Source organism: Glycomyces halotolerans (assembly GCF_054779575.1).
In genome coordinates, this window is sequence record NZ_BAAGXZ010000024.1 from 1 (window position 1) to 54,562 (window position 54,562).

Here is a 54,562-nt window from a genome sequence, read left to right on the forward strand (position 1 = left end):
CCGCAGCGCCCCGCGCCGGCGGACCCGCCGAGGCCGCTCCACGCGTCGGCGACGGCCGCACCGGCTCCCTGCCGCGCGTCACCGGCGCCTACGACCGCCTCAGCGGCACCCACCGGCAGGTCGGCGTCGAACGGCCGGTCGCCGGCCGGCCGCCGGACGGCGCCGCCAAAGAAGGCGGCAGCCGCCTATCGCAGCCGCACAAGCGGCACTACCTGTCGCTGTGGGTCGAACTGCCGCTGCTGCTGATCGTGGCGTTCTCCGCCGCGGTGCTGCTGCGGACGTTCGCGATCCAGCCGTTCTACATCCCCTCGGGGTCGATGGAGCAGACCCTCCAGGAGGGCGACAAGGTCCTGGTCCTCAAGCTGACCTCGACCCTGCGCAGCCCCCAGCGCGGCGAGGTGGTCGTCTTCCGCGGCACCGACAACTGGGACCCCGAGTACCGGCCCACGGGCGGCGGCACCTTCCTGTCGGATTTCGGCACCGCCGTGCTCGACCTGGTCGGCCTGGCCGAGCCCGATGAGAAGGACTTCATCAAACGCGTGATCGCCGTCGGCGGCGACACCGTCGAATGCTGCGACGACGACGGCAACGTCGTGGTCAACGGGGTCTCCCTGAACGAAGGCGAGTATGTCTACGACGACGCGCCGCTCGACGTCGAGCCGGGCTCGTGCCACGCCCGGAGGTTCGAGCCGGTGACCATCCCCGCCGGCCACGTCTGGGTCATGGGCGACCACCGCGGCAACTCCCAGGACTCGCGCTGCCAGGGCCCGGTGCCGGTCGAGAACATCATCGGCAGGGCCATCAGCCTGGTGTGGCCGACCGACCGCGCCCGCGACCTGGAGATCCCCGGCTCCTTCGACGTCCTGGACGGCACCTCCGGCGAGGGCGCCGGCGGCGGATCCGAGCCCGCCGAGCCCGGCGACGAGTCCGAAGCCGACGCCGCGGCGAGATTCACAGCAGACCCGGCGTTCAGCTGGTTTCCCGAAGGATCCCTGGCGGTTCACCGCCGGTGGGAATTCGGGGCGATTGCTCGCTCGCCGTCCCGCGAAGCGGGATTGTGAGCAACGAGTGACCGTGATGACACCGATAGGTCCCGATCGGTGTCGGTGTTCTTGTCGGATCCGACTTCTAATCTGGTGCTTGTGGGGAAGCAGGTCGTGCAGGTGAAGCTGGTGCCGACACCGGAGCAGGCGCTGGCGGCGACGCTGCGCGCGGTCAATGAGGCCGCGAACTGGGCCTCGGCTGTGGCCTTCGCGCACGGTGTGCCGCGGGAGTACGCGCTGCGCCAGCACACCTACACCGAGCTGAAGGAGCGCGGGCTCGGCTCGCAGATCGCGCAGCTGGTCATCAAGAAGACCTGCCACGCCTACGCCACCATCACCGGGCTCGTCAGGGCCAGGCGCCTCGCCGGGAAACGCGCGGCGCAGGCGAGGGCGAAACCGGTCGCGTTCCGCCCCGATGCCGCGCAGGCGTTCGACGACCGGTGCCTGTCCTGGCAGCACGAGGCCCGGACGGTGTCGATCTGGACCGTCCACGGTCGCAAGCGCGGGATCGCCTTCACCGGGCACCCCGACCACCTCAAACTCCTGGAGCGTGCTCGCCGGGGCGAGACGGACCTGGTCTTTCGCGACGGGCAGTGGTACCTGGCCGCGACGGTCGAGGTCGCCGACGCTGAGGCGAACTGCGATCCGGTCGACCTCCTCGGGGTCGACATGGGGATTGCCAACATCGCCACCAGCTCCGACGGCGACAACTTCGAAGGTGCCGGGCTGCGTCGGTACCGCAAGCGGATGGCGAAAGTCCGCGCCGAGTTGCAGGCCAAGGCCACCAAGTCGGCGAAGAAGAAGCTCAAAGCCCGCGCACGGCGAGAAGCCCGTGCGATCAAGGACAACGACCACAGGATCGCGAAGCAGCTCGTAGGCAAGGCTGAACGCACCGGACGCGGTATCGGCATAGAAGATCTTGCCGGTATCCGTGACCGGGTACGGCTCCCAGCCGCCCAGCGAGGCGAGCTCAACTCGTGGTCCTTCCACCAGCTCCAGGCCTTCATCGCCTATAAAGCGAAGCGGGCCGGGGTGCCGGTGGTGACCATTGATGCGAGGAACACCTCGCGGCGGTGCCCGTTGTGCGGGCATACCGCCAAGCACAATCGACCCACACGTGATGATTTTGCCTGTCGGGGGTGCGGACTCGCTGGGCCCGCCGACCAGGTAGCCGCGGTCAACGTCCGTGACCGCGCACGCACGACTTGGGCTTTTGTCAATACGCCCAATGTTGCCGATACACCGCAGCCAGCGGCGGGCACGAGCGACAAGCCACGGACTTCAACCCGTGGCAGTTGACTATCATCTTCCGCCCGCCTTGCCCGCCACGGTGATGGGCGCACCAGAGGTCGCTGCGCGACCGCGTAGACTCGCACCGTGATCGAAGAAGGGCAAGCGCCTGGCGCGGACGGCGGCGGTGGCGGCGCCGATGAGTCTTCCGAAAAACGCCCCAAGCAGAAGGGCTCGTTCTGGAAAGAGCTTCCCATCCTGCTGGGCGTGGCCATCCTCGTGGCCGTCCTGGTCCGGACATTCGTCGTCCAGACCTATTACATACCTTCGGGTTCGATGGAGACCACGCTCGAACTCAACGATCGCGTCCTGGTCAACAAGCTCGTCTACGACTTCTCCGAGCCCGAACGCGGCGACATCATCGTGTTCACCGCGCCCGAGTCGTGGCGGTCGAACCTCGAAGAGGACGAGTTCATCAAGCGCGTCATCGCCGTCGGAGGCGATCACGTAGTGTGCTGCGACGATGACGGACGGATCACCGTCAACGGGTACCCGCTCGACGAGAGCGACTACCTCTACGTCAACCCGATGACCGGCGTGCAGGACGTCCCGAGCCGGGACCCGTTCGACCTGGTGGTGCCCGAGGGGCGGCTGTGGGTCATGGGCGACCACCGGCAGGCCTCGGGCGACTCGCGCGAACGCTACGTCCGCACCGGCGGCGACGTCACCGCCTCGACCATCGACGTCGACGCCGTGATCGGCAAGGCGTTCGTGCTGTTCTGGCCGTTCGACCACGCCACCTGGTTCGACGCGCCCGACACGTACGAGGACGTCCCCGAGCCATCCTGACCGTGCTGCGCCCCGCCCCTTCCCGGATGCGCCGCGACGGCGACCTGTACGCGCTCGAGGCGGCCTTGGAGCGACGCGGCCTCGGCCCGGTCGCCGGGGTCGACGAGGCCGGCCGGGGCGCCTGCGCCGGCCCCCTGGTCGTGGCCGCCGTCAGCCTGCCGCCCAGCGCCCGCCTCGACGAGCTCGGCGACTCCAAGCTGCTCACCGCAGCCGCCCGCGACCGGGTCTTCGAGCGGCTGCGCCGCAGCCGGGCGCGCATCTCGGTGGTGTCGTATCCGCCGGCCGAGATAGACGCGCGCGGTGTGGGGGTATGCAACCTCGAGGGCATGCGTCTGGCCGTCGCCGGGCTCGCCGAGCGGCCCGGATACGTCCTGACCGACGGGTTCGCCGTCGACGGCATGCCGGTCCCCAGCCTCGGCGTCGTCAAGGGCGACCGCACTGCCGCCTGCGTGGCCGCCGCGGGCATCGTCGCCAAGGTCACCCGCGACCGGCAGATGGAACTCCTGGACCGGCGCTACCCTCACTACGGTTTCGCGACCCACAAGGGGTACGGGACCGCCGCCCACGAGGCGGCGATGCGGGAGTGGGGCCCGTGCGAGGAACACCGCATGTCGTACGCGAACGTCGCCGCCCACGGCGGCTCCGGCCGCGGCGACGCCTGCGGCGAGGTGGATTCTCGCCGCACTATCGTGGGAATGGCCGTTGAGAAGGAGGAGCGTTGAGCGCCGAGGACCTCGAGAAGTACGAGACCGACATGGAACTGCAGCTGTACCGCGAGTACCGCGACATCGTGCGGCAGTTCACCTACGTCGTCGAGACCGAGCGGCGGTTCTACCTGGCCAACGCGGTGGAGGTCCAAGTCCGCGGCGCCGACGCGGAGACCTACTTCGAAGTCGAGATGCACGATGCCTGGGTTTGGGACATGTACCGCCCCGCCCGCTTCGTCAAGCACGTCCGCGTCCTGACGTTCAAGGACGTCAACGTCGAAGAGCTCGACAAACCGGACATGACACTGCCTTAGCCGGCGAGGCCGAATTCCGGACCGGAACGCCCGGTGAACCCGCAGTTAGGATTGCCGGGTGTCAACACTCCGCGACATCGTCAGCGCCCACACCGAACTGTCCTCGAACTCCGCGGCCCACCTCCAGCGGTTGGTCGCCGAGTGGCAGCTCCTGGCCGACCTCTCCTTCGCCGACTTCCTGCTCTGGAGCGCCGTCAAGGACCACCCGGGCCGGTTCGTGTGCCTCGCCCAGGTCCGGCCCACCACCGGCCCCACCGCCTACGAAGAGGACCAGGTCGGCCGCATCGTCGAGGGCGAGGACGCGGCGCACCTGAAGGTCGCCTTCACCGAAGGCCGCATCTTCCGCGAGGGCGACCCGGTCTGGCGCGGTGACGTCGCCGCCCGCCACGAGGCCATCCCGGTGCGCCGGCGCGACCGCAGCCAGGTCATCGCCGTCGCCGCCCGCGACACCAACCTCTCCGACACGCGCAGCCCCTCCCACCTCGAGCTCAACTACCTCAAGACCGCCGACTACCTGGTGCAGATGCTCACCGACGGCGGCTTCCCGCCGCCGCTGCTGCCGGGGGAGCCGACGACCGCGCCGCGCATCGGCGACGGCCTGGTCCGCATCGGCGCCGACGGCCTGGTCCGCTACGCCTCGCCCAACGCCCTGTCGGCCTACCGGCGCATGGGCGTCACCGGGCACCTGAGGGACCGCGACCTGGCCGAACTGACCCGGAGCCTCCCGAGCGACGCCGAGATCGGCGCCGACGCCGCCCGCCGCATCCGCGACGCGCTCGCCGGCGGCACGCCCCGCCGCAAGGAGATCGAGGCCAAGGGCGCGACGGTCCTCATGCGGGCGCTGCCGCTGCGGCCGGGAGGCAAGGCCGCCGGCGCGCTGGTGCTGGTGCGCGACATCACCGAGGTCCGGCGCCTCGACCGCGAGCTGGTCACCAAGGACGCCACGATCCGCGAGATCCACCACCGGGTCAAGAACAACCTCCAGACCGTCGCCGCGCTGCTGCGCCTCCAGGCCCGGCGGGTCGGCTCGCCGCAGGCCCGGGTCTCGCTCGAGGAGTCGGTCCGGCGCGTCGCCTCGATCGCGCTGGTCCACGAGACCCTCGCCCAGTCCTCGGACGAGTCGGTCGGCTTCGACCAGATCGTCGACCGGGTCGCTTCGATGGCCGTCGAGGTGTCGGTCGCCGAGTCGAAGGTCACGCTGCGGCGCGAGGGCACCTTCGGGGTGCTGCCGAGCGAGTACGCCACACCGCTGGTGATGGTCGTCAACGAGCTGATCCAGAACGCCGTCGAGCACGCCTACCCTCCCGGCCAGGAGGGCGAGGTCGTCATCGGCGTCGCCCGCGACGGCGACCACTTCCGGGTCACCGTCTCCGACCAGGGCAAAGGCCTGCCCGAGGGCTTCAAGATCGCGAACTCCAACCGGCTGGGACTCCAGATCGTCCACACGCTGGTCACCGGGGAGCTGCGCGGCACCATCGAGATGCGTCCCCGCTCCGACGGCGGCACCGAGGCGGAGGTCGACTTCACCCTCCAGTGACGACCGGCCCGTGCGGTGCGTCCCGGAGTCCAGTTGCCGGGACGAGGCTGTCATACGGCCGCTTGTTATGGCATGCTTGCTCGCATGTCTTCTGCGCACGGACTCCGCCTCGTGGCACGCCGCCACGTGGACTTCTGCCGTGTGTTCAGCGCCGCCTGTCTGATGCGCGCTTAATCCCCGGTTCCGTCGAACCGTCGAATCACGCCACACCCGTGTCTGCATTCAGGAGAACTGTGCCAACGCCAACGCGCAAACCCCGTCGGCCCAAGGGCCAGGGCCAGTGGGCCCTGGGCCACCGCGAGCCGCTGAACAAGAACGAGCAGTCCAAGAAGGACGACAATCCGCTCAACGTGCGGCAGCGCATCGAGGGCATCTACGCGCACGGCGGGTTCGACTCGATCGACCCGGCCGACCTGCGGGGACGCTTCCGCTGGTGGGGCCTGTACACCCAGCGCCGCCCCGGGATCGACGGCGGCAAGACCGCCATTCTCGAGGACGAGGAGCTCGACGACCGCTACTTCATGATGCGCGTCCGCATGGACGGCGGTCAGCTCTCCCGAGAGCAGCTGCGCACCGTCGCCGGCATCTCCAAGGAGTTCGCCCGCGACACCGCCGACGTCACCGACCGCCAGAACGTCCAGTACCACTGGATCCGAGTCGAAGACGTGCCCGAGATCTGGCGCCGCCTCGAATCGGTCGGCCTCGACACGCAGGAGGCCTGCGGCGACTGCCCGCGCGTCGTCCTCGGCTCCCCGGTCGCCGGGGTCAGCAAGGACGAGGTCATCGACCCGACGCCGCAGATCAAGGAGATCCACGACCGCTTCGTCGGCGACCAGAGCCTGTCGAACCTGCCGCGCAAGTACAAGACCTCGATCTCCTGGCTCCCCGACAGCCCCTACGACTCCAACGACTTCTCGCTGGTCGGCGCCCACCACCCCGAGCACGGGGCCGGCTTCGACCTGTGGGTCGGCGGCGGCCTGTCGACCAACCCCATGTTCGCCCAGCGCCTCGGCGTCTGGGTCTCCCAGGACGACCTGGTCGACGTGTGGCTGGGCGTCACCCAGATCTTCCGCGACTGGGGCTACCGGCGCCTGCGCACCCGCGCCCGCCTGAAGTTCCTCGTCAAGGACTGGGGCGTCGAGAAGTTCCGCGAAGTCCTCGAGTCCGAGGCCTACCTGGGCCGCAAACTGCCGGACCTCGAGGCCCCCGCCGAACCGGAGCGCCTCACCGACCACATCGGCGTCCACGAGCAGAACGACGGCAACTACTACATCGGCGTCGCCCCCGTGGTCGGCCGCGTCTCGGGCACCATGCTCGACCAGCTGGCCGACGTCGCCGAGAAGTACGGCTCGGACCGCCTCCGCACCACCGCACTCCAGAAGCTCCTGGTGCTCGACATCCCCGGCGACAAGGTCGACGCCGCCGTGGACGACCTGGAGGCGATCGGGCTCACCGCCAAGCCGTCGCAATGGCGCCAGCACACCATGGCCTGCACCGGCATCCAGTTCTGCAAGCTCGCCATCGTCGACACCAAGGACCGCGCCCGCGACCTCATCGCCGAGCTCGAGAAGCGCGTCCCCGAACTCGACGTGCCGATCTCGGTCCACGTCAACGGCTGCCCCAACGCCTGCGCCCGCACGCAGACCGCCGACATCGGTCTCAAGGGCCAACTGGTGACCGTCGACGGGCAGCAGGTCGAGGGCTTCCAGGTCCACCTGGGCGGTGGCCACGCCGGTTCGGCGAGTCTGGGCCGCAAGTCCCGCGGCCTCAAGGTCGCCTCCGCCGACCTCGGCGACTACGTCGAACGCGTCACCCGCCGCTACCTCGCGGGCAGGTCGGAAGGCGAGTCGTTCGCCCGCTGGGTGCACCGGGCCGACGAAGAGGACCTGAAGTGAGCGGCCGAGTCGTTCCCTACCACTGCCCGTACTGCGGGGAGGAAGACCTCAGGCCCTACGAGCCGGAGCCGGACGGCGAGGTCGAGATCAAGGGCGGCTGGCACTGCCGCGACTGCACCCGCGTGTTCACCCTCAAGTACCACGGGATGGCCGCACCGCCGGCCGTACCCGCACCTCCCACCCGTCCGAACGAAGACAGAGCGGCACCGAACTACCCCGAATCGGAGTAACCACATGGACAGCACGACGAACCGGGACCCCTTCGAACTCCGCGACCTCGCCACCGAAGCGGGAGAGCGCCTCGAGGACGCCACGGCCACCGAGATCATCGAGTGGGCCGTCGGCGAGTTCGGCGAGCGCTTCTGTGTGACCTCCTCCATGGCCGACGCCGCCGTGGTGCACCTTGCCGCGACGGTCGCCCCCGGCATCGACGTGGTCTTCCTCGACACCGGCCTGCACTTCCCCGAGACCCTCGAGATCCGCGACTTCGTGGCCTCGACCATGGACGTCAACGTCCGCTCCATCCAGCCCGACCAGTCGGTGCTGGAGCAGGACGGCGAGTTCGGGCCGCGCCTGTTCGAGCGCGCCCCGGACGAATGCTGCTCGCTGCGGAAGGTCCTGCCGCTGGGCCGCGCGCTGGCCGACTACGACGGCTGGGCCACGGGGCTGCGCCGCGACGAGGGCCCGACGCGCGCGAACACCCGCGTGGTCGACTTCGACGTCAGCCGCCGCAAGGTCAAGGTCTCGCCGATCGCGAAGTGGACCGAGGCCGAGCAGCTCTCCTACATCGAACGCCACAACATCCCGGTGAACCCGCTGCTGGGCGACGGCTTCCGCTCGATCGGCTGCTGGCCGTGCACCCGCCGCACGCAGCCGGGCGAGGACCCGCGCGCGGGCCGCTGGGCCGCCTTCGACAAGACCGAATGCGGGTTGCATGTCTGAGACGCCGGTCGTCCTCGTCGCGCACGGCAGTCCCGACCCCCGGTCGCCGGAGGTCGTGCGCGACATCGCGGCGGCCGCTCGAGCCCGTGTCGGCTTCCTCGAGTTCAACGACCCGCACCCGGTGGACGTGCTCACCGGTCTGGCCGACGAAGGCGTCGAGCGGGCCGTGGCGCTGCCGCTGCTGCTGACCGACGCCTACCATTCCCGGACCGATCTGCCCGAGGTGGCCAGGCGTGCCGAGGAGGCTCGCGCCGGCCTCACGGTCGTCCTCGGCCGCCCGGTGGGCGACGAAACGCTGGCCTCGGCACTGGTCCGCGGACTGCCCGACGGCGCCGACGGTCTGGCGGTGCTCGCGGCCGGAACGCGGGTCGACGAGGGCCGTGCGCACGTCGAGGCGGTGGCGGCCGAGGCAGGACGCCGGCTCGCCGTCCCATCGCGCGCCGCATTCGCCTCCGGACCGGGGTTGAGCGGCGCCGAAGCGGTCGCGGAACTGCGGGCACTCGGGTGCGAGCGCGTCGCCGCGGTCTGCTACTTCATCGCCCCCGGCAAGCTCTGCGACGTCGCCGCGGCATCGGCGCGCTCGGCGGGCGCGGTCTTCGTCGGCGAACCGCTCGGCACGGCCCCCGAACTGCTGAAGCTCATCGCCGACCGGTCGTCGGCCGCCGCGGCCGTCTAAGTCGTTCCCGGCGAACGGCGGACGGCTCTGGCCGAAGCCGACGGCTCTGCGGGTAGGCGACGACAGCACCGATGCCAGCGTGACGGCCGCCACTCCCCAGGTCGCGAGTCCGTAGGAGTGGAGTCCGGCCTCGCGCATGTAGTAGCCGACCGGCAGCCACAGCAGGGCCTGGAACACCGCTTGGGCGATGAGGTCGCGGCACTGCAGCAGGCGCCGTCCGATGAACCAGTAGTAGGCGGCCACGAGCCAGGCGATCACCGTCACCCCGACTGCCGCGCTTACCGAGTCGACCTCGCCGGTCACCACTTGGGCGATGCCCCACACACCTGCCGCGGCGAGTCCGGTTGCGAGAAGCCAGAACAGCCCTGCGGCCACGATCACAGTCCAGGGTCGGTAGTCGCCACCGGGCCTTTCGGTGACGGCGCCCATGTCGGCGTCGGTTTCGTTCACACCGCAACCGTATCCCGGGCTAAGCTGCGACTATGCACGCCCTGCAACCAGCGCCGCAGCGCGGTCTGCTCATCGTCAATCCGAAGGCGTCGTCCACCTCCCGGCGGCGCCTCAGGCGCGTGGCGAAGCAGCTCGGGGACGTGGTCGATCTGACCGTGGAGCAGACCGGCGACCGCGGGCACGCCGAGCAGCTCGCGCGGCGCGGCGTCGACGAAGGCTTCGACGCAGTGTTGAGCCTCGGCGGCGACGGCACGGTCAACGAAGTGGTCAACGGCCTGCTCGCCGACGGCCGCAAGGCCGAGGACGCGCCGGTCTTCGCCCCCATACCCGGCGGATCCACGAACGTGTTCGCGCGGGCGTTGGGGCTGCCGGCGGACCGGCGGAAGGCGGTCAAGGAGATCGTCGAGGCGCTCCGCGTGCGCGAACCGCGCGTGGTGAGTCTGGGTCGAGTGGCCGACGACACCGAGGAGAGACTCTTCACTTTCTGCGCCGGACTCGGCTGGGACGCATCGGTCATCAAGCGGGTGGAGTCCTACCGCCGCAACGGCCGCAACATGGGTGCGCACTATGCCAGAGCCGTCATGGCCGAGCTCAACGAGCACGGCGTCGAGGGCGAGTCGATCGAGGTCGAGTTGTCGACCGGCGAGACCGACTCGTCGACCGGGATGGTCGTGGTCCAGAACTGCGCGCCGTGGACCTACTTGGGCACCCTTCCGGTGAATCTCAACGCGCGGGCGTCCTTTAATGCTGGACTTGACGTATTGATTCTGCGTAAACTTGGTCTGTCGGCCGCCGCCCGAACCGCCGCGATGCTGCTGGCGGGCCGCGAGGGCCCCGACGGTAGCGACGCGGTCACGCATCACGATCTGTCCAGGATTCGTCTGCGTGCGTCGCTTCCGCAAGCATTCCAGCTCGACGGAGACTATCTCGGAGAGCGCACGGAACTCGAATTGACTTCGGTTCCCGGAGCATTGCGGGTGGCCTGTTAACAACTTGGGAAAACCTGAGCGTGGGTGTTGACAAGTCGACCGGGACCGGGCAAGGTTGATTTCGCCGCCTTATGCGGGCGGCGTGAGACTTGACAACCAAATATCGTATTTTCGGTGCGTTTTGACCTGGTGTTTGGATTGAGTATTTCTGCCGAGTGCTCAGCCTTGGCGACTCTTGCGAGCCATACCTTAGTCCAGTCTGAGTACCAGTGTGTCAAACCGGTTCGACTCGCTGTCACCGCCCCCCTCCAGGAGGCGCTGTGGGAGCCGCTCCGCTGATCCGCGGTAGGGATCACGGCGGCGTCCGGAGGTGCTGACTCGGCCGCACTCGTGGCTCACCAGTGCGCCATGGCCGGGTCTTCGTCGAGGTAGTTCGGTGAGTTCACTCACTTCGGGCTGTTTTCCGGAGTCGAACCTCTTGACAAATCCAATCCTTGTGAAAGTATTCACAAGGTAGTCGGGTCAAGGTGCGGGCCGTCGACAATCGACCGGCCGACCCGAGGCGGCGGAGGATGCTCTCGCTTGTGCCCAGGCGTCCGCAACGACGCTGTTGCGATTGAGAGCGACCCCCGCACTCCCGGCGAGAGCGGGTTCCATTGTGCGGAGGCCCACTACTCGTCGCGAGTCGGCGGGAATCCTCGTATGGAGGCGTATTCGTCCACTCTGCTGTACCGGACGGGACTCCTTTGGACTGAGCCGCGAAGCGCCCGAAACGCAAGCTAGTCATAACACCGTGTAAGCGAACTTCTGATTTTCAGCAAGGAGATGTTTGATGGATTGGCGCCACGAGGCCGTTTGCCGTGACGAAGACCCCGAACTGTTCTTCCCGATCGGGGACACCGGCCCGGCTTTGACGCAGATCGAGCAGGCCAAGAGCGTCTGCAGGCGCTGCCCCGTCACCGAGGAGTGCCTGCGGTGGGCGCTCGAGACCGGCCAGGACGCCGGCGTATGGGGCGGGATGAGCGAGCTGGAGCGCCGCGAGCTCAAGCGCCGCTCCGGTGCGCTGCGCCCGCTGGTCGCCCAAGCCGCGAGCTGAGCGCTCCCGCGAACGCAGACCCTTGAGTCCGAACCCATCCCTCGATCTGAAACACGATGTTTGAAGGGCCCGGCAGCGATGTCGGGCCTTCAAGCTGTCCGGGCCCGGACGGACCCCCCAGAACCGGCCCGTCAACGGACCCGGTGCGCCTCGGTGTCGGCATCGGCCTCGGTCGCCGGCCGCTGCTGCCGGATCGTGATCGACGCGGCCGAACCGGAACTGTCGGCCACCACCTCGTCGGTCAGCGCGCGCAGTACCTGCCACTGGTAGGTGTTCGGATCCGGCAGCGGATCGCCCCCCGGTCGGGTCAACACGATCCGCAGGCTCTCGAGCCCGACCGCCAGGCTGCAGTGCAGCGGCTCGCCGCTCCCGCCGCCGCGCCTGAGGAAAGACAGCGACCGCCCCGACTCGGGCGGCAGGAGCAGCGTCACGGCGGCGTTCACCGCCGCACGCAGATCCTCGATCGCGTCCAGCGAGAACCCGAGACGCGTCGCCACCGCCGCGGTCGCCGTGGGCAGCACGGACAGGTAATCGCCCGTCGTCGGAACCTCGAGCAGCAGCACGTCCTCGCGTTCATCGCTCACCGGCATCGCCGCTCCCTGTGACGTTGTGTCGACCATCGGTCTCCAGCAGCTCCCGGTCCAAAGAATAGTGGGAACGGCCCACGGATGGGGACCGCCCCGCGAGGTGGCGCCGAAACGCCCGCCCGGCTCCGGACACGTCCGGAGCCGGGCGGGCGTTTCACGGTGCGGATCGACGCGCGACGCTACTTCTTCGTCTCCCAGAAGATCTCCGCGATCTGGTCGATCTTGGCCAGCAGCTCGTCGGCGACCTGCGGGTCGGCCGAGCCCTTGGAGCCGCTCGCGCCCGCCAGCTTCGTGGCCTCGTTGACCAGCGTGTGGAGCTGCGGGTACTTCTCGAAGTGCGGCGGCTTGAAGTAGTCGGTCCACAGCACCCACAGGTGCTCCTTGACCAACTGCGCCCGCTGCTCCTTGATCATGAGAGCTCGAGTGCGGAACTCGGGGTCCTCGTTGGCCTGGTACTTCTCGCAGATCCCTTTGACCGACTCCGCTTCAATGCGGGCCTGCGCCGGGTCGTAGACCCCGCACGGCAGGTCGCAGTGAGCCGAAGCCGAAATCTGCGGCAGCAGCCGCTTGAACAGAGGCTTCAACATTGCCCCTCCAGCTTCTTTCCAGTGGGTGTGATTCCAACGCCGACCCTACCTCTCGGAGGGCCGTTTTCGTGCGTACCCCTACAGTTAGAGACACAACACAAGTCCGCACGACGACCATGGTGGACAGTTCGTCCGCCACCCGGAGCCGAACCGCGGCTCGCCAGCCGCGCCAAGATGGAGGCCGATCGCCGATGCTAGCCGCCTACGCCCGCAACGTGAACCCCGACGATCCACTCTCGGCGCTCTCGGTCGGAGCGATCGAGCCGCCCGATGTCCCCTCGGGATGGACGCGTGTCGCGCTGGCGGCCGCCTCGGTGAACCACCACGACCTGTGGTCGCTCGCCGGCGTCGGCCTGCGCGAGGACCAGTGCCCGATGATCCTCGGGACCGACGCGGTCGGCGTCACCGCCGACGGCGACGAAGTCGTGGTGTACCCCGTCATCGCCGATCCCACACTCGCCGACGAGACCCTCGACCCGCGGCGCACGCTCCTGTCGGAGTTCCACCCCGGCACGCTCGCCGAGACCGTCGCCGTCCCGGCCCGCAACCTGCTGCCCAAGCCCGAGGGGTGGAGCGCGGCCGAGGCCGCCTGCCTGCCCACGGCCTACCTCACCGCGTGGAGGATGCTCACCACCCGCGGGCGCCTCCCCGCAGACGGCACGGTCCTGGTCCACGGCACCGGCGGCGGCGTGTCCACCGCCGCGATCGTGCTCGCGAAAGCAATGGGCGCGCGGGTCTACGCCACCGGCCGCAGAGCCGACCGCCGCGAGGCGGCCGCCGAGATCGGCGCCGAGGCCGTCGAACCGGGCACGCGGCTGCCCGAGCGCGTCGACGTCGTCGTCGACTCGGTCGGAGGACCGGTCATGGGCCACTCGGTCAAGTCGCTCAAGCCCGGAGGCCGGCTGGTGAACTGCGGCGTCACCGGCGGCAGCATCGCCGAGGTCGACCTGCGGCACGTGTTCTTCAAGCAGCTGGAGATCCTCGGGTCGACCATGGGCACCCTCGAGGAGCTGGCCGCGCTGATCGCCTTCTGCGACGAGCGGGGCGTGCGGCCGGTCATCGATTCGACGCACCCGCTGGCCGACGCCGAGGCCGCGCTGCGCCGTCTCGGCTCGGGCGAGTCCTTCGGCAAGGTCGTGATCACAGCGTCGTAATTACGACGGCGCAGAAGGTTTCTCGCGGAATCCCCGCCTGAGCGACGATCGTCCCCGCAGTCTGTAGGAGGCATCGAGCCAGGACGAGGGGGCGATCATGTCAGTCGGAGGAGGGCTCAAGGACGGCCTGCGGGCCGGTTCGGGCACCGCGTGGGCGGTCGCGAAGCGGGCCGCCGTGAAGGTCGCGATCGCGGCGGCGATCGTGGTCGTGGTGATGGCGATGGTCGAACGCGGCGAGGGCTCCGCTGCCGGGCCGGCGTCCTTTTCCGAGTCCGGCCAGGCGGGACCGGTGTCGGCGCAGCCGGCGATCCTCTCCGAGGAGCGGGCGGGGGAGCAGCTCCTGCTGTGCCGGTACGAGGTCGACGCGCTCTTCGGCGTCTCGATCTTCGCCGACACGACCATGACCGCCAAGCGCCTGGTCCGCATCCCCGACGGCGAGGAGCTCCGCGGGTCCTGCTTCGCACGCGAGGGCGACAAGGCGCTCAGCTGCGACGGACTGGCCTGGGACTACGAGTGGATCAGGGTCCGCTCGGGCTCGACGCTGGGCTGGAGCCCGGCCACATGCCTCGAGCGGATCGGGTTCTTCTGAACGATCAAGGGGCGGGACCGCGGGCAGCGGCCCCACCCCTTGCACCGGGGTCACTTGAGGCCGACTCCGGCGACGCCCCTGACGATCTGCTTCTGGAACAGCAGGAACACGATCAGCAGCGGCAGCGCGCCGAGCACGGCGGCGGCCATGTTCTGGGCGTAGAACAGGCCGTAGCCTCCGGCGACGACGCCGAGGCCGACCGGCAGGGTCATCATCGACGGGTCGGTCGCGATCAACAGCGGCCACAGGAAGTTGTTCCACGAGCCGATGAAGGTGAAGATGCCGACGGCCGCCATGATCGGGCCCGACAGCGGCACGATGACGCTCCACAGGATCCTGAGGTGGCCCGCGCCGTCGATCGTGGCGGCCTCCTCGTAGTCGCGCGGGATCGCGTCGAAGAACCGCTTGAGGATGAACACCATGACCGGAGCGACGACCTGCGGCAGCGCCAGGCCCCAGTAGGTGTCGGCCAGGTTCAACGTGGTCACGATGTCGAACAGCGGGATGATCAGCGCCTGGGGCGGCACCATCAGCCCGGCGATGATCGCCGCGAAGATGATGTTCTTGCCCGGGAAGCTGAACCGCGAGAATCCGTACGCGGCCAGGACGCACAGCACCAGCGTGAGCACGGTGACGATGGTCGAGACGACCGTGGAGTTCACCATCCACGTCAGGTGGTCGCCGCGCTCGAACAGGACCCGGTAGCCCTCAAGGGACCATTCCCGCGGGATCCAGTGGATGTCCTGGCCGAGACTGGCCTCGGTCTCGGTCTTCAGCGACGTCGACAGCGCCCACAGCAGCGGCACGAGCCACAGCAGGGCCAGGACGAACGCCGAGAAGTACACGAGACCGGTGCCCGCCGTCACCTTCTTGCGGCGGCGGTTGATGACGCGCTTCTCGCCCGGTTCCGTCCGCGGCTTTTCTTGAAGGGTGGTCATATCAGGCCTCCTTCCTGGAGAACAGCCGGAACTGGACGATGGAGACGATCATGATGAGGACGAACAGCACGTACGACAGCGCCGAGGCGTAGCCGATGCGGTAGCCCTCGAAGCCGGAGATGTAGATGTAGTGGATCGCGACCTCGGTGGCGCGGTTGGGACCGCCGCCGGTCATCAGGTACATCTGGTCGAAGATGCGCAGCGAGGCGATCATCTGCAGGACGAGCACGAGGGCGACGGTGCGCTTGAGCAGCGGCAGCGTGATGCGCCACAGCTGCTGCCACCAGTTGGCGCCGTCCATGCTCGAGGCCTCGTAGACGTCCTTCGGGATGGTCTGGAGCGCGGCCAGGAACAGCAGGAAGTTGAAGCCGATCGTCCACCACACGGTGGTCATGACCACCGACCACATGGCGCGGTTCTCGTCCTGCAGCCACAGGGCCGGGGCGTCGGGGCTCTGGATGCCGAGCATCTGGAGGTAGTGGTTGATGAGCCCGCCGTCCGGCTGGTACATCCAGATCCAGATCATGGTCACCACGGACACCGGGACGACGAACGGCGCGAAGAACGCCATCCGCAGGAACCAACCCATCTTGCGGGCGCGGTTGACCAGGAGCGCGAGGACGATCGCGAGGACCACCAGCGGGGGAGTGCTGTAGAGCGTGAACTCGGCGGTGTTCCACAGCGCGGCCCAGGCGCGCTCGTCGCGGAAGGCCTCGGCCCAGTTCGCCAGGCCGATCCATTCGACGGGGCGTCCGGTGAGGCTCTTGTCCGTGAAGGAGTAGTAGAGGCCGAGGATGGTCGGCCAGACGAGGAAGAGCACGTACATCGCGGTGAACGGCAGGACGAACCACAGCCCGGTCCACGACGTTCGCTTCTTGGAGGGCGGCGCGCTCATGCGCGGGGGCCGCTCCTCTGCGGGCGCCTCAGCGGGCGTCTTTGTGTCGGTAGTCATGAGAGGTCCTATGAATCGATTCAGTCAACCGGGTTGGGCAGGTCGAGCAGCGCGTGCGTCCGCTCCTTGATGAGCGCGAGAGCGTCCTCGGGGGTCATCGCCAGGGCGTAGACCTGCTGGAGCACGCTGCCGACCTCGTCGTAAATGCGGGCGGCCGAACCGGCGAACCAGACGTCGGGGTCGAGCTGGACGTTGTCGACCACGCCCGAGTACTCGGCGTTCGGTTGGAGCTGCTGGTACTCGCTGCTCTCGGTGACCGGGAGGTACGCGGGAGTGTGGCCGGCGCCGGCGCCCCACTGGAAGCTGTTCTGGAGCATCCAGCCCGCGTACCGGATCGTGGCTTTGCGGACCTCGGGGTCCCAGGAGTTGTGCCGCGGCAGGATGTAGGCGTGGCTGTCGCCCTGCGTGCGGCGATTGCCGTAGAAGTCGGGCATCTCGGTGATGGAGAAGTCCAGGCCCTGCGCCTCGTCGAAGGCCCGGAAGCGGACGATCTCCCAGTTGCCGACCTGGACGAGTCCGGCCGCGCCGTTCTCGAAGTTGGCGGCGCACTGGGCGCCGTCGGCGAAGGTGGGGCAGAGCCCTTCCTCGGCCATCCGGTACATCGGCTCGATGGCGGCCAGCGCCTTGTCGTCGTCGAGTTCGAAGTCGTCCTCGTGGAAGATCCACTCGCCGTCCTGCTGCCGGTACCAGGCCCAGAACTGGCGCCAGCCGGCGAAGGTGTCGAGGGAGGTGCCGTATTCGCCGGTGACGTCCTTGACGGCGCGGAGCAGGTCGAAGTACTCCTCGACCCCGTGGGTCTCCAGGAGCGTGCCGTCGGCGTTGAGGACCCCGGCCTGTTCGCAGACGGTCCGGTTGTAGTAGTTGACCAGCGCATGCGTGTCGATCGGGATGGCGTACAGCTTGTCGTCGACGAAGCACTTCTCCCAGAGGTCGCTGGGGAAGTCCTCGGGATTCAGCCCGGCCTCGACGATCTCGTCGATCTCGATCGCGTCCATGAGGGTGTCGGGGGAGAGGCTCTTGAGCCGGGAGACGTGGATGGTGGCGATGTCGGCGGCGTTGCCGCCGGAGGCCCCCATGACCACGCGGGTGTAGAACGGCGTCCCCCAGCCGAAGGTCGTCGCCTGAAGTTCGATGTCGGGGTGCTCGCCCATGAACTGGTCGTGCATCGACGTCATGATGGCGCCGTCGGCGCCGGCGAGGAGGTTCCACTGCTTGACCAAGGTCTTCTCGCTCAGCGAGGCCGAGAGAGAGCCGCATCCGGTCAGGCCGAGTCCGGCGGCCGCCGCCGACCCGGCGAGGAGGGTTCTCCGGTGCAGCGAACCCGGAGGTGAGGGATTGTTTCGCATATATGCATCACTTCCTGTGTGATTGTTTGCCGGGCACGCTGATCAAACCAGTGACCGTCACAACATTGTTAGCGATAACTTGCGAGGTAGTCAAGAGTGCTCATATGTATATTTCGCATCTATGTAATCCGTGATGATGTCGTAACGCCAGGCGAGGGCGAAAAAAGAGGGAGGCCGGACGGCCTCCCTCTCTCTGTTGACGAGCTTTGCTTAGTGACGCAAAGCGAATCGTGCTAGGGCTGTGGGATCGCGACGTCGATCAGCGCCTGCTGCTCGACCTCGTGCACCTTCGGCGAACCGGTCGACGGCGCCGCCGCGGCGGGCCGCGAGATGCGGCGCAGGTGCACCCCGTCGAGCTCCTCGAGCAGGTTCAGCGCGATGTGCGACCACGCGCCCTGATTGGTCGGCTCCTCCTGGACCCAGGCGGTGTCGGTCGCGCCAGGGAAGGCCGCCAGCGCTTCGCGCAGGTTCGCGGCCGGGATCGGGTAGAGCTGCTCGAGGCGCAGGATCGCGGTGTCGGTGACGCCGCGCTGCTGGCGCGCCGCGGCCAGGTCGTAGTAGACCTTGCCGGAGCACAGCAGGACCTTCTTCACGCCGGCCGGGTCGATCTGACCGGAGGCCACGGCCGGGTCGGCGAGCACCGGCTGGAAGCGTCCGCCGGTGAACTCGTCGAGCTGGCTGACGGCGGCCTTGTGGCGCAGCAGCGACTTCGGCGTGAACACGACCAGCGGCTTCTTCACCGGGTCGAGCGCCTGGCGCCGGAGCAGGTGGAAGTAGTTGGCCGGGCTGGTGCAGTTGGCGATCCGCAGGTTCTCCTCGGCGCACAGCTGCAGGAACCGCTCGATCCGGCCCGAGGTGTGGTCCGGTCCGGCGCCTTCGTGGCCGTGCGGCAGCAGCAGGGTCACCCCCGAGTGCTGGCCCCACTTGGCCTCGCCGGAGGAGATGAACTCGTCGACGATGGTCTGGGCGCCGTCGGCGAAGTCGCCGAACTGGGCCTCCCATGCCACCAGCATCCCCGGGCTCTCCACCGAGTAGCCGTACTCGAATCCCATCGCCGCGAACTCGCTGAGCAGCGAGTCATAGACGAAGAACCGCTCGGTGCCCTCGCCCAGGTGGGACAGCGGCGTGTACTCGGCGCCGGTGGCCTGGTCGATGACGACCGCGTGGCGCTGCACGAAGGTGCCGCGCCGCGAGTCCTGGCCGGCCAGGCGCACGGCCTTGCGCTCCATCAGCAGCGAGCCGAACGCGAGGGTCTCGGCGAAGGCCCAGTCGATGTTGCCCGAAGTGGACATCTCGCTGCGCTTCTCGAGGACCTTGCGGACGGCCTTGTGCGGATTGAAGCCCTCGGGGAGGGTGGTGTGGGCCTTGCCGATCATGGCGATGGTCTCGGCGTCGACGGAGGTGTCGATGTCGGCGACCGGCTCGGGCTGGTGGCGCCACGGCATCGGGTCGGTCTGCCCGGCCAGGGCCTCCTTGGTCTCGCGGAAGACCCGCTCGAGCTGCGCCTGGTAGTCGGCCAGCGCCTCCTCGGCGTCCTCCATCGTGATGTCGCCGCGGCCGATCAGCGCCCTGGTGTAGAGCTTGCGGACCGACTGCTTGGCGTCGATGACCTGGTACATCTGCGGGTTGGTCATCTTCGGGTCGTCGCCCTCGTTGTGGCCGCGCCGGCGGTAGCAGACCATGTCGATGACGACGTCCTTGCGGAACTGCTGCCGGTAGGCGAAGGCGAGCTTCGCGACCTCGCAGACCGCTTCGGGATCGTCGCCGTTGACGTGGAAGATCGGCGCCTGGATCATGCGGGCGACGTCGGTGCAGTAGAGGCTGGAGCGCGAGTAGGCCGGGGCGGTGGTGAAGCCGACCTGATTGTTGACCACGACGTGGACGGTGCCGCCGGTGCGGTAGCCGCGCAGCTGCGACAGGTTCAGCGTCTCGGCCACGACGCCCTGGCCGGCGAACGCGGCGTCGCCGTGGATGGCCACCGGCAGGACGGTGAAGCCGTCCTCGCCCAGGTTGATCTTGTCCTGCTTGGCGCGCACGATGCCTTCGAGGACGGGGTTGACCGCCTCGAGGTGCGAGGGGTTGGCGGTGACCGACACGGTCGTCTCGGACTTGCCGTCCGGGGAGGTGAACTTGCCGGTCATGCCGAGGTGGTACTTGACGTCGCCGGATCCGCCGATGCTCTTGGGGTCGATGTGCCCCTCGAACTCGGTGAAGATCTTCGACAACTTCTTGCCGACGATGTTGGCCAGCACGTTGAGCCGCCCGCGGTGGGGCATGCCGATGACGACCTCGTCGAGCTCGTCGTCGGCCGCCGAGTGCAGGACCTGGTCGAGCAGCGGGATGAGCGACTCGCCGCCTTCGAGGCTGAAGCGCTTCTGGCCGACGAACTTGGTCTGCAGGAACGTCTCGAACGCCTCGGCGGCGTTGAGGCGGCCGAGGATGTGCTTCTGCGTCTCGGTCTTCGGCTTCTCGAACGGCACCTCGATGCGCCGCTGGAGCCACTCGCGCTCCTCGGGGTCCTGGATGTGCATGTACTCCACGCCGATGCGGCGGCAGTAGGAGTCGCGCAGGACGCCGAGGATGTCGCGCAGCTTCATGCGCTGCTGGCCGGCGAAGCCGCCGACCGGGAAGGTCCGGTCCAGGTCCCAGAGCGTGAGCCCGTGGGACAGGATGTCGAGGTCCGGGTGGTGGCGGATCTCGTAGTGCAGCGGGTTGGTGTCGGCCATGAGGTGGCCGCGGACCCGGTAGGCGTGGATGAGCTCGATGACCCGGGCGTTCTTGTCGATCTGGCCCTCGTGGGTCTTGGCCACGTCGCGCACCCAGCGGACCGGCTCGTAGGGGATGAGCAGGCTGCGGAAGACCTGGTCCCAGAAGTCGTCGCCGAGCAGGTACTGGTGCAGGGTCTTGAGGAACTCGCCGGACTCCGCGCCCTGGATGATGCGGTGGTCGTAGGTCGAGGTGACCGTCATGATCTTGGAGACGCCGAGGTCGGCGAGGGTCTCGTCGGAGGCCCCGGCGAACTCGGCGGGCACCTCCATGGCGCCGACGCCGACGATGAGGCCCTGCCCCTTCATCAGGCGCGGGACCGAGTGGACGGTGCCGATGCCGCCGGGGTTGGTCAGCGTCAGGGTGGCCCCGGCGTGGTCCTCCATGGTGAGCTTGTTGTTGCGGGCCTTGCGGACCAGGTCCTCATAGGCCTGCCAGAACTCGCGGAAGTCCATCGACTCGCAGCCCTTGATGGACGGCACCACCAGGGTGCGCGAACCGTCGGGCCGGGGCACGTCGATCGCCAGGCCGAGGTTGATGTGCTCGGGCGTGACCAGGGTGGGCTTGCCGTCGACCTCCTTGTAGGAGGTGTTCATGCTCGGGTGCGCCTTGACCGCCTGGACGAGGGCGTAGCCGATCACGTGCGTGAAGGAGACCTTCCCGCCCTGGCTGCGGCGCAGGTGGTTGTTGATGACGACGCGGTTGTCGAACAGCAGCTTCGCCGGGACCGCGCGCACGGACGTGGCCGTCGGGATCTCCAGCGACGCGTCCATGTTCTGGGCGACCTTGGCGGCGACGCCTTTGAGCGGTCTGGTCACGGAGGCGCCGTCGGAGCCGAGCGCCGGCGCGGGTGCCGACTTGTTCACGTTGGGTGATGCCTTCTTCTCTTCGCTGGGGGCGGGACCGGGCGACTCGGCGGCGGGTTCGGGAACCACCTCGGGTTCGGCGGGCTTCTCGACCCGCGGCGCGGGCTCGCCCGCCGCGGGGGTCTCCGCCTCGCCGCGGGTCGCCGTCGCGTCGGCGGCCGCCGGAGCGGTCTGGGCCTCCCCGTCGTCGGCGGCCTCGGGACTCACCTCATCGCCGCCGAAGAACTCGCGCCATCCGGCGCTGACGCTCTCGGGATTCTCGCGGTAGCGCTCGTACATCTCGTTGACCAGCCACTCGTTGGCACCGAAATCGGTCAACGGACTGCCCGGAGTCGAACTCGACACAGCTCAATCGCCTCTTCTTTGCAGACGCTGCGTGGACGGGAGACGCCAGTCCCCCGATCAAGGGTAACCGCGAGGCGAGAAATATGTAGTACCGGTAACGCACTTGCGGAACCGGTCACTTGTGAGCTCCGGCGGCCGCGGCGCGGCCGCCCCTCGCGGGTCTCATGCGGTTTGGGACGCGCCGCTCTCCTGCGGGGCCGCGAAGGTCTCGGTGGGCTCCTCGAGCAGCTCCTCGGCGCCGACGACGGTGAACAGGCGGGTGATGAACCGGTTGGGGTTCACCACAGCGAGCTCCACGCCCATCTCGCGGGCGATGCGGTAGGCCACCACGATCGTCCCGATACCGGTCGAGTCCAGCACCGTGACCTTGGCGACGTCGACCCGGATGGCCGTGAGGCCTCCCGCCTCCAAAGCATTGGTGATCGTCTCTCGGATCTGCGGGGCCGTCGCGTAGTCGACCTCGCCGGCCAACTCGACGGTGACTACCCCGTTCTCGGTCGTGCCGGTCTCGATTGACAGCGTCATGAACTCACCTAACAGACTGGTAGGGCTTCACGGCCCGAGCACCTGCCGTACTCGGCTGCGACACAAAGTCTATCCGACATGGCCGACCGCGGACAGACCGTGCACGCCCAGTTCTCCCGAAGTGAACAGGTGATCTATCGGACACCTCCTTCGAACGCCGCTCCAGGTCAGACCGGAAGCGGTGGGCGAGAGGGCCTCGGCGACGTATTCTCAGATCCACCCTTGACCAGTTCCGCGCCGAGCATGTGAAGATGAGGTCTATGCCCCAGTCGAACCCGGAATCAGAGGCCACGCTCCTGGTCGTCGAGGACGAGGAGAACATCTGCGAGCTGCTGGCCACCTCCCTGCGGTACGCCGGCTTCGCGGTTCACGCGGTCGGCACCGGCGACGAGGCGCTGCGGTCGATCGCCCGCCACCGCCCCGACCTGGTCGTGCTCGACGTCAACCTGCCCGATTTCGACGGCTTCGAGGTCGTGCGCCGGATGCGCTCGGGCTCGGACCGCACCCCCGTGCTGTTCCTCACCGCGCGTGACGAGACGGCCGACACGGTGACCGGCCTTACCGTCGGCGGCGACGACTACATCACCAAGCCGTTCGCCCTGGAGGAGGTCGTCGCCCGCATCCGCGCGGTGCTGCGCCGCAGCGTCGGCGAACTCCCGCGGCCCTCCCGCCTCAAGTACGCCGACCTGGAGCTCGACGAGGAGACCCACGAGGTCTGGCGCGCCGGCGAGGCCGTGCAGCTGTCGCCGACCGAGTTCAAGCTGCTGCGCTATTTCATGATCAACGCCGGCCGGGTCCTGTCCAAGTCCCAGATCCTCGACCACGTGTGGCGCTACGACTTCCGCGGCGACGACGGCATCGTCGAGTCGTACGTGTCCTACCTGCGCCGCAAGGTCGACACCGGGGAGCCCAAACTCATCCAGACCCTGCGGGGCATCGGCTACGTCCTGCGGGAGCAGAATCGTTGAACGCGCCCCACTTCGTCGAGGCCGTACGGGAACGATGGGATCGGACACCGCTGCGGGTCCGGCTGACCGCAGCGGTCCTGGCGCTCGTCGCCGGGTCGCTGGTGCTCATCAGCGTCTCCTCCATCCTGGCGCTCCACTCCTACTTCCTCGGCACCGTGGACGACGAACTCGAGAACTACCTGCTGGAGCTCGACCCGGCCACCGCCAACGAGGCGCTCCTCGAAGGCTCCGACGACTCGGTGGAGACCCTCGGCGTGCGCCCCAACCAGTACATCTTCAGCGCCGTCTACCGCTCCCAGACGCGGTTCGACGTGCCGACCGAGCGCCCGAACCGCCCCTCGTTCACCATCGAGGACATCGAGAAGGCCGGCGGCGAGGCCTTCACCGCCCTGGCCGAGGACGGCACCACCCGCTGGCGCGTCATGGCCATGCGCGGCGACCAGATCGGCAGCCTCAACCCCGACAGGGCGCCCGAGGCGAGCCTCAAGGACGACGCCGAGGACGACGGCGACTACGCCGACTACTACGCGCTGTCGTACAAACTCGCCCACTTCGACAAGACCGTCGCCGGACTGGTGTGGGTCGACATCCTCATCGCCGCCGGCGTCCTGGCCGGCCTCGCCGCTCTCGGCGTCGGCCTGGTCCGCGCCAGCCTCGCCCCGCTGCGCCAGATCGAGAACACCGCCGCGATGATCGCGGCCGGCAACTACTCCCGGCGCGTGCCCCCGCGCGACCCCGGCACCGAGGTCGGCCGCGTCGGCCTCGCGCTCAACTCGATGCTCGGCAAGATCGAGAGCTCCATCAGGGCCCGCGAATACTCCGAGGAACGCGCCCACGACTCCGAGCGCCGGATGCGCGAGTTCATCGCCGACGCCTCCCACGAGCTGCGCACGCCCCTGACCAGCGTCCGCGGCTACGCCGAACTCGTGCGCAGCAACCCCGGCATGCCCGAGGCCGAGCGGCTGCACTACATCGGCCAGATCGAGGAGGCCGCCAAACGGATGGGCCTCCTGGTCGGCGACCTGCTCAACCTGGCGCGCCTCGGCCGCGAGCGCCCGGTCGAGACCGAGCCGGTCGACCTGGCCGAACTCGCCCGCGAAGCGGTCGAGGCCAACGCCGTGATCGCCGAGGACCACGTCTTCGCCTTCACCTCCACGCCCGGCGCGCGCGCCGTGATCGACGCCGACCGGGCCCGCATACGACAGGTCATCGACAACCTGCTGACCAACGCCGTCCGCCACACCCCCGCCGGCACCCGCATCTCGGTCGAGGTCACGACCGACGGCGACGACGTGATCATGCGCGTCGCCGACGACGGCCCCGGCATGGAGCCCGAGGTCGCCGACCGGGTCTTCGAGCGGTTCTTCCGCTCCGAGGGCGTCACCCACCCGGGAACGGGCCTGGGTCTGGCGATCGTGGCCGCGATCGTGACCGCCCACGGCGGGGACGTGTCGGTCGACTCCGAACCGGGCCGCGGCGCCGAGTTCACCGTCCGGTTCGACGCCGAGCCGGGCGCCGAGGACGATTCGGATCATTAAAGGGTTTTAAGGCGTTTTTGCAGCGAGCGGGCAGCGTCGGCCTGCATGCTGCTTGATATGAGCAACGCTGACAGCACCCCGCGCCCCGGCGGGGACCGAGAACCTCCCGAACCCGAACGGGCCGCCCCGCCCCCGGACGCGGATCCCGCCCGCGAATCCGATCCGCAGCAGGCCCCCGAGACCGGGCGGACGCACCCCGGGCAGCCCCATGCCGCGGCCGCACCGCACATGGCCGCGCCCGGCGCACCGCCGTTCTGGCAGCCGAGCCCCGGACCCGGGCCCGACACCGCCGCACCCCCGCCGAAACGCGGCCGCGGCAAACTCGTGGCCGCCGCGCTGGCACTGGTCCTCATCGCCGGCGCCGCCGGAGGCGTCGCCGGATGGCTCCTCTCAGAAGGAGGACCCGGCACGACCGTCGTCGAGTCGGTGTCGGTCGATCCCGGCGCCGGAATGACCTACACCGACATCGTCGACGAGGTCAGCCCCTCGGTGGTCACGATCGTGACCGGATCCGCCGAAGGCTCGGGCGTCGTCTACTCCGAGGACGGCTACATCGTCACCAACAACCACGTCGTATCCCGCGCCGACACCGTGGAGGTCCGCTTCTCCGACGGCACCGTCGAACGGGCCGAGGTCCTGGCCACCGACGCCACCCAGGACCTGGCGGTCGTCCAGGTCGAGGACGCCGACGGCCTGACGCCGGTCTCCTTCGCCGACTCCGAGGAGGTGCAGGTCGGCGACGCCGCGGTCGCCATCGGCTCTCCGCTGGGCCTCGAAGGCACCGTGACCACCGGCATCGTCTCCGCCCTCGACCGCTCCATGACGCTCGCCAGCGAGGACTCGCGAGGCCAGGGCCCGCAGTCGGCCCAGACCCTCACCGGCCTGATCCAGACCGACGCGGCGATCAACATGGGCAACTCCGGCGGCGCGCTCGTCAACGGCAGCGCCGAGCTGATCGGCATCAACACCGCGATCGCCTCCACCGAGTCCGGCAGCATCGGCCTCGGCTTCGCCATCCCCTCCAACACCGTCCAGGACGTGGTCGAGCAGCTGATCGAGCACGGCTCGGTCGAGCGGGGCTACCTGGGCGTCTCGATGGCGGACACCCAGGGCAACGGGGCCATGATCCTCGAAGTCGAGCCGGGGTCGCCGGCCGAGGACGCCGGACTCGAGTCCGGCGACATCATCACCGCCATCGACGGCACCCGGGTCGCCAGCGCCTCCGAGGTCGCCTCGCTGGTGCAGAGCACCGCCAGCGGCACCGAAGTCACCATCACGTTCATGCGGAACGAGGAGGAGCACACGACCGAGGTCACCCTCGGATCGCGGTGACGGCGCCGAGAGCCGGCGCCACGGGACCGCGCCGTCCCGCGGCGCCGGCCCGGACGGGCTCGCGCCGATCACTGCTTGGCCGCTTGGAGCTCCTTGGGCACGGGACGGAGGATCGCCGGCGGCTCGCCGGTGTCGACCCACTCGGCGAGGCGCTCGCGGTCGATGATGACCACGCCGAGCTGGGCGGCCACCGTCTCGTTCTTGGCGGCATGGCGGATCTTGTGCAGGTTGGCGTTGGTGATGAGCACTCCGGCGTCGCACGACCAGCGCGCGTGGATCTCACCGCCGAGGAGCTGGATGTGCCGGACGCCCTCGCGTTTGACGGTCCGGTCGTCCTTCTTGGCGCGCACGACGATGCGGCGCCCTCCGTTGAGCGTCACCACGAAGTTGCAGCCGAGGTTGTTGCGCCGGTGCCCGAACTTCTTGACGCGCTTGGCGTCGAGGCGGACCAGGAGCTGGCCGACCATGGCGTCGAAGAGCTGGACCGGCATGTCGTCGATGCTCTGCATCAGCTCGTACCGCTCGTGCTCGAGCTCGCGGTCGCGCGGATCGAGGACGCGGGTGCGTCCGCGGAACAGGACCCATGCCGCGAGGGCGGTGCCCCCCAACAGGATCGCGGCGGCGGCGAACCAGGCCCAGTGTGCGGCGATGAATCCGAGAGCGAGGTATCCGAGGACGAGAGCGGCGAGTACTGCTCCCGCTCTGACGATCACGGACATGGCGGCCTCCACTGTGTTCGAGAGGGCGTGCAGCTGCGTTATGTCGCCTGTCTTGTGACTCCGAGTATCCGTTACCGTTCGCTCGTATGTAAGGCCACTGTCGGGTACCGGACAAGATGGATCGACAGCCTGCATGTGCGGCGTGCCGCCGCACTTCACTCGGGCGCCGGGGGCGCCCGCAAGCCGTGCGTCGGCGAGGTGAACGGTATTGGATACTGGATCGATGTCAACCTCAACGACGGGCGTGTTGGTGCTTCTCGGTGCGCCGCTGGGAAACCCTGAGGACACCTCACCTCGGGTGGCGTCCGAGTTGGCCCGCGCCGACATCGTCGCCGCAGAGGATACCCGGCGCCTTCAGCGGCTCCTGGGCGAGCTCGGAGTGAGCGCGAACGCCGACGTCGTGTCGTACTTCGAAGGCAACGAGGCCGGCCGGACCGAAAGGCTTCTCGAACAATTGTACGATGGCAAGCGGGTCTGCGTCATCACCGACGGCGGGATGCCCTCGGTGTCCGACCCGGGCTTCCGACTGGTCAGGGCCGCCGTCGAGGCCGGCGTCGACGTCACGGCCGCACCCGGGCCCAGCGCGGTCACCACGGCGCTGGCGCTGTCCGGGCTGCCGTGCGACCGGTTCTGCTTCGAGGGCTTCGCCCCGCGCAAGGAAGGCGAACGCAAGCGCCTGTTCGCATCACTGGCCGAAGAGCGCCGCACGATGGTCTTCTTCGAGTCACCGCGCCGCGTCGAGAGCACACTGCGGACCATGGCCGCGTCCTTCGGCGAGGACCGACCGGCGGCCCTGTGCAGGGAGCTGACGAAGACGCACGAGGAGGTCCGACGCGGCATGCTGGGGGAGTTGGCCGCCGGAGCGCGGGAGGACCCGCCGCGAGGCGAGATCACCCTCGTGATCGAGGGCTGGTCCGGCCCGGACCCTGAGGCGGCCACGCCCGAGGCGCTGGCGGCGGCGGTGGCTCGGCTCGAGGAGGCCGGCACGGACCGCAAGTCCGCGATGAAGGAGGTGGCGACCCGGTTCGGCGTGTCGCGCCGAACCGTCTACGACGCTCTGATCAACACGGCCGGATGATCACCGGTCTCACCGTAGCGTCGTGATCTCGCACTGCGCGACGCCGGCCCGGTGGATTCTGGCGTCGGCGGTCAGCAACGGCAGATCGAGCCGCTCCGCCACCGCGACATAAAGCGCGTCATACGAGGAGAGGTTGTGACGCAGTTTCCAAGCACGTTCGACCGCGGACGCGTCCGGGCCGATGAGCTGCAGATCAAGGTCGAAGTATTCGCGAAGCGCCCATTCCGCGCGGTCCGCCTCGAGTTTGTTCCCCATGACCATGCCGCGCAGCCCGTGGCAGAACTCGGACGTCAAGTGTCCGGGAGCCACCCACTGCTCATGCAGCGACAGGGCCCCGCGAGCCTTGTCGCCGAGCTCGCGATCGTCAGTGAGCGCGAGAATGAGGGCACTGGAGTCGACGACGATCAAGAGGCGGCTCCGTGGCGGGGAGCGTCCTTGGCCGCCATCAGATCCTCGGTGGTGTAGGTGGCCGATGACATCGACTTGAGTCGCGCCTCGACCTCGGCCAGCTTCTTCCGGTTGTGGTCGGCCGACAGCGTGCTGCGGACCAAGTCCGCCATGAACGCCTGAAGCGACTGGTTCCGCGCTTCGGCCATCGCCCGCAGCTGAGCCAGCTCTTCTTCCGATATCGAGCGGATGAGTACATTCGGCATGCAATCAGTGTATCCCTGCATGCAAGCATCATTGCTTTCATTCGATGCGGACCTTGGCCGCGACACGGCTAGAGCTCGTCGAACTTGAAGGTCTTCCACGAGATCACCGCGACCACGGCGGCGAACGCCGCCAGGAAACCCAGCTGGGGCAGCACCGACATCGGCGAGTCGCCGTAGACCACCACCGACTGCAGCGCCTCGATGAGGTACCGCATCGGGGAGAAGTACGACAGCCACTGCACCCACGCCGGCGACAGCGCCAGCGGCCAGAACGCGCCCGAGACGAACGCCATCGGCATCGTCACCAGGTTGCTCAGACCGGCCGCTCCCGGGCCGGTCTGCGCGATTCCGCCGATGACCACCCCGATCGCCAGGAACGCCAAGGTCCCCAGCATCACCAGCGGCACCGCGAACCACGTCCACGCCGACAACTCGAGACCGAACACCAGCGCGGCCACCGCGAGGAAGATCGCCGTCTGCGCCACCGCCACGACCAGGTTCACCGAGATCTTGGCGCCCACGAAGTTCACCACCGAGGCCGGAGTGAGCCGCAGCCGCCGCATGAGCTTGTCGCGCTTCCAGTCGACGATGGTCCCGGCCGCCCCGAACACGCCCGCGATGGCGATGCCCCAGGCCAGAATGCCGGGCGCCAGATACTGGATCGGCCGGATCGAGGCGTCCTCGGCGGCCGCGGTCTCGATGGTGACCACCGGTTCGCCCGGAGCGGCGGACGACAGCTCCTCCACGTTCACCCGGTCGACCAGCGCCGACAGCCTGCCCAGCGCGATCGCCCCGGCGGTGGAGTTGGTCTGCGAATGGTAGATCGTCACCGACTGGCCGTCCTGGACCACCGCGGCGTCCGCCTCGCCCTCCTCGAGCTGCGCGAGCGCCTCCTCCACGCTCGCGGCCGAGTCGATCTCGAACTCGCCTTCCTCGGCCCGCTCCAGGATCGGGGCGTCGCCGACCTCCAGCACGCGCGGCACCGTCGAACCGGTCGAGCCGAACACGCTCGACAGCAGCACCATGAACATCAGCGGCAGCAGGATCGTGAAGAACACCTGGCTGCGGTCGCGCAGCCAGCCGAGTCCGATCGCCCTGACCAGGCTGAAATAGGCCTGGACGCCGCCGCCTCGCGCCCGGGTCCGCTCCGGCGTCTCCACGCTCATTCCCGCCACTCCCGTCCGGTCACGTGCAAGAACACGTCCTCGAGGTTCGCCGTCCGCACCGCCAGGCCCTCCAGGGCCCCCTCGGAGGCGAGCACGGTCAGCAGCTTCCTCGGATCGCGGGTCTCGAACACCACCGTGTCGTCGCCGACGGCGACCGTCTCGCCCGCCGCCAGCTCCCGGACCCGTTCCTCGCTCAGCTGCCCGGCCGCGATGCTCACCCGCGTCGGCGCGTCCAGGCCCCGGATCATCTCGGCGGGGGAGTCCACCGCCAGGATCCTCCCGGAGTCCATGATCGCGACCCGGTCGCAGAGCGCCTCGGCCTCTTCCATGTAGTGGGTCGTCAACACCACCGTGCGGCCCTCGGCGCTGATCGAGCGCATGAGGTCCCAGAGGTTGCGCCGCGCCTGCGGGTCCAGCGCCGCGGTCGGCTCGTCGAGGAACACCAGCTCCGGGTCGCCGACGAGCGCGCAGGCGATCGACAGGCGCTGCCGCTGCCCTCCCGAGAGCTTCTCGCACCTGGTGGCGGCCTTGTCGGTCAGACCCACCTGCTCCAGCATCGCCGCGGCCCGGTCCGGGCCGACCCCGTAGAGCCGCGCGAACGTCTCGATCTGCTCGCGCACGGTGAGGAACTCGAAGAACGCCGACGCCTGCAACTGCACGCCGAGCCGACCGGTCAGCTCGGCCGAGTGCGGCCACGGGCTGCGGCCCAGCAGCCGCACCTGCCCCGAGTCGGGCCTGCGCAGTCCCTCGACGATCTCCAGCGTCGTGGTCTTCCCGGCCCCGTTCGGGCCGAGGATGCCGAAGAACTCGCCCTCCTCGACGCGGAAGCTCACGCCGTCGACGGCGCGGATCTCACCGGTCTTGCGGCCGCGATAGGTCTTGTGGAGGTCGGTGACCTCGATGGCGGCGTCCATGGCGTTAAAGCTATGCCATCGTCCGGTGTGACGCGGTTCTCGCCCGCTCACCGCCGTCCCATCACACGAGGCCGCCCCGCAGGGTGAGGCGGACTTCACGTCCCCGGCACGGCGGCCGTACGCTGCCGCAACGCCGCACCGCCACTGTTGCGGGCATGACGACCACGATGCCCAGCGCGGCCCCAGCGCCGACCACAGCAGCCCGCAGAGGATGGATCTCCGACTGGAGGCCCGACGACGAGGAGTTCTGGCAGTCGACCGGAAAACGGATCGCCAGACGCAACCTCATCTGGTCGGTCGTGGCCGAGCACTTCGGCTTCTCGGTCTGGGTGATGTTCTCCATCATCGCGCCGTACCTCGCCGTCGCCGGATACGACTTCACCACCAGCCAGCTGTTCTGGCTCACCGCCGTGCCCAACCTCGTCGGCTCGTTCCTGCGCATCCCGTACACCTCGGCCGTGGCCGTCTTCGGCGGCCGCAACTGGACCGTGATCTCGGCGGCGCTGCTGGTCATCCCGACCGCGCTCCTCGCGTACTGCCTGATGACCCCCGGCACGCCGTACTGGATGTTCATCGCCGCGGGCGTGACCGCCGGTTTCGGCGGCGGGAACTTCGCCTCCTCGATGGCCAACATCTCCTACTTCTACCCCGAACGGCACCGCGGCGCGGCGCTCGGCGTCAACGCCGCCGGCGGCAACATCGGCGTCTCCGCCGTCCAGTTCATCGGCCCGTTCGCCCTCGGGGCCGCAGTGTTCGGCGCCTCCCAGGGCGTCACCGACGACGGCACCGCGGTGTTCCTCCACAACGTGCCGCTGCTGTGGCTGGTCCTGTCCGTCTTCGCCGCCGTCATGGCCCGGCTGTTCATGAACAACCTGACCGTGTCCAGGACGCCGATCAAGGCGCAGCTGCCGGCGCTGGCCCGCAAGCACACCTGGGTCATGAGCCTGCTCTACATCGGGACCTTCGGCTCGTTCATCGGCTACTCCTTCGCCTTCCCCCTGGTCATCAGGATCGAATTCCCCGAGTTCTCGGTCCTGTGGATCGCCGCGCTCGGACCTCTGGTCGGATCCCTGTCGCGGCCGCTCGGCGGCTACCTCTCCGACCGCCGCGGAGGCGCGCCCATCACCAGCCTCTCGTTCATCCTCATGGGGATCGGCATCGTCGGCGCCACCACCGGAGTCAACATCGGCTCATTCCCGCTGTTCTTCCTGTCGTTCATGGTCCTGTTCACGATGAGCGGCGTGGCCAACGGCTCGACCTACCGGTCGATCCCGGCGATCTTCCAAGCCGAGGCCCGCGCCCGGGCCGAAGGCGAGGCCACCGCGGACGACATCGTGGCCGCCAAGCGGCTCACCGCCGCCGCCCTCGGCTGGATCTCCGCCGCCGGCGCCTTCGGCGGATTCTTCATCAACCAGGCCTTCCGCATCTCCAACGAGCAGACCGGCTCGGTCAACGCCGCCATGTACGGCTTCCTCGCCGCCTACGCCTGCTTCCTGGTCCTCAACTGGTGGTTCTACCAGCGCAAGGTCTTCGTCGAGCAGTCGCCGAGCCTCGCCTACGCCAAGGTCTGAGACCGCCGGCCCGCGGCCGTCCCGCCCGGACGGCCGCGGCTCCCGATTCGGCCCGTCGCGACCGGTTTCACACCTTCGTTAACAAGGCCGTGCGTCGATCGCAACGGAGCCGCCACGGACGCCGCACGACTCCGCAACCGGCCCCGGTCACGGTTGCGGGCATGACAGCGACACTGACCAGGGCGGCCGCGCCGCCCGAGGCCCGCAAGGGGTGGATCACCGACTGGCGTCCCGACGATGAAGCGTTCTGGCAGGCCACCGGCAGGAAGGTCGCCAAACGGAACCTGGTCTTCTCCGTCATCGCCGAGCACCTCGGCTTCTCGGTCTGGACGATGTTCTCCATCATCGTCCCCTACCTGGCCGCCGCCGGATTCGGCTTCTCCACCGGCCGGCTGTTCTGGCTGGTCGCCATCCCCAACCTCGTCGGGGCCTTCCTGCGGATCCCCTACACCTTCGCCGTCGGCGTCTTCGGCGGCCGCAACTGGACGATCGTGTCCGCCGGACTGCTGGTCGCGCCCACGGGCCTGCTGGCGTGGGCCGTCCAGAACCCCGCCACTCCGTACTGGGTGTTCGTCCTGTGCGGCGTCCTCGCCGGCTTCGGCGGCGGCAACTTCGCCTCCTCGATGGCCAACATCTCCTACTTCTACCCCGAACGGCACCGCGGCGCGGCGCTCGGCGTCAACGCCGCCGGCGGCAACATCGGCGTCGCCGTCGTCCAGCTCCTCGGCCCGTTCGTGATCGCCGTCGGCCTCGTCGGCGCCTCCCAGGGGATCACCGTCGACGGCACGGCGTTCTTCCTGCACAACGTGCCGCTGCTGTGGATGCTGCTCGCGATCGCCGCCGCCGCTCTGGCCTGGCGCTTCATGAACAACCTCGCGGTCGCCAAGACCAGCGTCAAGGCCCAGCTGCCGGCCCTGGCCCGCAAACACACCTGGATCATGTCGGTGCTCTACGTCGGCACCTTCGGATCCTTCATCGGCTACTCCTTCGCCTTCCCGCTGATGATCCGCATCGAGTTCCCCGCCTTCGCCTCGATCTGGCTGGCCGCCCTCGGACCGCTCATCGGCTCGCTCTCGAGGCCGCTGGGCGGCTGGCTCTCCGACCGCCGCGGCGGCGCGCCGATCACCAGCGCCTGCCTGCTGCTGATGTGCGGCGGCGTCCTCGGCGCGGTCGGCGGCGTCCAAATCGGCAGCTTCGGGCTGTTCTTCACCTCCTTCATGCTCCTGTTCGTCCTCTCCGGCCTCGCGAACGGCTCGACCTACCGGTCGATCCCGGCGATCTTCCAGGCCGAGGCCCGCACCGGCGGCGAGGCCACCGACGACGACCTCGTCGAAGCCAAGCGCCTCACCGCCGCCGCCCTCGGCTGGATCTCGTTCATCGGCGCGCTCGGCGGCTTCGCGGTCAACCAGGTCCTGCGCGTCAGCAACGAGCAGACCGGCTCGGTCATCGGCGCGATGTACGTCTTCGTCGGCTCCTACCTGGTGTTCCTCGCCGTCAACTGGTGGTTCTACCAGCGCAAGGTCTTCGTCGAGCGCTCACCGAGCCTCGCCCACGCCAAGGTCTGACACCACGGCCCGCATTCGCCTCTCCACGCGTTTGCGGGCCACTTAGCATTCCCGAAACATCCGCCTCGTGACGATGTAATCGCCCGCGGGCACACTCGCCGCATGACCGCCCGCACCAGCCTGCCGATCGTCCGCACCGCCGACACCCACTGCCCCTACTGCGCCCTGCAGTGCGGCATGCGGCTCGAGGAGGACGAGGCCGGCACGGTCACCGCCGCTCCCCGAGGCGACGGCATGTGCAAGAAGGGCTGGACCAGCCCCGAACTGCTCGACCACCCCGAGCGCATCACCACCCCGCTGCTGCGGGGCCGACCGGTCTCCTGGGACACCGCCCTCGACCACGTCGCCGACCGGGTCCGGACCGTCCAAGCCCAACACGGCAAGGACGCCGTCGGCGTCTTCGGCGGCGGCGGACTCACCAACGAGAAGGTCTACCAGCTCGGCAAGTGGACGCGCCTGGCCCTCGGCAGCAAGCACATCGACTACAACGGCCGGTTCTGCATGTCCTCGGCCGCGGGCGCGCTCAACCGCTCCTTCGGCATCGACCGCGGCCTGCCGTTCCCGGCCGAAGACCTCGCCGACGCCGACGTCGTCCTCCTGGTCGGCGCCAACCCCGCCGAGACCATGCCGCCTTTCATGAGGCACCTGACCGGGGCCGAACTGATCGTCGTCGACCCCCGCCGGACGGCCACCGCCGAAGCCGCCCAGCTGCACCTCCAGCCCCAACCCGGCACCGACCTGGCCCTCGCCAACGGCCTGCTCCACATCGCCATCGAGCAGGGCTACATCGACCACGACTACATCGACGCCCACACCACCGGATTCGACGAGGTCCGGCAGACCGCCGCCGGCTACTGGCCCGCCTTCGTCGAACGCACCACCGGCGTGTCCGTCCCCGACCTCTACACCGCCGCCAGACTCCTCGGCGCGCGGATCCACGGATCACCCGACTCGCCCAGGCGCGGCAAGGTCGCGATCCTGACCGCGCGCGGCTCCGAGCAGCACGCCAAAGGCGTCGACACCGTCACCGCCTGGATCAACCTGGCCCTCGCGCTCGGCCTGCCCGGCAAGCCCTCCTCCGGCTACGGCTGCATCACCGGCCAAGGCAACGGCCAAGGCGGCCGCGAGCACGGCCAGAAGTCCGACCAGCTCCCCGGCTACCGCATGATCGGCGACCCCGCCGCGCGCGAGCACGTCGCCGCCGTCTGGGGCGTCGACCCCGACACCCTCCCCGGGCCGGGCGTCTCGGCGGTCGAGCTGCTGCGCAAATGCGGCGACGAGGTGAAGATGCTGTTCGTGCTCGGCTCGAACCCGGTGGTGTCGGCGCCGCGCGCCGCCAGGGTCTCGGACCGGCTGCGCGCCCTCGACTCGCTGGTGTCGTTCGACTTCGTCATGTCGGAGACCGCCGCGCTGGCCGAGGTGGTGCTGCCGGTGACGCAGTGGGCCGAAGAGGACGGCACGATGACCAACCTGGAGGGGCGCATCATCCGCCGCCGCGCGCTGCGGCCGGCCCCCGACGGCGTCCACTCCGACCTGTGGGTGATGCGGGAGCTGGCCGACCGGCTGGAGGCTCCGGGGGAGTACTCGACCGATCCGGCGGCGATCTTCGAGGAGCTCGGCAGAGCCTCGGCCGGCGGGAAGGCCGACTACTCCGGGGTCTCCTACGAGCGGTTGGAGGAGCGGACGTTCCAGTGGCCGGTGCCGGCGCCCGACCATGAAGGCACGCCGCGGATGTTCGCCGACTTCAAGTTCGGGACCCCCGACGGGAAGGCCGAGTTCGTCGCCGTCGACTACCGCCACCCCGCCGAGCGCCGCGACGACGTCTACCCGCTGTACCTGACCACCGGGCGGGTCCTCACCCAGTACCAGTCGGGAGCGCAGACCCGCCTGATCGGCTCGCTCGACGGCGAGCAGTTCCTCCAGATCCACCCGGACACCGCGGTGCGCCACGGTATCGGCGAGGGCGACCGGGTGCGGGTGACCTCCCGCCGCGGCTCCTACACCGCACCGGCGCGGCTGACCGCGGACATCCGGCCCGACACGGTGTTCTCCCCGTTCCACTATCCGGGGGCAGGCAACGCCAACGCCGCCGTCTCCGACGTGCTCGACCCGATCAGCCGCATGCCCGAGTTCAAGGTCTGCGCGGTCAAGATCGCCCCCGCCGCCAAGCCCTGAGCCGAACCGCCCGGCGGTGCGACGCACCGCCGGGTTCCCTTCCGACGGAACCGTCTACAGACTTCACTGATACAGGTGGGGACTGCCCGCGCCACCGGATGTTCTTGCGGGAAAGTTCACGGTCGGATGTCGAAATGCGTGCAATGCTTGGGCCGCACTACATTGAAGTGCCGCAAGTCGACAGTCGCCACGGTGGTGATGTTGAGCCGTTCGGCGGCGGCTACGACCGATGAATCGACCGTTCCCAGTGGGAGGTTGCTGTAGACGCTGGTGAGCTGCGCGATCCTGAGCCAATCCGAAGGATGGACCGGCTCGATGGTGAACGCACCCGAGGCGAGGTCGCCCAAGAACCGCACTTCGGCTTCGGTTCCGAGCCGACTGGAGACCAGATAGGCGACCTCGGTGATGACGAGTGTGGGGACAACGAGCGCGCCCGGATAGGTCTCGAGCAGTTCCGCCGATGCTTCATGGTGCTGGTCGCTGGCGTCTACGTAGGCGTACAGGGGGCCGGCATCGACGATGATGCTTATGAGTCCATGCCCTTCTCGAACCGCAGAATCTCCTCGATCCGCTCCGAGATGTCGGTACGGCCGCTGTCGCCCGCTCCAGTCGCCATCAGGCGACGTCGTCCGCCGCCGCCCAAGTGAGCCTCAAGGGCCTCGCGAGTGAGCTCGGAGATCGTCAGCCCTCTCCTAGCGGCCTCGTGACGCAGCCGGGCGTCCAGCTGCTCAGAGATTTTGATCGTAGTCCGTGCCATGTATGCCAGCATACCATTCTCAGGTGATGAACGACGGAGCCCGGCGGTGCTACGCGCCGCCGGGCCCTCACCCGTCATCCTCCAGGCCGCGAACGTCCTCGGAGGCGACGACATGACTCACCGATACCTGCGGCAGCCCAGTCCGTTCACCGCGGCCGACCGACGATGGTCAGCGGAGCCGCTGGGGCAGCAGGAACTCGAGGCGCTCTTCGGCCACTCGGCGTTCCACCACCTCCACCGGGCCGTGGCGGGCCAGTTCGCCCACCACCTCGTCGACCAGTTCGGGGGGCGCCGAGGCGCCGGCCGTCACGGCCACCGCCCCGGCCCGCTCGAGCCACACCGGGTCGATGTCCGACGGGCCGTCGATCAGGTGCGCCTCGGTTCCGGCCTGGCGCGCCAGCTCCACCAGGCGGTTCGAGTTCGACGAGTTCGGCGAGCCGATCACCAGCGCCATGTCCGCCTCCTCGACGACCGCCGCCAGCGCCGCCTGCCGGTTGCTGGTCGCGTAGCAGACGTCGTCCTTGGCCGGGCCCTTGATCTTCGGGAACCGCCGCCGCAGCGCCGCGGCGATGCGGTCGACCTCGGCCACCGCCAGCGTCGTCTGAGCGAGGAACGTGAGCCGCTCGGGGTCCTCGACCTCGAGGCCGTCGACGTCCTCGACCCGTTCGACCAGGACGGTCCGGTCCTCGGCCACGCCCATCGTGCCGACCACCTCCTCGTGCCCGGCGTGGCCGATGAGGATGATCGTGTCGCGGGCGTCGGCGGCCCTTCTCGCCTCGCTGTGGACCTTCGTCACCAGTGGACAGGTCGCGTCGATCGCGTCGAGGCCGAGGTCGGCGGCCTCGGCCTCGACCGCCGGCGACACCCCGTGCGCGGAGAACACGACCCGCGCGCCCTGGGGAATCTCGTCCAGTTCGGAGACGAAGACCGCGCCGCGCGCCTCCAGGTCGCCGACCACGTGCGCATTGTGGACGATCTGGTTGCGCACGTACACCGGCGGACCGTGCCGCTCCAGCAGCCGCTCGACGATGTCGATCGCCCGCTCGACGCCGGCGCAGAAGGACCTCGGGGACGGCAGCAGCACCCGGCGCGGCGTCACGAGGTCCTCCCCACCGTGCTCTCGGCCAGCTCGGTCAGCTCCGCGACCGCCGTCGGCGACAGGCCCGCGGCCTTCAGCCGCGACGAGGCCGCCGCCGCGAGCACCTGGGCGGACTCCTCGCTGGCCCGGCGTCCGCCGCACCGCTCGACGAGTTCGGCCACGCGCCGGACCTCCTTGTCGTCGAGTGGCTCGGTGCCGCCGTAGAGCCGCACCAGCTCGGCCGACTCGGGGCGGCCCGAGCCGAGCGCGGCGGTGACCGGCAGCGACTTCTTCCGATTCCGCAGATCCGAGTAGGTCGGCTTGCCGGTCGAGGCCGGGTCGCCCCAGATCCCCAGCAGGTCGTCGACGTGCTGGAACGCCAGCCCGAGCCGGTACCCGAAGCCGCGCAGCGCCGCGACCTGGTCCGGGCTCCCGCCACCGAAGATGCCGCCGAGCGCCGTAGCGCAGCCGATGAGGGAGGCGGTCTTCGCCTCCGACATGGCCACGCACTCGGCGATGCCGACGCGTTCGCGCCGCTCGAACCCGGTGTCGGCCATCTGGCCGTCGATCAGGGCCCGCACGGTCGCGGCGAGGAGACCGGCCGCCGTGGCGGACCGCTCCCCGCCGGCCTCCGCCAGCACCTCGAACGCCATGGCGTGCAAGGCGTCGCCGACCAGGAGCGCTTCGGTGGTCCCGAAGGTCTTCCACGCGGTCGGCCGGTGCCGGCGGACGGTGTCGCGGTCGATGATGTCGTCGTGGATCAGCGAGAAGTTGTGCACCAGCTCCACGGCGACCGCCGCCGGCACGGCCGCGAGCCAGCCCTCGGAGGCGTCCGCCGACCGCTGGCGTGGCTCGCCGAAGGCGTCGGCGCGCCCGATGGCCCCGGGCCCGGAGACGGCCTTCGCCGCCAGCAGCGTCAGCAGCGGCCGCAGGGCCTTGCCGGAGCCGCCGACGTTCGGTGCGCCCTCGGCGTCGGTCCACCCGAAGTGGTAGGACGCGATGCGGGCGGCCGGGGCGGGGAGCCGGTCGACCGCGGACCGGAGTCCTCGGTCGACGGCCTCCCGCTCGGCGGTGTAGACGTCGGTCAGAACGGTCATGGAGCCTCCCAGGTCGGAATGGACGTGTGGTCTGCCTCAGCGCCCGAGCTCGACGTGCTCCAGGACGCCGAGCGCGTCGGGCACCAGGACCGCCGCCGAGAAGTAGGCCGTCACCAAGTACGACATCACGGCTTTCTCGTCGATGCCCATGAATCGCACCGACAGGCTCGGTTCGAACTCGTCGGGCAGGCCGGTCTGGTGGAGTCCGACCACGCCCTGCTCCTCCTCGCCGGTGCGCATGCACATGATCGAGGTGGTGTGGTGGCGCGAGATCGGGATCTTGTTGCACGGCAGGATCGGCACGCCCCGCCAGGCGGGGACGTGGTGCCCGTGGAAGTCGACCGTAGACGGGTAGACGCCCCGCTTGGTGCACTCGCGGCCGATCGCGGCGATCGCCTTCGGGTGAGCCAGGAGGTACTCCGGCTTGCGGCGGCGGCTGAGCAGCTCGTCGAGGTCGTCGGGCGTCGGCGGGCCCGAGCGGGTCGGGATGCGCTGCTCGAACGCCGCGTTGTGCAGCAGGCCGAACTCGCGGTTGTTCACCATCTGGTCCTCCTGCTGCTCGCGGAGGGCCTCGACGGTGAGCCGGAGCTGCTGCTCCATCTGGTTCATCGGCTTGTTGTAGAGGTCGGCCACGCGGGAGTGGACCCGCAGGACCGTCTGCGCGACCGACAGCTCGTACTCGCGCGGCTTGAGGTCGTAGTCGACGAACGTGCGCGGCAGATCCGGCTCGCCGGCGTGCCCGGCGGCGATGTCGATGGCGGCCTCGCCGTACTTGTTGGTGTGGGCCGCCCGGTCGGCACGGTAGCGCTCGAGGTGCGCCTGCAGCGCCGGCGAGCGCTCGGTGAGCTCGCCGATCGCCCCCCTCGAGAGGACCAGGATCGTCGACGGGACGGCGGTGGTCACGTCGTGCTCCCACGTGGGGCCGTCGTCGGTGAGGGCCGCGGATCCGAAGTGGTCGCCGTCGACGAGCACACCGAGCGAGGCGCGGTCGCCGTAGGGCCCGGACGCGGTGCTCTCGAGCCGGCCGTGCGCGACCAGGTACAGTCCGTCGATCGGCTGGCCGGTCCGCGAGATCTGCTGGCCGGGTTCCAGTTCGCGCTGCTCGAACCGTTCGGACATCTGCTGGAGCGCGGCCTCGTCACCGAAGCCGCGCAGCGGCGCGATCTCGGCGAGTTCGCGGGGGATGACCCGCACCGAGCCGCCTTCCTGGACGAACTCGACGCGACCGTCCCCGACGGTGTGCGTGAGGCGGCGGTTCACCCGGTAGGCGCCGCCGTCGGTCTGGACCCACGGGAGGATCCGCAGCAGCCACCGCGAGGTGATCTCCTGCATCTGGGGGACCGACTTGGTGGTCGAGGCGAGGTTGCGGGCGGCGGCGGTGCTGAGGCTGGTCTGTTCGGGCCGGCCGTTGTCGGAGTGCGGCGGCTGGGTCGTGTCGGTGATGGCGGCATCGGACATTGCGGTGATTCCTCACACTAGGTCGAACAGTGCTCTGCAGTTGTTATAAGGTATTTTCAGGTACATAACGGTCGAGTCAACCCTCAAGTGCTCAGGACTCGCTGTAGTGCCGGTCGATGGCGTCGTACCGCTCCATCGCGGTCTCGTAGGCGGTGGCCTCCACGGCCCCGCCGCGGCTGAACGGGAACTCCAGCTGGTAGGTGGCGAACAGCATCAGCGCGACCATTCCCGAGACCAGGCCCACCAGCACGAACTGGTAGACGCGCGTGGGGGTGCCGAGCGTCAGCATCACCGCGAACACCAGCAGCGCCCCCGGCACCAGCACCGTCCACATCGCTCCCGAGAGTCCGTTCCGGGCCTGGAAGAGCCGCTCGGACCTGGCTTCGGCGACCGCGCGAACCTGGTCCTTGGCGTCGTCGAGCCGCATCTGCTCGACCTCGTCCGCGTCGGTCACCGCTGCGATCGGGGCCCGCATCCGGTCGATCACGAGCAGCCCCTCGGAGTCGACCGGCTCGATGTCGCCCATGGCGCTCCACTCCTCGTCCACGACCAGCCGGGTGTACTCGCGAACGGCCGCACGCACCTCGACGCGCTCCTCGACCGGCAGCGACGACGCGGCCCAATAGACCTCGACCAGGCCGGCGGCCTCGTCGTAGGTGACGTGCGCGGCCTCGCTGCGGTTCTCCCAGGCCGTGATGAGCACGAAGGCCAGGACGATCGCGTACAGCACGGTGATGAGCTCGAACAGGGTCGTGCCGATCTCGTTGTTGCGCTCGCGCTCGGTCGGGGGAGAGATCCACTGCAGCAGCGCCACGATCACGCACGCCGCGGTCACCACGATCACCGTGAACGCCAGTCCATGCCACCAAATGGTCATTGACACCCCAAAGTTCGTGAATCAGAATTGCGGTCATGAACAACGCGTTCAGTGACTTATCTCCGGAGGTCGAGCATGAAGCGCCTGATCCTGCCCGTCGCCGCGGCGACGTTCCTGACCTCGGCGGCCGCGCTGGCGTTCGCCCCCGCTCCCCGGGCCGAAGGCCCCGAACCGTCGGGAGGCGGCGGCATCCAGGTCTGCATCGACGTGCCGCTGCTGCCGCCGGTCCTGCCTTGCCCGACGCCCGAACCCCCGCCTGAACCCCCGCCATCGCCCGAACCGCCGTCGCCGTCCGCGCCGCCGACCGGCGAGGCGCCACCGCCGCCTTGTCCCACATCGGATCTCCCACCTTCTCCGAGCGCTTCGCCGACTCCTTCCGAGTCGCCGTCGTCCCCAGTGCCTTCGAGCTCTCCTCGGCCCTCGCCGTCGCCTTCGGAGCCCGCTTCCACGAGCCCTTCCGAGCCGGTGCCCTCGAGTCAGTCCTCTTCTGCTGCGGCCCCTTCGTCTCCCGCTCCGAGCCCGAGCCCTTCCGCTCCGAGCCCGACTCCCGCTTCGACCGAGCCCGAGCCGCTGCCCGAGGTCTTCGCCGTCGAGCACCCCGACCCGGTGGTCGACCGGTCCGACGCGGGCGGTTCCACCGAGACCAAGCGCCGCATGATGGCCGTCCTGCTCGCCTTCGGCGTCACAGCCGGAGCGGGTGCGGTGATGGGAGGCCGGGCGCGGTGAGGGCCGACCGCCGCAGCTCGCCCTCGCGATAGCGCGCGGTCTCCCGGTGCCAGTTGAGGATCGCCGCGACCCAGTAGCGCAGGTCCTGGACGTACGCGTCCAGGGCCTCGCGGGCGCCGGCCTCGAGCCCGAACCGCTCGGCCACGGCCGGCAGTTCAGTGGAGGCCACCAGCTCGAACTGCTCGAGCCGGGCGCTGATGAGGTCGGCGACGACCTCGGTCGCCTCGGCCACGGAGCAGCCGAGGAACTCCTCGACGACCACCACGCCGTTGATGAGCTCGCCCTCGAACTCGACCTCCTTCTGGTACGAGAAGAGGTCGTTGATGAGGCAGGCGGCGTCCACGGCGCTGTTCTCCATCTCGCGCACCGGCCTGGAGTCGTAGACCGCATCGGGCACGAGCCTCCCGGTCGTCAGCCGCGCCAGGCTCATCGTCATGTCCGAACCGAAGGTCTGACGCCGCATCTCGATGTAGTCCACCGGGTCCGGCACCCGGTTCTGTGCCGAGTGGTGCAGCTCCCACAGCCAGCCTTCGAGCATCGTCTCCACGGCCGCCTTGAACTCGGCGCGCCCCGTCTCGGCCAGCGAGGAGGCGGTGCGCCGCCACAGGTCTGACAAGCCGGCCTCCAGCGGGTTCGCCGGTTCGGGCCCGGAGGCGAGGTCCAGCGGCATGCACCGCGACAATCGCCGGTTCTGCTCGACGGCCGCGCCGAAGTCGCGGCCGCGGCCGAACACGGCCGGGTAGTAGTCGTCGCCGTAGGTGCCCCAGGCCAGCCAGTCGGACGAACATTCGACCTCCTCGGGCGTGCCGTCGGGGTCGATGCCCGAGGAGCACAGCGCGAAGTCGAAACCCTCGAACCGCCGCCGGTCCCACAGCCCCGAACCCGGGCGCAGCGGGTCGACCGCGAGCATCCCCATCGAGGCCGCCCACTCGGTGTTGTGCCGCCGGGCCCGCTCCAGATGCGGTCCCAGCTTCAGCTCGAACGGCATGTGGAAGTCGGGGATCCGGCTCGGTCCGACCTCGCGGAACGGCGTGCGGACGTGCTGGCACAGCCCCGAGAGCGCCACGCGCGCAGCCGAGGTCCCCAGGCCGTTCGGGCCCCCGAGGACCCGCTCGGCCGGGTCGTTCATGTAGCGGCTGGAGCGCATGTGCCACTCGTGGCCGCCGGCCTGCCAGTCCTGGAGGCCCTTGGCGTACAAGGCGACCGCGGACTGCTCTTCAAGAGACAGACCCAGGTGCGCGACCAGTTGCGGCACCTCGGTGAGCGCGGTGTTCTCGAACTGGTGCAGGCGGGAGGTGAGGATGTCGCCCACCAGGTCGGCGGCGCGCTGGGTGTCGCAGCCGAGGAACCGCTCCAGGACGAGCACCGCGTTGGCGTTCTCGCCCTCCTCGGCCACTTCCCGCTGGTAGGAGAACAGGTCGTTGCGCAGGTGGACGCCGTCGGAGAAGGCGTCCCGCAGGACCCGCACGGGGCGCTCGCCGGCGGCCCGCGCCGGCAGCTCGGCGCCGACGGCGTGCTCGATGAGGTTCGCCGACCAGGGCGCCCCGCCGACCTTGCGGCGCATCTCGACGTACTCGATCGGGTTGGCCACCCGGTCGGTCTCGATGTTCGTCAGCTCCCACAGCGACTCCATGAGCAGGTTGACGGTGCTGACGGTGAACCGGCGCCGCCAGTCGGTCGACCTCTCGGGGGCGGTGCGACCCCACAGGTCCGCCAGCCCGCGTTCGATCGGATTGCCCGGCTCGGGGGTCTCACCGAGGTCGATCGGCATGAACTTCGGAATGCGGTCGAGATAGGCCTCGGCCCCGGCGGTGTCCCGGTGGCGTTTGAACGCGTCGAGGAAGTGGTCGTCGAAGAAGAACACCCACACGTACCAGTCGGTGACGAGCTCGAGCGTCTCGGCGGAGCAGTCGGGGTGGGTGTAGGCGCACAGCAGCCCGTAGTCGTGGCGCTCGAGCTCGGCCTCGTCCCAGATGACGCCGCCGTCGGCGGCCGGGGCGTCGAGCATGCCCATCTTCGCCGCCCAGACCCGGGCGTGCGTCCGGGCCTGCTCGAGATGAGGGTTGAGCCGCGGCGGATACGGAAGGTAGAACACAGGGAGATCGAACGGGCGTTTACCGGACATATGGCTCCTTGGGACTCGAACAGCCGAACTGCGTCTGAATCCACCGTATGATCCGTACTATCGCGTGGCTATCACCCATATCGGTGACTAAGTCCTGTCCAGGCGTGAACTGTCGTAAACCGGACAAGCCGTCAGGGGGATAAATCGCCACAACCTGTCCGCCCGGAGGAGCCGGGGCGTGAGGACTACTTAGCACGCGTGAAACATTCGTCGCGCCACTGTGTAACAGCATCAGGCGACGCTGGTGGTCCGTCGAGGTCAGACAGCGCTGTCGCCGCGACAGCGCGGTCCGGACGGCTCGCGAGCCCGCCACGGGCTCGGCAGTGAGCCGAGCACCGGCCGGAGCGACGGCGGCGAGCCCGAGCACCGCCACCCGGACCGCGCCGCCAGCAAACCCGACGTCCTTGGGAGGTCCAGCGCGTGAAGGTCGCCATCGTCGGTTACGGCATGGCCGGGGCCCGCATAGCCCGCGAGCTCGGTCGACGCGGAGTCGAGGTCACCGTGTTCGGGGCCGAGTCCAGCACCGCCTACAACCGCATCCTGCTGTCCGGCATGATCGCCGGGAAGCAGTCCGAGTCCGAGATAGCGCTGCCGACACCCCCCGACCACGTCGAACTGCGTCTCGGCCACGCCGTCGAGCGCATCGACCTGGAGTCGCGGACCGTCGACGGCACCGCCTTCGACAAGCTCGTCCTGGCCACCGGCGCCGAGGCGTTCGTGCCGCCGATCGAAGGGCTGCTGCCCCTCCCGACCGGCGCCTACGTCCTGCGCACCGTCGAGGACGCCCGCCGCATCCTCACCGAGACCGAGAACCGGGCCAGCGCCGTCGTCCTCGGCGGCGGCCTGCTCGGACTGGAGGCCGCCCGCGGCCTCGCCGGACGCGGCCTCGACGTCACGGTCGTCCACGCGGCAGGCCACCTCATGGAACGCCAGCTCGACCCGCTCGGGGCGCAGGTCCTGGCCTCCACCTACGCCGACCTCGGCGTCCGGTCGGTCACCGACGCCAAGACCACCCGCGTCATCCACGGCGACGACGGCCTGACCCTGGTCATGGCCGACGGCCGCACCGTCACCGGGCAGCTCATGGTCGTCTCCTGCGGCGTCCGGCCCAACACGGCGCTCGCCGAGTCCGCCGGTCTCGACGTCAACCGCGGCGTGGTCGTCGACGACCAGTGCCGCACCTCCCACCCGGACGTGTTCGCCGTCGGCGACTGCGCCGAGCACCGCGGCATCCCCTACGGGCTCGTCGGTCCGGCCTGGGAGCAGGCCGACGTGGTCGCCGACCTGCTCTCCGGTGTGGACCCCGACGCCGCCTACACCGGCTCGCGCCTGGTCACCCGCCTGAAGGCCGCCGGCATCGACCTGGCCGCCATGGGCGAGACCGAAGGCGACGAAGTCGTCTCCTTCGCCGACCCCACGCGCGGCACCTACGCCCGCCTGGTCATCGACGAGGACGGTCGGCTGGCCGGCGCGGTGATGCTCGGGGAGAACCCGATGGTCGGGCAGGTGGTGCAGCTGTTCGACACCCGCGACCCGGTGCCGCACGACCGCCGCACGCTCCTGACGGGACGCCCCGGCGAATCGGTGTCGGTGGCGCCGGTGACGCCCGCGTCCATGCCCGAGGAGGCCGTGGTCTGCCGCTGCAACAACGTCACCAAGAAGGAATTGACCGACGCGTTCCTCGGCGGAGCGCGCACCCCGCAGGCGCTCTCGGACGCCACCCAGGCGTCGACCGGCTGCGGGACCTGCGTCGAAGACGTCGCGGGGGTCTGCAAGTGGTTGGCCGAGGCCGTAGACGGCCCCGGCCAGACGACCGCCGATTTGAATGAGGTATCAGCTTGACTTCTCCACCCGCGAAGACAGGAGGATCCAGCTCTCGCAAGTTGGGTTTTCTGCTTCACAGTCCGTTGCCGGCCCGAACGAACGGCGAGGGTTGGAGTGCCAACCATCGGTCTTACACAGGCTCCACAGACCTGACTTTCCGCCAGCCCGGCGGTAGGCCCGATCGGTTTGGTTTTCACCGGTATGGCGCTAATGATCTTAACGTCTGCTTGATTCCTCTATTGCAGGCGCGGGTACATATGGAGGGTTACCGATGAGCGAGAAGAAACTGGTAGTCGTCGGCGACGGCATGGTGGGCCGCCGCTTCCTGGAAGCCGTGGTCGAACGCGACCCGTCCTGGTCGGTCACCGTCCTGTCCGAGGAGCCTCGGCCCGCCTACGACCGGGTGCGGCTTTCGGCCTTCTTCGACGGCGTCAGCGCCGAGGAGCTGTCGCTGGCGAGGGACCTGCCGGGCGTGGACGTGCGGCTCGGCGAGCCTGCCACGGCCATCGACCGCGAGGCGAAGGTCGTCCGTACCGAGTCGGGGACCTACGCCTACGACAAGCTCGTGCTGGCCACCGGGTCCTATCCGTTCGTGCCGCCGATGGAGGGCGCGGACGCCGAGGGCGTGTTCGTCTATCGGACCATAGAGGACCTGGAAGCGATCAAGGCCCACGCCGCCGGGCGCCGCCACGGCGTGGTCATCGGCGGCGGCCTGCTCGGCCTCGAGGCGGCCAACGCGCTCAAGCTCTTGGGCCTGGAGACCCAGATCGTCGAGTTCGCGCCCTGGCCGATGGCCCGGCAGCTCGACGAGGCCGGCGGCGGGGTCCTCAAGCAGCACATCGAGAAGCTCGGCATCGACGTCGCCTGCTCCACCGGCGGCACCCGCATCGAAGCGGTGGGCGAACGCCTGCACATGGAGACCAATCAGGACGGCGTCGCCTTCGACACCGACCTCATCATCTTCGCGGCCGGCGTCCGGCCCGCCGACCGGCTCGCCCGCGACGCCGGCCTGGAGGTCGGCGAGCGCGGCGGCGTCATCGTCGACACCGGCTGCCTGACCTCGGACCCCGACGTGTTCGCGATCGGCGAGGTCGCCGCGATGGAGGGCGTCTGCTACGGCCTGGTCGCCCCCGGCTACGCGATGGCCGAGGTCGTCGCCGACCGGCTCGCCGGCGGCGAGGCGACCTTCCCGGGCGCCGACCTGTCCACCAAGCTGAAGCTGCTCGGCGTCGACGTCGCCCAGTTCGGGGCGATGGACGGACCGCTCGCCACGACCTACCTCGATCCGGCCGAGGGCGTCTACGCCAAGCTCGTCCTCTCCGACGACGCCCAGACCCTCTTGGGCGGCATGCTGGTCGGCAACGCCGAGCCGTACCCGCTGCTGCGCGCCAGCGTCGGCGGGAAGGTCCCCGGCCAGCTGGCGGACCTGCTGTCCTCCGGCGAGGTCGGGGGCGCCCTGCCCGACGCCGCCCAGGTGTGCTCGTGCAACGCGGTCACCAAGGGCGAGATCATGGGTGCGATCGCCGACGGCTGCCACGACGTGGGCCAGATCAAGGCCTGCACGAAGGCCGGGACGAGTTGCGGCTCGTGCGTCCCGATGCTCAAGCAGCTGCTCGCCGAGGGCGGCGTCGAGGTCTCCAAGTCCATCTGCGAGCACTTCACGCAGTCGCGGGCCGAGCTGTTCGACATCGTCAAGGTCACCGGCATCACGACCTTCTCCGAGCTCATCGGCCGCTACGGCACCGGCCTAGGCTGCGACCTGTGCAAGCCGGCGGTCGCCTCGATCCTGGCGAGCCTGGCGAACGGCCACATCCTCGACGGCGAGCAGGCCGCCCTCCAGGACACCAACGACCACTTCCTGGCGAACATGCAGCGCAACGGCACCTACTCGGTGGTCCCGCGCATCCCCGGCGGTGAGATCACGCCCGAGAAGCTCATCGTCATCGGCGAGGTCGCCCGCGACTTCGGGCTCTACACCAAGATCACCGGCGGCCAGCGCATCGACATGTTCGGCGCGCGCGTGGAGGACCTGCCGAAGATCTGGCGGCGCCTGGTCGAGGCCGGGTTCGAGTCCGGGCACGCCTACGGCAAGGCGCTGCGCACCGTCAAGTCGTGCGTGGGCACCGACTGGTGCCGCTACGGCGTCCAGGACTCGGTGAAGATGGCAATCGACCTGGAGTTGCGCTACCGCGGGCTGCGGAGTCCGCACAAGCTCAAGTCGGCCGTCTCGGGCTGCGCCCGCGAGTGCGCCGAGGCCCGCGGCAAGGACTTCGGGGTGATCGCCACCGAGGACGGCTGGAACCTCTACGTCGGCGGCAACGGCGGCTTCACGCCCCGGCACGCCGACCTGCTGGTATCCGATGTGGACTCGGAGACGCTGGTGCGGACCATCGACCGGTTCCTGATGTTCTACGTCTCCACCGCCGACCGGCTGCAGCGCACCTCGAAGTGGCTGGAGTCCCTCGACGGCGGCGTCGACTACCTGCGGGAGGTCGTCGTGGACGACAGGCTCGGCATCTGCGAGGAGCTCGACGCCATGATGGCCAGGCACGTCGAGACCTACAGCGACGAGTGGAAGGGCGTCCTGGACGACCCCGAGAAGCTCCAGCGGTTCGTGTCCTTCGTCAACGCGCCCGACACCCCCGACCCGTCCATCGAGTTCGAGGAAGTCCGCGGCCAGCGGTTCCCCGCCGGGACCACGGACCGCTCGCACGGCCGGCCGGTGCTGCTCGGCACTCCCGAAAGGAAGTAACCATGCAACCAATCTGCGCCTTCGACAGGCTCACCCCCGGACGCGGCGCCGCGGCCCTGCTGGCGGACGGCACCCAGGTGGCCGTGTTCCGGCTCCACGACGACGCCCTCTACGCGCTGTCCAACCAGGATCCGTTCACCGGGGCCCAGGTGATGAGCCGCGGCATCATCGGCGACCGCGCCGGCGAGCCGACCGTCGCCTCCCCGCTCCACAAGCAGGTGTTCTCCCTGAAGACCGGGCGGTGCCTCGACGACGAGGCCAAGTCGCTCGAGGTCTACGCCGTCGAAGTCGTCGACGGCCAGATCCGGGTCGGCGCGACCGCCGACGTGAAGGCGAGCGCCTGATGGCCACCGCCGCCGCCCCGCCGAAACCGAACCCCGGTGAGCGGGCGCCGCTCGCCCCGCTCACCGGGTACACCGTCGCGGTCACCGCCCAGCGCCGGGCCGAGGAGCTGTCGGCCCTCCTGGAGCGCCGGGGCGCGCGCACCGTCACCGCCCCCACGCTCCGGATCGTGCCGCTGCCCGACGACGAGGCGCTGCGCGCGGCCACAGTGGAGCTCATCCGGGAGGCTCCGGACACGATCGTGGCGACCACCGGGATCGGATTCCGCGGCTGGCTCGAGGCCGCCGAAGGCTGGGGCATGGGCGACGACCTCCTCCACGTCATGGAGAGCGCCAAGATCCTCTGCCGGGGCCCCAAGGCCCTCGGCGCCGTGCGCGCCGCCGGGCTCACCGAGGAGTGGACGGCGCCATCGGAGACCGGCACCGAAGTCGTCGAATACCTCAAGGAGCGCGGCGTCCACGGGCAGCGCGTCGCCATCCAACTGCACGGCGACCCGGCCGAGGACTTCATCCGCACCGTCCGCGAGGGCGGGGGAGCGGCCGTGCCCGTCCCGGTCTACCGGTGGACGCTCCCGACCGACATCACCCCGGTCCAGCGGCTCGTCGACGCGATCTGCGCCCGCCGGATCGACGCGGTCGCCTTCACCTCCGCGCCCGCCGCGAACGCGCTGCTGCGCATCGCCGGCGACCAGGCGGCGGACATGCTGGAGGCCCTTCGCGCACCGGCCGAGGACGACGGCGTCCTCCCGGTCGCGGTAGGGCCGGTCACCGCCGCACCGCTCTCGCGCCTCGGCGTCGACGTCGTCCAGCCGCCGCGGGCCCGCCTCGGGTCCCTCGTCCGCACGGTCGCCTCGGCGCTGCCGAAACGCTCGCGCAGAGTCCTGCTCGCCACCGGGCACCGCATGGAACTGCGCGGCCACATGGTGCTGCTCGACGACGAGCCCTACCAGCTGCCGCCGGCGCCGATGGCCGTGATCCGGGCGCTGGCCGGCGCCGAGGGGAAGGTCCTGTCCCGCGCCGAACTGCTCGGCCACCTGCCTCGCGGCGCCGACGGCCACGCGGTCGAGATGGCCGTGACGCGCCTGCGCGACGCGGTCAACCTGCGGTCCTGTGTGGAAACCGTGATCAAACGCGGATACCGGCTCAATCTGGAAGTCTGACCGACGCCCGAGCCGTCGCGGGACGAGATCGGGTGGCGGCCGACGTCTCCGGTCCGTACGATGGGGCCAGTTCGACGACCTCGAAGACCGGAGACCGCAATGGCATATGGACAGCCGCCCCAGTACCCGCAGCAGCCGATGCCGCCGCGACAGCCGAAGGCGCGACCGACGCCGGTGACCGTCGCGGTGTGGACCCAGTTCCTCACCGCCGCAGTCATCGTCCTGACCGCTATAGGCATGTTCGCCGTCCAAGGGGCGGTCGAGGACGAGATCGCCTCGCAGCTGGCGAACGACCCGGCCTTCGAAGGCTCGGGCATCACCGCCGACGACGCGTCCACACTGGTCACGGTGACCTTCGCGGCGGTCGCGGTCGTCTACATCATCTTCGCGGCCTTCTATGTCGTGCTGGGCCTGCTGAACAACCGCGGCAACCGGCCGGCGCGGATCCTCAGCTGGATCCTGTCGGGCATCGCGCTGGCGTGCTGCGGCTTCGGCGGCCTCATCGGCCAGGTCGGCTCGACGACGTTGACGGTCAACGAGACCGAGTACGAGGACCAGATGACGCAGGCGGTCGAGGAGGCCACGCCGATGTGGGTCACCACCCTGGAGTGGATCTCGCTGCTGCTGTTCATCGTCGGGTCGCTGCTCATCATCATCCTGCTGGCCCTTCCGGCCTCGAACGACTTCTTCCGCAAGGAGGAGCCGCAGCAGCAGTTCCCGGGCCAGGGCCCCTACCCCGGCCAGCAGCCCCCGCCCTACGGCCAGCAGCCGCCGGACCAGGGACCGCCTCCGCAGCAGCCGCCGCAGTGACCACTGCGGAGCGGCGTGCCGCCGCTCCGCTACCGGTCGCACCAGACCGCCGCCGACGGCAGGATCAGCAGGACCACGACGGCGACGTTGACCGCGACCGAGACGTACGACGGGTGCCCGGCGACGATCGCGATCAGCGCGGCCACGGTACGGACCAGGCCCAGCGATATCGCCCACGAGCGGGCCCAGCCGCGGCGCAGTTGAATCGCCAGTCCCAGCACGGCGTTGACCAGGCTGGCGGCCATCAGCGCCACCAGGATGATCGCGGTGAACGGGTCGCCGCCGCGCTCGCTGTGCTCGATCCAGTCCGTGCCGGACCGGTACATGCCGATCGCCGCCCAGGTCCACAGGATCGCCACCGAGGCGATGATCGGGCCCGGTATGCCTCGCAGCCGCAGGCCCTGTCTCTGGAAGGTCATGGGGCTCGCTTCCGTCGTAAAGGGATCGCGCCCAGCTTAGGACCAGTCATCGGCAGGAGCGCTCGGCCTAGGGAGGCGTCGCCGCCCGGCTCGGCTCCCGCCGTTCGGGCACCGCTCTGCCCGCGACCGTGAAGTGATTGCGGTGGTTTCGTTAGGCTTACGGGGTGAGTGCTGACGACCACCGCCCCGCGACGCGGTATGCCCGCCTTCCCGCCGACGAAGCCGAGGCGGTGGCGATGCAGGCCGAGCTGGCCGGCTGCGTGGTCGTCGCCGAACCGCCCGCCGCGGCGGTGACGGTCGCGGGTCTCGACATCGCTTACGACAAGCGCACCGACGAAGTGATCGCCGCCGCGGTCGTGCAGCGCCGAGCGGATCTGCAGGTGCTCGATCAGGCGATCGTGCGGGGACGCACCGAATTCCCTTACGTGCCCGGCCTGCTGGCGTTCCGGGAGCTGCCGATGCTGCTGCGCGCGGTGGAGGCGCTCACTGTGGACCCGGACGTGTTCGTCTGCGACGGTTACGGTCTGACCCATCCGAGGCGTTTCGGGCTGGCCTGCCACCTCGGGGTGGTGCTCGACGTGCCGTCGATCGGGGTGGCGAAGAACCCACCGCACCTGCCGGTGACCGAACCCGGTCCCGAGCGCGGCGCCTGGACGGCGATCCACGGCGGCGAAGAGGTCATCGGCTGCGCGCTGCGGACCCGCGACGGCGTCAAGCCGGTCTTCGTCTCGGTCGGCCACCGCTGCACCTTGGACACCGCCAGGGAACTGGTCCTCGAACTCGCGCCGAGGTACCGCCTGCCGGAACCGATCCGCGCCGCCGACCACCTCGGCCGCCGCCACCTCGCCTCACCCGACTGAGGCCGTCGAGCGCTCGCCCCGACCCCGCTCGCTAGCGTTCGTCGTCGAGACGCGAACGGAGCGAGGCGGCCTCTTCGGGGGCCAGCGACGGCGCTTCCAGCACCTTCGGGATCAGGGCCTTCTCGCCCATCGCGGCGCGGAAGAACAGCTCGATCGTCACCTCGTGGTCCGGCCGGGCGACGACCTCCAGCTCGTCGCCCTCGGCGACCTCACCCGGTTCGACCACGCTCAAGTACGCGCCCGGCCGGGCCCCCTTCGTGAACGTCTTCAGCCAGCCGGCCCGGTCCATCCAGCCGCGGAACGTCCCGCACGGGATCCGCGGGCACGTCACCTCCATGACCAGGCCTCCCGGTCCGCGCCAGCGCTCACCGATGCGGGCCGAACTCAGGTCGTGGCCCTCCACGGTGAGGTTCTCGCCGAACCTCCCGCCGCGCAGCTCCATCCCCAGCAGCGACTCGAAGTGGTCGTAGTCCTCGCGGGCGTAGGCGTAAACGGCCTGGTTCGTCCCGCCGTGATGCTTGACGTCACCGATGCGGTCGCCTTCGAGGCCGACCTCGCCGCCGCCCTTGGGTCCGGCGGCCCGCACCGCGACCGGACCCGACACGGGGCGCTTGTCGATACCGGTGAATTCGACTCCGTCCTTCCAGTGGTTCGGCCGGGGTCTGGCGATGTTGACGGAGATGATGCGCACTCATGGATCGTAGCGAGGACCGGCCCGCGTCTCAATCCGCTTTCCGGCCGCCGCCGAACGTCGGCGGGCCGGGTTAGTCTTACCCGGTGGGGACCGGTACCAGGAAACTCTTCCGCGACGACGCGGTGGTGCTGCGCACCTACAAACTCGGCGAGGCCGACTCGATCGTCTCGCTCCTCGGCCGCCGCAGCGGCCGCTTCCGCGCCGTCGCCAAAGGCCTGCGCCGGACCTCCTCCAAGTTCGGGGCCAGGCTCGCCCCCTTCGGCCACGTCGACCTCCAGCTCATCGAGGGCCGCGGCGAGCTGCACACGGTCACCCAGGCGGTCGGCATGCACCTGTCCGGCGGCGCGATCAGCGCCGACTGGGCCGCCTACACGGCCGCCTGCGTGGTCGCCGAGGCCGCCGAGCGGCTCGTCCCCGAAGACCACCAGCCCGACCTCGACGTCTTCCGACTGACGCTCGGCGCGTTCCGCGCGCTGGCCGAGACGAGCCTCCCGCCACTGCTGGTCATGGACTCCTACCTGCTGCGCGGCATGAAGACCGCCGGCTGGGCGCCGTCACTGAACGAGTGCGCGAGCTGCGGCAGGGACGGCGAGCACCGGGCCTTCGCGGTCTCGGCCGGAGGCGCGGTCTGCCGCGACTGCCGCCCCGGCGGCGCCGCGGTCCCGGCCCCGGCCTCGATGGAGCTGATGCGCGCCCTGGAAGCCGGCGACTGGCCCCACGCCACCGCGGCCGACGGCCGCGAGCGCGCCGAAGCCGCGGGCCTGATCGCCGCCCACTTCCAGTGGCACTCCGAACGCCCGCTGCGCACCCTCAAATACGTCCCGCACTGAGGTGCGGTCGGCGTCCGGTCGTTGCGCTGGTCCACCCGGGCTGCTGTTCGGAAGGATCGCGGTTTGTGCCGGGAAGGTGTGGATGGCTCGGGTGCTGCAGGCTCCTCGACGGTGACGAGGTGGCGGTTGGGTCGGAGTTGTCCGTCGTCCTTCGGATAGTGCATGGCCGCGGTCTTTGGCGGTGATGAAGAGGCGAGTGGGGACTCAGGGCGCGTCTTCGTCGACTGGTGGTCGGTCGCGACGGTGATGGTCGGGATTGGTTTCGGTGCTGTCGAATGATGGAGCGCCTCTCGGGTGGTGATCGGTAGGTGTTCGGCGCCGGGGGTTCGGCTTGGGGCGGGTGGGGTGGTTTCGGGTTCTGGACATGGGAAGGGGCTCGAAAGCGGTCGGCTTTCGAGCTCGGCACCGTATGTATCCCCCTCCCCGCCGCAGAGCCTCCCGCGACGGGCGGATTAACACTGGTATGGAGGCGTGTTCGCGTTCTCGGTCGGGGCGTCGGTCCCGGACCGGCCCGCTTTCCGATGCCGGTTCGCCTTCGGGCACCGGTTCGGACGCGGTGGGAGACTTCGGCGCTGCGAACTTCTTTCGCAGCCTCGCCCGGGCGGCTCGGATCTCGGCTTCGATCCGCTCTCGTTCGACCGCTTCGGCAGCCTGATCCAGGTCCTCCCGCAGGCTCGGTCCCCACTCCTCGGGGAACAGGCCGGTCGGGAACACGTTCGCGACATCGTCGGCGAACTCGGCATCCAGGTCTT

Annotated in this window: 51 protein-coding genes and 1 pseudogene; 29 read left to right on the forward strand and 23 right to left on the reverse strand. The window is 69.6% G+C overall.

Annotation, left to right across the window (positions count from 1 at the left end):
• From lepB (ACYVL2_RS17050) to ACYVL2_RS17105, 12 genes are all read left to right on the forward strand, one after another.
• On the forward strand, positions 1-1,061 hold a 1,061-nt coding region (gene lepB, locus ACYVL2_RS17050; protein ID WP_460545511.1), incomplete at its 5' end, for a signal peptidase I.
• Between the two features lie 81 nt (positions 1,062-1,142).
• Complete coding sequence (locus ACYVL2_RS17055; RefSeq protein WP_460545513.1) at positions 1,143-2,342, forward strand: RNA-guided endonuclease InsQ/TnpB family protein; 1,200 nt, start codon at positions 1,143-1,145, stop codon at positions 2,340-2,342.
• A gap of 81 nt (positions 2,343-2,423) precedes the next feature.
• Positions 2,424-3,122, forward strand: coding sequence for a signal peptidase I (gene lepB / locus ACYVL2_RS17060; protein ID WP_460545609.1), 699 nt, complete (start codon positions 2,424-2,426; stop codon positions 3,120-3,122).
• Complete coding sequence (locus ACYVL2_RS17065; RefSeq protein WP_460545611.1) at positions 3,119-3,844, forward strand: ribonuclease HII; 726 nt, start codon at positions 3,119-3,121, stop codon at positions 3,842-3,844. Before lepB (ACYVL2_RS17060) ends, ACYVL2_RS17065 begins: the two co-directional genes overlap by 4 nt.
• Positions 3,841-4,143: a DUF2469 domain-containing protein gene (locus ACYVL2_RS17070; RefSeq protein ID WP_460545515.1), complete on the forward strand. Its 303-nt coding sequence runs from the start codon at positions 3,841-3,843 to the stop codon at positions 4,141-4,143. The genes ACYVL2_RS17065 and ACYVL2_RS17070 overlap by 4 nt, the downstream gene beginning before the upstream one ends.
• A gap of 58 nt (positions 4,144-4,201) precedes the next feature.
• Positions 4,202-5,680 carry a sensor histidine kinase gene (locus ACYVL2_RS17075; RefSeq protein ID WP_460545517.1) on the forward strand — a complete coding sequence of 493 codons (1,479 nt, stop codon included), beginning with the start codon at positions 4,202-4,204 and terminating at the stop codon, positions 5,678-5,680.
• 212 nt (positions 5,681-5,892) lie between these two features.
• A complete protein-coding gene (locus ACYVL2_RS17080; protein WP_460545519.1) occupies positions 5,893-7,575 on the forward strand; it encodes a nitrite/sulfite reductase in 1,683 nt (560 codons plus the stop codon).
• Positions 7,572-7,805, forward strand: a complete 234-nt coding sequence (locus tag ACYVL2_RS17085; RefSeq protein ID WP_460545521.1) for a hypothetical protein — start codon at positions 7,572-7,574, stop codon at positions 7,803-7,805. Before ACYVL2_RS17080 ends, ACYVL2_RS17085 begins: the two co-directional genes overlap by 4 nt.
• Before the next feature lie 4 nt (positions 7,806-7,809).
• Entirely contained in the window at positions 7,810-8,517 is a 708-nt protein-coding gene (locus ACYVL2_RS17090) for an adenylyl/phosphoadenylyl-sulfate reductase (RefSeq protein ID WP_460545523.1), read from the forward strand.
• Positions 8,510-9,193, forward strand: a complete 684-nt coding sequence (locus ACYVL2_RS17095; protein ID WP_460545525.1) for a sirohydrochlorin chelatase — start codon at positions 8,510-8,512, stop codon at positions 9,191-9,193. The genes ACYVL2_RS17090 and ACYVL2_RS17095 overlap by 8 nt, the downstream gene beginning before the upstream one ends.
• A 482-nt stretch (positions 9,194-9,675) precedes the next feature.
• Positions 9,676-10,632 carry a diacylglycerol/lipid kinase family protein gene (locus ACYVL2_RS17100; RefSeq protein WP_460545528.1) on the forward strand — a complete coding sequence of 319 codons (957 nt, stop codon included), beginning with the start codon at positions 9,676-9,678 and terminating at the stop codon, positions 10,630-10,632.
• Between the two features lie 772 nt (positions 10,633-11,404).
• Positions 11,405-11,668 carry a WhiB family transcriptional regulator gene (locus tag ACYVL2_RS17105; protein WP_460545530.1) on the forward strand — a complete coding sequence of 88 codons (264 nt, stop codon included), beginning with the start codon at positions 11,405-11,407 and terminating at the stop codon, positions 11,666-11,668.
• A gap of 131 nt (positions 11,669-11,799) precedes the next feature.
• On the opposite strand, the gene ACYVL2_RS17110 is transcribed toward ACYVL2_RS17105, so the two are convergent.
• Both ACYVL2_RS17110 and sodN read right to left on the reverse strand, forming a co-directional pair.
• Positions 11,800-12,252: an anti-sigma regulatory factor gene (locus tag ACYVL2_RS17110; RefSeq protein ID WP_460545532.1), complete on the reverse strand. Its 453-nt coding sequence runs from the start codon at positions 12,250-12,252 to the stop codon at positions 11,800-11,802.
• Positions 12,253-12,434: 182 nt separating this feature from the next.
• Positions 12,435-12,842, reverse strand: a complete 408-nt coding sequence (sodN, locus tag ACYVL2_RS17115; protein ID WP_460545534.1) for a superoxide dismutase, Ni — start codon at positions 12,840-12,842, stop codon at positions 12,435-12,437.
• 191 nt (positions 12,843-13,033) lie between these two features.
• Here sodN and ACYVL2_RS17120 point away from each other — a divergent pair, with 191 nt between their 5' ends.
• Both ACYVL2_RS17120 and ACYVL2_RS17125 read left to right on the forward strand, forming a co-directional pair.
• Entirely contained in the window at positions 13,034-13,996 is a 963-nt protein-coding gene (locus ACYVL2_RS17120; protein ID WP_460545536.1) for an MDR/zinc-dependent alcohol dehydrogenase-like family protein, read from the forward strand.
• Between the two features lie 97 nt (positions 13,997-14,093).
• Positions 14,094-14,585, forward strand: a complete 492-nt coding sequence (locus tag ACYVL2_RS17125) for a hypothetical protein (RefSeq protein ID WP_460545538.1) — start codon at positions 14,094-14,096, stop codon at positions 14,583-14,585.
• Positions 14,586-14,635: 50 nt separating this feature from the next.
• Here the strand turns inward: ACYVL2_RS17125 and ACYVL2_RS17130 are convergent, their stop codons facing one another.
• The 5 genes from ACYVL2_RS17130 to ACYVL2_RS17150 form a co-directional block, all read right to left on the reverse strand.
• Positions 14,636-15,523 (reverse strand): carbohydrate ABC transporter permease, encoded by an 888-nt coding sequence (locus ACYVL2_RS17130; protein WP_460545540.1) that lies wholly within the window; start codon positions 15,521-15,523, stop codon positions 14,636-14,638.
• A 1-nt stretch (position 15,524) separates the two neighbouring features.
• Positions 15,525-16,475 carry a carbohydrate ABC transporter permease gene (locus tag ACYVL2_RS17135; RefSeq protein WP_460545542.1) on the reverse strand — a complete coding sequence of 317 codons (951 nt, stop codon included), beginning with the start codon at positions 16,473-16,475 and terminating at the stop codon, positions 15,525-15,527.
• Between the two features lie 20 nt (positions 16,476-16,495).
• Positions 16,496-17,821, reverse strand: a complete 1,326-nt coding sequence (locus ACYVL2_RS17140) for a type 2 periplasmic-binding domain-containing protein (RefSeq protein WP_460545544.1) — start codon at positions 17,819-17,821, stop codon at positions 16,496-16,498.
• Positions 17,822-18,054: 233 nt separating this feature from the next.
• On the reverse strand, positions 18,055-21,798 hold the full coding sequence (locus ACYVL2_RS17145; protein ID WP_460545546.1) for a multifunctional oxoglutarate decarboxylase/oxoglutarate dehydrogenase thiamine pyrophosphate-binding subunit/dihydrolipoyllysine-residue succinyltransferase subunit: 3,744 nt from the start codon (positions 21,796-21,798) through the stop codon (positions 18,055-18,057).
• Positions 21,799-21,960: 162 nt separating this feature from the next.
• Entirely contained in the window at positions 21,961-22,323 is a 363-nt protein-coding gene (locus tag ACYVL2_RS17150) for an STAS domain-containing protein (protein ID WP_460545548.1), read from the reverse strand.
• Positions 22,324-22,583: 260 nt separating this feature from the next.
• Here ACYVL2_RS17150 and ACYVL2_RS17155 point away from each other — a divergent pair, with 260 nt between their 5' ends.
• From ACYVL2_RS17155 to ACYVL2_RS17165, 3 genes are read left to right on the forward strand one after another with little or no spacing between them, the layout of a single operon-like run.
• The gene (locus ACYVL2_RS17155) at positions 22,584-23,291 is read left to right on the forward strand and encodes a response regulator transcription factor (protein WP_460545550.1); all 708 of its coding nucleotides are present in this window, start codon (positions 22,584-22,586) and stop codon (positions 23,289-23,291) included.
• Positions 23,288-24,829 (forward strand): sensor histidine kinase, encoded by a 1,542-nt coding sequence (locus ACYVL2_RS17160; protein WP_460545552.1) that lies wholly within the window; start codon positions 23,288-23,290, stop codon positions 24,827-24,829. Before ACYVL2_RS17155 ends, ACYVL2_RS17160 begins: the two co-directional genes overlap by 4 nt.
• A 57-nt stretch (positions 24,830-24,886) precedes the next feature.
• Positions 24,887-26,161, forward strand: coding sequence for a S1C family serine protease (locus ACYVL2_RS17165; protein ID WP_460545554.1), 1,275 nt, complete (start codon positions 24,887-24,889; stop codon positions 26,159-26,161).
• 68 nt (positions 26,162-26,229) lie between these two features.
• Here the strand turns inward: ACYVL2_RS17165 and ACYVL2_RS17170 are convergent, their stop codons facing one another.
• On the reverse strand, positions 26,230-26,880 hold the full coding sequence (locus tag ACYVL2_RS17170) for a restriction endonuclease (RefSeq protein ID WP_460545556.1): 651 nt from the start codon (positions 26,878-26,880) through the stop codon (positions 26,230-26,232).
• 223 nt (positions 26,881-27,103) lie between these two features.
• On the opposite strand from ACYVL2_RS17170, the gene rsmI reads away from it, so the two are divergent.
• Positions 27,104-27,958, forward strand: a complete 855-nt coding sequence (gene rsmI / locus ACYVL2_RS17175; RefSeq protein ID WP_460545559.1) for a 16S rRNA (cytidine(1402)-2'-O)-methyltransferase — start codon at positions 27,104-27,106, stop codon at positions 27,956-27,958.
• Between the two features lie 9 nt (positions 27,959-27,967).
• On the opposite strand, the gene ACYVL2_RS17180 is transcribed toward rsmI, so the two are convergent.
• The 4 genes from ACYVL2_RS17180 to ACYVL2_RS17195 form a co-directional block, all read right to left on the reverse strand.
• On the reverse strand, positions 27,968-28,366 hold the full coding sequence (locus ACYVL2_RS17180) for a type II toxin-antitoxin system VapC family toxin (protein ID WP_460545561.1): 399 nt from the start codon (positions 28,364-28,366) through the stop codon (positions 27,968-27,970).
• Positions 28,363-28,611, reverse strand: a complete 249-nt coding sequence (locus tag ACYVL2_RS17185; RefSeq protein ID WP_460545563.1) for a hypothetical protein — start codon at positions 28,609-28,611, stop codon at positions 28,363-28,365. Before ACYVL2_RS17185 ends, ACYVL2_RS17180 begins: the two co-directional genes overlap by 4 nt.
• 68 nt (positions 28,612-28,679) lie before the next feature.
• Complete coding sequence (locus ACYVL2_RS17190; RefSeq protein WP_460545565.1) at positions 28,680-29,777, reverse strand: ABC transporter permease; 1,098 nt, start codon at positions 29,775-29,777, stop codon at positions 28,680-28,682.
• The gene (locus ACYVL2_RS17195; protein ID WP_460545567.1) at positions 29,774-30,691 is read right to left on the reverse strand and encodes an ABC transporter ATP-binding protein; all 918 of its coding nucleotides are present in this window, start codon (positions 30,689-30,691) and stop codon (positions 29,774-29,776) included. Before ACYVL2_RS17195 ends, ACYVL2_RS17190 begins: the two co-directional genes overlap by 4 nt.
• A 155-nt stretch (positions 30,692-30,846) precedes the next feature.
• Between ACYVL2_RS17195 and ACYVL2_RS17200 the strand changes: the two genes are divergently transcribed.
• From ACYVL2_RS17200 to ACYVL2_RS17210, 3 genes are all read left to right on the forward strand, one after another.
• Positions 30,847-32,262 carry an MFS transporter gene (locus tag ACYVL2_RS17200; RefSeq protein WP_460545569.1) on the forward strand — a complete coding sequence of 472 codons (1,416 nt, stop codon included), beginning with the start codon at positions 30,847-30,849 and terminating at the stop codon, positions 32,260-32,262.
• Positions 32,263-32,423: 161 nt separating this feature from the next.
• Positions 32,424-33,827: an MFS transporter gene (locus ACYVL2_RS17205; RefSeq protein ID WP_460545570.1), complete on the forward strand. Its 1,404-nt coding sequence runs from the start codon at positions 32,424-32,426 to the stop codon at positions 33,825-33,827.
• A gap of 102 nt (positions 33,828-33,929) precedes the next feature.
• On the forward strand, positions 33,930-36,002 hold the full coding sequence (locus ACYVL2_RS17210; RefSeq protein WP_460545572.1) for a molybdopterin oxidoreductase family protein: 2,073 nt from the start codon (positions 33,930-33,932) through the stop codon (positions 36,000-36,002).
• Between the two features lie 116 nt (positions 36,003-36,118).
• On the opposite strand, the gene ACYVL2_RS17215 is transcribed toward ACYVL2_RS17210, so the two are convergent.
• The 7 genes from ACYVL2_RS17215 to ACYVL2_RS17245 all read right to left on the reverse strand — a co-directional run bounded on the left by ACYVL2_RS17215 (position 36,119) and on the right by ACYVL2_RS17245 (position 41,718).
• Positions 36,119-36,532 (reverse strand): type II toxin-antitoxin system VapC family toxin, encoded by a 414-nt coding sequence (locus ACYVL2_RS17215; protein WP_460545613.1) that lies wholly within the window; start codon positions 36,530-36,532, stop codon positions 36,119-36,121.
• Positions 36,529-36,759, reverse strand: a complete 231-nt coding sequence (locus tag ACYVL2_RS17220; protein WP_460545575.1) for a ribbon-helix-helix domain-containing protein — start codon at positions 36,757-36,759, stop codon at positions 36,529-36,531. Before ACYVL2_RS17220 ends, ACYVL2_RS17215 begins: the two co-directional genes overlap by 4 nt.
• Positions 36,760-36,928: 169 nt before the next feature.
• Positions 36,929-37,858: a 4-hydroxy-3-methylbut-2-enyl diphosphate reductase gene (gene ispH, locus ACYVL2_RS17225; protein ID WP_460545577.1), complete on the reverse strand. Its 930-nt coding sequence runs from the start codon at positions 37,856-37,858 to the stop codon at positions 36,929-36,931.
• Positions 37,855-38,934, reverse strand: coding sequence for a polyprenyl synthetase family protein (locus ACYVL2_RS17230; RefSeq protein ID WP_460545579.1), 1,080 nt, complete (start codon positions 38,932-38,934; stop codon positions 37,855-37,857). The genes ispH and ACYVL2_RS17230 overlap by 4 nt, the downstream gene beginning before the upstream one ends.
• A gap of 36 nt (positions 38,935-38,970) precedes the next feature.
• Entirely contained in the window at positions 38,971-40,392 is a 1,422-nt protein-coding gene (locus tag ACYVL2_RS17235; RefSeq protein ID WP_460545581.1) for a family 2B encapsulin nanocompartment shell protein, read from the reverse strand.
• Between the two features lie 91 nt (positions 40,393-40,483).
• Complete coding sequence (locus ACYVL2_RS17240) at positions 40,484-41,269, reverse strand: bestrophin-like domain (RefSeq protein ID WP_460545583.1); 786 nt, start codon at positions 41,267-41,269, stop codon at positions 40,484-40,486.
• A 56-nt stretch (positions 41,270-41,325) separates the two neighbouring features.
• A complete protein-coding gene (locus ACYVL2_RS17245; protein ID WP_460545585.1) occupies positions 41,326-41,718 on the reverse strand; it encodes a hypothetical protein in 393 nt (130 codons plus the stop codon).
• Positions 41,719-41,734: 16 nt separating this feature from the next.
• Here ACYVL2_RS17245 and ACYVL2_RS17250 point away from each other — a divergent pair, with 16 nt between their 5' ends.
• Entirely contained in the window at positions 41,735-41,995 is a 261-nt protein-coding gene (locus tag ACYVL2_RS17250) for a hypothetical protein (RefSeq protein WP_460545587.1), read from the forward strand.
• On the opposite strand, the gene ACYVL2_RS17255 is transcribed toward ACYVL2_RS17250, so the two are convergent.
• Positions 41,952-44,120 carry a terpene synthase family protein gene (locus ACYVL2_RS17255; RefSeq protein WP_460545589.1) on the reverse strand — a complete coding sequence of 723 codons (2,169 nt, stop codon included), beginning with the start codon at positions 44,118-44,120 and terminating at the stop codon, positions 41,952-41,954. The genes ACYVL2_RS17250 and ACYVL2_RS17255 overlap by 44 nt on opposite strands.
• Before the next feature lie 420 nt (positions 44,121-44,540).
• Here ACYVL2_RS17255 and ACYVL2_RS17260 point away from each other — a divergent pair, with 420 nt between their 5' ends.
• From ACYVL2_RS17260 to ACYVL2_RS17280, 5 genes are all read left to right on the forward strand, one after another.
• Complete coding sequence (locus ACYVL2_RS17260; RefSeq protein WP_460545591.1) at positions 44,541-45,962, forward strand: FAD-dependent oxidoreductase; 1,422 nt, start codon at positions 44,541-44,543, stop codon at positions 45,960-45,962.
• Positions 45,963-46,215: 253 nt separating this feature from the next.
• Positions 46,216-48,696 (forward strand): nitrite reductase large subunit, encoded by a 2,481-nt coding sequence (nirB, locus tag ACYVL2_RS17265; RefSeq protein WP_460545594.1) that lies wholly within the window; start codon positions 46,216-46,218, stop codon positions 48,694-48,696.
• A gap of 2 nt (positions 48,697-48,698) precedes the next feature.
• Positions 48,699-49,040, forward strand: a complete 342-nt coding sequence (gene nirD / locus ACYVL2_RS17270; RefSeq protein WP_460545596.1) for a nitrite reductase (NAD(P)H) small subunit family protein — start codon at positions 48,699-48,701, stop codon at positions 49,038-49,040.
• Positions 49,040-50,197 (forward strand): uroporphyrinogen-III synthase, encoded by a 1,158-nt coding sequence (locus ACYVL2_RS17275; protein WP_460545598.1) that lies wholly within the window; start codon positions 49,040-49,042, stop codon positions 50,195-50,197. The genes nirD and ACYVL2_RS17275 overlap by 1 nt, the downstream gene beginning before the upstream one ends.
• A gap of 99 nt (positions 50,198-50,296) precedes the next feature.
• Positions 50,297-51,007: a hypothetical protein gene (locus ACYVL2_RS17280; protein ID WP_460545599.1), complete on the forward strand. Its 711-nt coding sequence runs from the start codon at positions 50,297-50,299 to the stop codon at positions 51,005-51,007.
• A 29-nt stretch (positions 51,008-51,036) separates the two neighbouring features.
• On the opposite strand, the gene ACYVL2_RS17285 is transcribed toward ACYVL2_RS17280, so the two are convergent.
• Entirely contained in the window at positions 51,037-51,426 is a 390-nt protein-coding gene (locus ACYVL2_RS17285; RefSeq protein WP_460545601.1) for a hypothetical protein, read from the reverse strand.
• Positions 51,427-51,590: 164 nt separating this feature from the next.
• Here ACYVL2_RS17285 and ACYVL2_RS17290 point away from each other — a divergent pair, with 164 nt between their 5' ends.
• Complete coding sequence (locus tag ACYVL2_RS17290) at positions 51,591-52,286, forward strand: endonuclease V (RefSeq protein ID WP_460545603.1); 696 nt, start codon at positions 51,591-51,593, stop codon at positions 52,284-52,286.
• A 31-nt stretch (positions 52,287-52,317) separates the two neighbouring features.
• On the opposite strand, the gene ACYVL2_RS17295 is transcribed toward ACYVL2_RS17290, so the two are convergent.
• Entirely contained in the window at positions 52,318-52,977 is a 660-nt protein-coding gene (locus ACYVL2_RS17295) for an MOSC domain-containing protein (protein WP_460545605.1), read from the reverse strand.
• A gap of 86 nt (positions 52,978-53,063) precedes the next feature.
• On the opposite strand from ACYVL2_RS17295, the gene recO reads away from it, so the two are divergent.
• Entirely contained in the window at positions 53,064-53,810 is a 747-nt protein-coding gene (gene recO, locus ACYVL2_RS17300) for a DNA repair protein RecO (protein ID WP_460545607.1), read from the forward strand.
• Positions 53,811-54,014: 204 nt separating this feature from the next.
• Here recO and ACYVL2_RS17305 read toward each other — a convergent pair.
• A pseudogene (locus tag ACYVL2_RS17305) lies at positions 54,015-54,562 on the reverse strand (hypothetical protein); the annotation flags it as partial.

Excerpts from the sequence above, each read along its gene's own strand:
- ACYVL2_RS17280 (WP_460545599.1), top strand. The coding sequence starts at position 50,297 with ATGGCATATGGACAGCCGCCCCAGTACCCGCAGCAGCCGATGCCGCCG.
- ACYVL2_RS17220 (WP_460545575.1), bottom strand. The coding sequence starts at position 36,759 with ATGGCACGGACTACGATCAAAATCTCTGAGCAGCTGGACGCCCGGCTG.
- ACYVL2_RS17100 (WP_460545528.1), top strand. The coding sequence starts at position 9,676 with ATGCACGCCCTGCAACCAGCGCCGCAGCGCGGTCTGCTCATCGTCAAT.
- ACYVL2_RS17255 (WP_460545589.1), bottom strand. The coding sequence starts at position 44,120 with ATGTCCGGTAAACGCCCGTTCGATCTCCCTGTGTTCTACCTTCCGTAT.
- ACYVL2_RS17165 (WP_460545554.1), top strand. The coding sequence starts at position 24,887 with ATGAGCAACGCTGACAGCACCCCGCGCCCCGGCGGGGACCGAGAACCT.
- ACYVL2_RS17125 (WP_460545538.1), top strand. The coding sequence starts at position 14,094 with ATGTCAGTCGGAGGAGGGCTCAAGGACGGCCTGCGGGCCGGTTCGGGC.
- nirB (WP_460545594.1), top strand. The coding sequence starts at position 46,216 with ATGAGCGAGAAGAAACTGGTAGTCGTCGGCGACGGCATGGTGGGCCGC.
- ACYVL2_RS17120 (WP_460545536.1), top strand. The coding sequence starts at position 13,034 with ATGCTAGCCGCCTACGCCCGCAACGTGAACCCCGACGATCCACTCTCG.
- ACYVL2_RS17090 (WP_460545523.1), top strand. The coding sequence starts at position 7,810 with ATGGACAGCACGACGAACCGGGACCCCTTCGAACTCCGCGACCTCGCC.
- rsmI (WP_460545559.1), top strand. The coding sequence starts at position 27,104 with ATGTCAACCTCAACGACGGGCGTGTTGGTGCTTCTCGGTGCGCCGCTG.
- ACYVL2_RS17150 (WP_460545548.1), bottom strand. The coding sequence starts at position 22,323 with ATGACGCTGTCAATCGAGACCGGCACGACCGAGAACGGGGTAGTCACC.
- ACYVL2_RS17240 (WP_460545583.1), bottom strand. The coding sequence starts at position 41,269 with ATGACCATTTGGTGGCATGGACTGGCGTTCACGGTGATCGTGGTGACC.
- ACYVL2_RS17140 (WP_460545544.1), bottom strand. The coding sequence starts at position 17,821 with ATGCGAAACAATCCCTCACCTCCGGGTTCGCTGCACCGGAGAACCCTC.
- ACYVL2_RS17170 (WP_460545556.1), bottom strand. The coding sequence starts at position 26,880 with ATGTCCGTGATCGTCAGAGCGGGAGCAGTACTCGCCGCTCTCGTCCTC.
- ACYVL2_RS17200 (WP_460545569.1), top strand. The coding sequence starts at position 30,847 with ATGACGACCACGATGCCCAGCGCGGCCCCAGCGCCGACCACAGCAGCC.
- ACYVL2_RS17185 (WP_460545563.1), bottom strand. The coding sequence starts at position 28,611 with ATGCCGAATGTACTCATCCGCTCGATATCGGAAGAAGAGCTGGCTCAG.
- ACYVL2_RS17190 (WP_460545565.1), bottom strand. The coding sequence starts at position 29,777 with ATGAGCGTGGAGACGCCGGAGCGGACCCGGGCGCGAGGCGGCGGCGTC.
- ACYVL2_RS17230 (WP_460545579.1), bottom strand. The coding sequence starts at position 38,934 with ATGACCGTTCTGACCGACGTCTACACCGCCGAGCGGGAGGCCGTCGAC.
- ACYVL2_RS17195 (WP_460545567.1), bottom strand. The coding sequence starts at position 30,691 with ATGGACGCCGCCATCGAGGTCACCGACCTCCACAAGACCTATCGCGGC.
- ACYVL2_RS17095 (WP_460545525.1), top strand. The coding sequence starts at position 8,510 with ATGTCTGAGACGCCGGTCGTCCTCGTCGCGCACGGCAGTCCCGACCCC.
- ACYVL2_RS17275 (WP_460545598.1), top strand. The coding sequence starts at position 49,040 with ATGGCCACCGCCGCCGCCCCGCCGAAACCGAACCCCGGTGAGCGGGCG.
- ACYVL2_RS17105 (WP_460545530.1), top strand. The coding sequence starts at position 11,405 with ATGGATTGGCGCCACGAGGCCGTTTGCCGTGACGAAGACCCCGAACTG.
- ACYVL2_RS17130 (WP_460545540.1), bottom strand. The coding sequence starts at position 15,523 with ATGACCACCCTTCAAGAAAAGCCGCGGACGGAACCGGGCGAGAAGCGC.
- ACYVL2_RS17210 (WP_460545572.1), top strand. The coding sequence starts at position 33,930 with ATGACCGCCCGCACCAGCCTGCCGATCGTCCGCACCGCCGACACCCAC.
- ACYVL2_RS17135 (WP_460545542.1), bottom strand. The coding sequence starts at position 16,475 with ATGACTACCGACACAAAGACGCCCGCTGAGGCGCCCGCAGAGGAGCGG.
- ACYVL2_RS17235 (WP_460545581.1), bottom strand. The coding sequence starts at position 40,392 with ATGTCCGATGCCGCCATCACCGACACGACCCAGCCGCCGCACTCCGAC.
- ACYVL2_RS17205 (WP_460545570.1), top strand. The coding sequence starts at position 32,424 with ATGACAGCGACACTGACCAGGGCGGCCGCGCCGCCCGAGGCCCGCAAG.
- sodN (WP_460545534.1), bottom strand. The coding sequence starts at position 12,842 with ATGTTGAAGCCTCTGTTCAAGCGGCTGCTGCCGCAGATTTCGGCTTCG.
- ACYVL2_RS17155 (WP_460545550.1), top strand. The coding sequence starts at position 22,584 with ATGCCCCAGTCGAACCCGGAATCAGAGGCCACGCTCCTGGTCGTCGAG.
- ACYVL2_RS17285 (WP_460545601.1), bottom strand. The coding sequence starts at position 51,426 with ATGACCTTCCAGAGACAGGGCCTGCGGCTGCGAGGCATACCGGGCCCG.
- nirD (WP_460545596.1), top strand. The coding sequence starts at position 48,699 with ATGCAACCAATCTGCGCCTTCGACAGGCTCACCCCCGGACGCGGCGCC.